Here is a 56,313-nt window from a genome sequence, read left to right on the forward strand (position 1 = left end):
AAACCGGCAGAGGCTTGCGCAAGAGGCATTTCAACTGTTGCGTTTTCGCCTCTTGGGCGACGTGACCGGCGCCCAAGAGGCGGGGCTCACGCCCCATTACATATAGACCCTTACAGCCCTTCGAAGTTCGGCTGGCGCTTCTCGAGGAAGGCGGACATGCCCTCTTTCTGCGCCGGGGTGCCGAAACCGGCGTGGAAGTAGCGGCGCTCGTAGCGCACCGCTTCGGTCAACGGCATCTGGTAGGCCTGGTTCACGCAGTCCTTGATCTGCATGGCGACCGATACCGGCATGTCGGCGATGCCCTGGGCAACCTTGAGCGCTTCCTCCATCACGCTTTCCGCCGGATAGACACGCGACACCAGGCCGGTGCGCTCGGCTTCGGCCGCGTCGATCATGCGGGTGGTCAGCAGCAGATCCATGGCCTTGGCCTTGCCGATGGCGCGCGGCAGACGCTGGGTGCCGCCGGCGCCCGGGGTGACGCCCACCTTGATTTCCGGCTGGCCGAACTTGGCGCTGTCCGCGGCGATCAGGAAATCGCACATCATCGCCAGCTCGCAGCCGCCGCCCAGGCAGTAACCCGACACGACGCCGATCACCGGCTTGCGGATATTGAGGATGTGCTCCCAGTTGCGGCCGATGTAGTTGCCCGGGTAGGTGTCGACCGCATAGGTATAGTTCGCCATTGCCGCGATGTCGGCGCCGGCGGCAAAGACCTTTTCGCTGCCGGTCAGCACAATGACATTCACCGCCGGATCGGCGTCGAACTTGTGCAGGGCGTCGCCCAGTTCGTTCATCATGTTGTCGTTCAGCGCGTTCATCGCTTTCGGACGGTTCAGGCGGATGACGGCGACTTTCCCGTGCTGCTCGATCAGCAGGTCTGCGTATTGCATAAAACACCCCTTTGTAGAAATGACACGTAATTCGCGATTGTAGCGCGACTGCTATGATGTCCGGCTTGCCAAATCAACAGAGATCCACATGGGATTTCCCAGCCTGAGCCAGCTGCGTCACGATCCCTTATTGAAGGATGCCGATTTCCGCTGCTTCTGGCTAAGCTGCACGCTCAACCAGTTCGGCGGCCAGGTCACCGCGCTGGCCCTGCCCCTGTGCGCGGTGCTGCTGCTGCACGCCACACCGGCCCAGATGGGTGTGCTCGCCGCCCTGCAGTCCCTGCCCTTCGCCATCTTCGGCCTGCCGGTGGGCGTACTGCTGGAACGCTGCCGCCGCCTGCCCATCCTGCGCCTGACGCAATTCACGCAAGGGCTGGTGCTTGCCTCGGTACCCTGCGCCTGGTGGCTGGGCTGGCTGACTATCTACTGGCTATACGTGGTCGGTTTCGTGATGGGCATGGGCCTGGTAGTGGGCGGGAGCGCGGAACAGATCTTCACCACCTTCCTGGTCGGCCGCGAGCGCCTGATCGATGCCCAGACCCGCCTGACCGCGACCGAATCGGCCGCCAAGCTGGCCGGCCCCGGCATTGCGGGCATCCTGGTCCAGCTGCTCACCGCGCCGGTGGCGATCGCCTGCGAAGCCGCCACCTTCCTCTTCTCGGTGGCGAACCTGCGCCGCATCCGTGCAAAGGAGCCGCAACCGGCGGCGCCCGCCGGGCATCCGCTGCACGACATGATCGATGGATTGCGTTTCGTCTGGCGCCACGACCTGCTGCGCCAGCTGGCCTGGGCCTCCGGCGTCTGGCACCTGCTCTTTTATGGCTATACCGCGCTCCAGGTCTTGTATGCGACCCGCGTGCTGGGCATGCCGCCGGGCGTGCTGGGCGTGGCGCAAATGCTGGGCGGGGTCGGCATCCTGGTGGCGACCGTGGTCATCAAGCCGCTGACGACGCGTTTCGGCACCGGTGGCGTGATCGTGCTGGGCGCCGCGCTGACCGCGGTCACCTTCGCCCTGCTGCCGCTGCTGCCGCGCGACTGGCTGGGCATTCCGGTGCTGACGGCCGCCGCCTACGGCGGACTGGTGTTCCTGTTCGACGCCGGCGCGATGCTGTTCTTTATTCCCTACATCGCCCTGCGCCAGCGCGTGACGCCGGACGCATTCCTCGGGCGGATGGTGTCGACCATGCGCTTCCTCACGGTGGCGACCGCCCCGCTGGGCGCGCTCGCCGCCGGGGCCATGGCCGACCTGTACAGCGTGCGCACGGCGCTGGGATGCATCGCGGCGGGCGCGATCGCGCTGACGGCGTGGATGGTGAGTTACACCACCCTGCGCCAGGTCAGGGACTAGGAGCCTGCGCGAAAGCAGGCTCCTAAGTACTCGGCGAAAAATAAATGTGAGTTTTGGCAAACAGAACCGGGGCGATGCAAGGCGGCGAGTGCGCCGCAGTGCGAGCACTGCAAGCATGAGCCAACGCAGCAGCGCGCCGGTTAAGGCAGCCAAAAACACATTTATTTATTGGCGAGTACTTAGGCAGGACTGGCCGGGGCGCCGCGCGAGCGGAAGCCCTGCCACGCGGCGGCCAGTGCTTCCAGGCGCGCCCGGATCCAGTTGCGCGTCCGGTAGCGGGTGCGTTCGGCCAGGGTGCCGATCGCCACCACGGTCAGGACGGTGGCGCCCAGCACTTCGAAGAAGAACAGGTAGCCGGTCGGGTCGCCGTTGATGAGCGCGCCGTAGAACTGCACCAGCGGCTGGTGCAGCAGGTAAAGCGGGAAGGTGAAGCTGGCCGCCCAGCGGATCGGCTTCTCGAGGATCCCGAGCGGCAGGGCGAAACGATGACCGATGCCGCGGAAACCGATGAAGTTGGCGGCGACGATCAGCCCCAGCAGGTAGTCGGTGACGAAATAGCGCGAGTGGGCGATCAATTCGAAGTACTTCGGACCGAGCATCTCTTTGCTGATGCCCTTCCCGACCTGGGTCATGCGCGCGTCGCAGAACCAGATGAAGGCCAGCACCGAGCCGATGAACAGGAGCCAGTACACCGGCTCGCCGAGCCGCTCGAGGCGCTTGTCGCGATGAATCCAGACACCCAGCATCCAGACCGGGAACAGCAGCAGGATCTTGGGGCCGATCAGCAGGCAGGCGGCGAGCAGCAGGAGCACGCGGCGGCGTCCGCTGCAGAAGAAGGCGATCGCGAACAGGACGTAGTACCACATCTCGTAGCAGAGCGACCAGAACGGGATGTTCGAGAACAGCATGACCGACTGGTTCCAGGACTGGTTCATGAAGAACAGGCTGATCCCCATGCGCAGCAGCGCCGCGCCTTCGGTGGTCTTGCCGTCGGCGTAGAACTGGGGACCGTACTGCTGCCCGACCATGTCCAGCACCGGGGTGAGCAGGATGGCGGGGATGACCAGCGGGTAGAAGCGCGCGATGCGGCTGGACCAGTAATCGATGGGGGTACGTTCGCGCGTGCTGGTGATATAAGAGATCACGAAGCCGGACAGCACGAAGAAGATCACGACGGCTTCGTGGCCGATCGTGTTGAGCGGGTGGCCCGGTGTCAGGTAGCGCAGGTCGGTGTGGAGCAGGACGACCAGCGAGGCAGCAAAAATGCGCAGCGCATCCAGGTAAATGGAGAATTCTTTTTGCATGGACAACCTCGCGATCTTGCTTCTTGTAAAAACAACATGAGAATGTTATCACGAAGATATTGCCTACCGTTTTGGCACGCGCAAAAAAACCGGGGTGCGACAACGTTTCGGCCCCGGCCGCCACCCGGTAGGGTTGGCGGCTTGGCCGCCGACGCGGCGATCGCCTGCGGCGGCTATCTCGCCGACGGGCCGGCGGACACCGGTTGAACGCGTCGGCAGCAAAGCCGCCGACGCGACGGTCCGATCATGGCGCCGCTTTCGGCAGCAGCACCCAGAGCTGGCCCGGCTGCTTCATCAGCCCCGCATTCTCCACCGCCTCCGGCCCGAAGCCGTAGAAGAAGTCGGCGCGCACCGCGCCGCGGATGGCGCCGCCCGTGTCCTGCCCCATTACCAGGCGCTGCAGGGTCGCCCCGTCTTTCGGGAAGGTGGTCGACAACCAGATCGGCGCCCCCAGCGGCAGGATGGTGCGGTCGATGGCGACCGAGCGTCCCGGCGTGAGCGGCACGTTGAGCGAGCCGCGCGGGCCGACGTTCGGGTCGGTCACTTTCTCTTCGCGGAAGAAGATATAGCTGGGATTGACGTTGAACAGCTCCTGGCGGCGCTCCGGATTGGCGGCCAGCCAGGCGCGGATCGACTGCGCCGATACCTGCTCGGCCGTCATGATGCCCTGCTCCACGAACCAGCGGCCGATGGCTTTGTAGGGGTGGCCGTTCTGGTCGCCGTAGGCCACGCGCACGGTCTCGCCGCTGTCCAGCTGGACGCGGCCCGAGCCCTGCACTTCCAGGAAGAAGGCCTCGACCGGATCGCTCACCCACAGCAGTTCCTTGCCCGCCAGCGGCGCGCGCGCGATCTCGGCGCGGCTGCTGTAGGGGACCACGGTCTTGCCCTGCAGGCGGCCGCGCAGGCGCCGCCCCTTCAGGTCGGGATAGACGCTGCCCAGGTCGATCGTGAGCAGGTCGTCCGGCACGCGGTAGAGCGGGGTCTGGTAGTCGCCGCCGCGCTTGCGGGCGCCGTAGAGCATGGCCTCGTAGTAGCCGGTAATCATGCCGGTGTCGGTACCGTCCGGGTTGCGCACCATATTCGGCACGAAGTTGGCCTCGAAATAGGCGCGGATGGCGGCGTCGTCCTGGGCGTCGACCGTGCGCGCGGCGGCGCAAGAAGCGCCCCAGCCGGCGCGTGACGCCAGCACGCGGCAGGACTGCAGGAAGGCCGGCCAGGCCTGGCGCAGGTCGTCCTGCTGCCAGCCGGGCAGTGCGCCGAAGTCGACCGGGGTCAGGGGCGGCGCTGGCGGCGGTGGCGCGGGTGGCGCGGGTGGCTGCACCGGCGGCTGGGCCGGAGGCACTCCGACGGGCCCCACCGGCGGCGGCATCCGGATGTCCGGCTGGCCCGGCGGCGGCGTGGAGGGCTGGGGCGGGGCCGGCGGCTGCGGCGTGCTCGAACAGGCGCCCAGGAAGGCGACGAGAGCGAGCGAAGCGGGTACACTGCGGCGTGTCGTAAGCATAAGGACCGATATGTGGATCTTGATGGTGGAAGCCGGCGTGGCGCTGTTCCTGCTCGTATTTATCGTCTGGTGGACGATGTTCGCCGGCCGGAAGGATACAAACCACGACGACGATAAGAGCGAGCGCTGATCAATGCAGGGTGCGCGGCAGCGACAGCAGGAATTCCGGAATCGCGACCTCGAAACGGTGGCCGTCCTCGGCAACGCAGAAGTATTCGCCGCCCATCGAGCCCTGCGGCGTGGCGATCTGGGTCCCGCTCGAGTATTCGAACTGTTCGCCCGGCTGCAGCAGCGGCTGGTGGCCGACCACGCCGAGTCCCCGTACTTCCTGGATCCTGTTGTTGGCATCGGTGATCACCCAATGACGTGAGATCAGCTGCGCGGCGATGTCGCCCGTGTTCTTGATCGTGATCGTATACGCGAAGACGAAATGGTCCTTGTCCGGGTTGGACTGGTCTTCCAGGTATTGCGTTTTGACGGTGACGGCGAAATCGTAGACAGGCATGGTTTTTCCTTGCAGGGTGTTGGCCTGCCCGGCGGGCGCGGCCCGCCGAGCAGCGCTGTGTGGCGCAAACGACAATCATACCGCCTGGCGCCGATTCCGGTCGCCTGGGCGCTGCACCTTGCCATGGTGCAGCGTAAAATAGCGGATTCCCTTTAGCGCATTGTCATCATGACCACCTACCGCATCGCTCCCAGCATCCTGTCCGCCGATTTCGCCCGCCTGGGCGAGGAAGTGCGCAATGTCGTCGCCGCCGGCGCCGACATGATCCATTTCGACGTGATGGACAACCACTACGTCCCGAACCTGACCATCGGCCCGCTGGTCTGCCAGGCGATCCGCCCGCACGTGCAGGTGCCGATCGACGTGCACCTGATGGTCAAGCCGGTCGACCGCATCATCCCGGACTTCGCCAAGGCCGGCGCCAACATCATTACCTTCCACCCGGAAGCCTCGGAACACATCGACCGCACCCTGCAGCTGATCCGCGACCACGGCTGCAAGGCCGGCCTGGTGTTCAACCCGCATACCCCGCTGCACTACCTGGAGCACGTCATGGACAAGATCGACATGATCCTGATCATGTCGGTCAACCCGGGCTTCGGCGGCCAATCCTTCATCCCCCAGGCGCTGAAGAAGATCGCCATGGCGCGCCGCATGATCGACGAATCGGGCCGCGACATCATGCTGCAGGTCGACGGCGGCATCAAGGCCGAGAACATCGCCGAAGCAGCGGCGGCGGGCGCCGACACCTTCGTGGCCGGCTCGGCCATCTTCGGCAAGCCGGACTACAAGGCCGTGATCGACGCCATGCGCGTCGAACTGGCCAAAGTGGGCAGCTGATGCGTAGCGGCGCAATGGCAATCCGGGCCGCCATCATCGACCTCGACGGCACCATGCTCGACACGGTGCCCGACTTCGAAGCGGCCCTGAACGGCATGCGCGCCGAGCTTGGCCTGGGTCCCATCACCCAGGCCGTCATCAAGCCCATGGTCGGCAAGGGCTCCGAAAAGCTGGTGCGCGACGCCCTGCTGCTCGACTGGGATGCGGAGCGCGTGGACGCCATCCATGCTGATGCGATGGCCGCCTACCAGCGCCACTACCTCGCCATCAACGGCGACCGCAGCACCCTGTTCGACGGCGTGATCGAAGGCCTGCAGGCGATGCGCGACGATGGCCTGCGCCTGGTCTGCGTCACCAACAAGCCGCTCGCCTTCACGCTGCCGCTGCTCGACCAGAAAGGCCTCGCGCCTTATTTCGAGCGGGTCTTCGGCGGCGACTCGTTCGCGAGGAAGAAGCCCGACCCCATGCCGATGCTGGGCGCCTGCGCCGCGCTCGACCTGCCGCCATCCAGGGTGGTGGCGATCGGCGACTCGTCCAACGACGCGGAAAGCGCGCGCGCCGCGGGCTGTTATGTGCTCACCGTGCCATATGGTTATAACCACGGACGGCCTGTACAAGAAATTAATTCTGATGGTATAGTGAGTTCGCTGCTAGATGCGGCAGCCTTGATTCGTGCACACAACCGCACTGCCACCTAACTTATCTAACCATGTTTTTCACCAAAAAACACACTGTCAACCAGACCGGCGCCCTTGAGGCCTGGCTGTGGCGACGCTGGCAATCCTGGGCTAACTAAGCCGTATCGATTGCTGCCGGTGCTCGCGTTCGCGCTCAACCCCGGCAGGTTTTTTGAAGTGCACCACCGCCCTCTTCCCTCACGGGCGGCCTGGAGAAGAACATGACCGAACTCGAATTCAAATCGCTGGCCAACCAGGGCTACAACCGCATTCCGCTCATCGCCGAAGCCTTCGCCGATCTCGAGACCCCGCTCACGCTGTACCTCAAGCTGGCCCAGTCCCAGAAGAACGGCAAGAACACCTTCCTGCTGGAGTCGGTCGTCGGCGGCGAGCGCTTCGGGCGCTTCTCCTTCATCGGCCTGCCGGCCCACACCCTGGTGCGCACCAGCGGCAACCTGACCGAGGTCGTCAAGCACGGCGAAGTGACCGAGACCTTCGACGGCAACCCGCTCGACTTCATCGAACAGTACCAAAGCCGCTTCAAGGTCGCGCTGCGCCCCGGCCTGCCGCGCTTCTGCGGCGGCCTGGCCGGCTACTTCGGCTACGACACCGTGCGCCACATCGAGCGCAAGCTGGCGCACAGCTGCCCGCCGGATGAACTCGGCCTGCCCGACATCCAGCTGATGCTCACCGAGGAACTGGCGGTGATCGACAACCTGTCGGGCAAGCTCTACCTGATCGTCTATGCCGATCCTGCCCAGCCGGAAGCCTACGCCAAGGCGCGCCAGCGCCTGAAGGACCTGCGCATGATGCTGCGCCGGAGCGTGGACGCGCCGGTGACCTCCAGCTCGGTGCGCACCGAAGCCGTGCGCGACTTCGGCAAGGAAGCCTACCTGAAGGCGGTGGCCAAGGCCCATGAGTACGTGATGGCGGGCGACCTGATGCAGGTGCAGATCGGCCAGCGCATCCGCAAGCCCTACGTGGATTCGCCGTTGTCGCTGTACCGCTCGCTGCGTTCGCTGAATCCCTCGCCCTATATGTACTACTACAACTTCGGCGACATGCAGATCGTCGGCGCCTCGCCGGAGATCCTGGTGCGCAACGAAGCCCTGGCGGAGGGCGGCAAGAAAGTCACCCTGCGCCCGATCGCCGGCACCCGCCCGCGCGGCTCGACGCCGGAGCGCGACGCCGAGCTGGCCGACGAGCTGCTGTCCGACCCGAAGGAAGTCGCCGAGCACGTGATGCTGATCGACCTGGCGCGCAACGACATCGGCCGCATCGCGCAGACCGGCAGCGTCAAGGTCACCGACCGCATGGTGATCGAGAAGTACTCGCACGTGCAGCACATCGTCTCGAACGTGGAAGGCGTGCTCAAGGACGGCATGTCCAACCTCGACGTGCTGCGCGCGACCTTCCCGGCCGGCACCCTGACCGGCGCGCCGAAAGTGCGCGCCATGGAAGTGATCGACGAGCTGGAGCCGGTCAAGCGCGGCATCTATGGCGGCGCCTGCGGCTACCTTTCTTTCGGGGGCGAGATGGACGTCGCGATCGCGATCCGCACCGGCGTGATCAAGGACGGCAACCTCTACGTGCAGGCCGCGGCCGGCATCGTGGCCGACTCCATTCCCGAGATGGAATGGCAGGAAACCGAGAACAAGGCGCGCGCCGTGCTGCGCGCGGCCGAACAGGTGCAAGACGGCCTGGATGGGGAGTTCTGACATGCTGCTCATGATCGACAACTACGATTCCTTCACCTACAACATCGTCCAGTATTTCGGCGAACTCGGCGAAGAGGTGGTCACCGTGCGCAACGACGAGATCACGCTCGAGCAGATCGAGGCCATGCGCCCCGAGCGCATCTGTATCTCGCCGGGGCCGAAGGCGCCCAAGGATGCCGGCCTGTCGCTGGACATCCTGCGCGAGTTCAAGGGCAAGCTGCCGATCCTGGGCGTGTGCCTGGGACACCAGGCGATCGGCGAGGCCTTCGGCGGCAAGGTCATCCGCGCCAAGCAGGTCATGCACGGCAAGACCTCGCTCATCGCGCATACGGGCGAAGGGGTGTTCAAGGATCTGCCGACGCCCTTCACCGTGATCCGCTATCACTCGCTCGCCATCGAACGGTCCTCGCTGCCGGACTGCCTGGAAGTGACGGCGTGGACCGACGACGGCGAGATCATGGGCGTGCGGCACAAGGAGTACGACATCGAGGGGGTGCAGTTCCATCCCGAGTCGATCCTGTCGGAGCATGGGCATACGCTGCTCAAGAATTTCCTGACGCGTTAAGTGCTTGCGCCGAAGCGCGCCCGCACTGCCTGTACACGTAAGACCGTCATTCCCGCGAAGGCGGGAACCCAAGTTCGTCGCGCACCACTTACCTCAAGCGTAGTCGCTGCGCATGCAAACTTGGATCCCCGCCTGCGCGGGGAGTCGTTGCCTCCAGTGGAGGCAACGACAGGTAAAGCTAACGCTCCCTCTTAGAAGCAGACGTTCACTTTTAGCATACTGGACCCGCCATGCCGATCACCCCTCAAGAAGCCCTGCTGCGCTGCATCGAACACCGCGAGATCTTCCACGACGAGATGCTGCACCTGTTCCGCCAGATCATGTCCGGCGAGATGTCCCACACCATGATCGCAGCCCTGACCATGGGCCTGCGCGTGAAGAAGGAAACCATCGGCGAGATCACCGCCGCCGCTCAGGTGATGCGCGAATTCTCCACCAAGGTGCCGATGGCCGACACCACCAACCTGCTCGACATCGTCGGCACGGGCGGCGACGGCGCGAATACCTTCAACATCTCGAGCGCCTCGATGTTCGTGGCCGCCGCCGCCGGCGCGCGCATCGCCAAGCACGGCGGACGCAGCGTGTCCTCGTCCTCGGGCAGCGCCGACGTGATCGAGGCGCTGGGCGCCCACATCGACCTGAAACCCGAACAGATCGCCCAGTCGATCGCCCAGACCGGCATCGGCTTCATGTTCGCGCCCAACCACCACGCCGCCATGAAATTCGCCGCACCGGTGCGGCGCGAGATGGGCGTGCGCACCATCTTCAACATCCTGGGCCCGCTGACCAACCCGGCCGGCGCCCCCAATATCCTGATGGGCGTGTTCCACCCCGACCTGGTCGGCATCCAGGTGCGCGTGCTGCAGCGCCTCGGCGCCCAGCATGCGATGGTGGTCTGGGGCCGCGACAACATGGACGAGGTCTCGCTCGGCGCCGGCACCCTGGTCGGCGAACTGGTCGACGGCGAGATCCGCGAATACGAAATCCATCCGGAAGACTACGGCATGCAGATGATCTCCAGCCGCAACCTGAAGGTGGCCGACAAGATCGAATCGAAGGCGCGCGTGCTCGAAGCCCTGCGCGGCGAGCCCGGCCCGGCGACCGACATCGTGGCCCTGAACGCCGGCACCGCGCTGTACGCGGCGGGCGTCGCGCCGTCCATCGAGGAAGGCCTGGCCAGGGCGCGCCAGGCGATCGCTTCCGGCGCGGCCCTGGCCAAGCTCGAGCAGTTCGTGAGCGTGACGCGCCAGCTCGCCGGGGTGGCCTGATGTTCGGCATCCAGGACCTGGGCGTCTTCATCGTTGCCGGCCTGATGCTCAACATCATGCCGGGGCCGGATTCGCTCCTGATCATGACGCGCAGCGCCAGCCAGGGCTGGAAGGCCGGCTCGGCGGCCGCACTGGGCATCGGCGCCGGCACCTTCGTGCACATCCTCGCGGCGGCGCTCGGCCTGTCGGCCGTGCTCGCCACTTCGGCGACCGCCTTCACCGTGGTCAAGCTGCTTGGCGCGGCCTACATCCTCTACATGGCGATCGGCCTGCTGCGCAGCAAACCCGAGCAGACTGCCGCGGCAGCCCCCGTCCTGCCCGCCCTGCCCTTCCGCACGATCTTCGCGCAAGGCTTCCTGACCAATGTGCTGAATCCGAAGGTGGCGCTGTTCTTCCTGGCCTTCGTGCCCCAGTTCATCAGTGCCGATGCGCCGAGCAAGGCGATCGCCTTCATCGTCCTGGGCTGCATCTTCAACATCAACGGCATGCTGTGGTGCCACGCCCTGGCCCTGTTCACCGCCCAGGCCAGCGCCCGCCTCAAGCCGCCCGCCGCCGTCACCCTGTGGCTGAACCGCGCCACCGGCGGCCTGTTCATCTGGCTCGGCGTCAAGCTGGCGCTGTCGAAGCAACACTAAAGGTTTTTTCATGTCCGACATCCTGAACAAGATCCTGGCCGTCAAGGCCGACGAAGTGGCCGCCGCCAAGAAGCAGCGCGACCTCTTCAGCCTGCGCCGCGAGGTCGAAAGCGACCTCGAAGCGCGCCGCGCCCTGCGCGGTTTCGAGCGCAGCCTGCGCGCGAAGATCGGCGCCGGCGGGGCCGGCGTGATCGCCGAGGTCAAGAAAGCCTCGCCCTCGAAAGGCGTACTGCGCCCGGACTTCCAGCCGGCCGCGATCGCGCAGAGCTACGCCGAACACGGCGCGGCCTGCCTGTCGGTGCTGACGGACGAGCAGTTTTTCCAGGGCGCGCCCGACTACCTGCGCCAGGCGCGCGCCGCGTGTTCGCTGCCGGTACTGCGCAAGGACTTCATGGTCGACCTCTACCAGGTGTACGAAGCGCGCGCCATGGGCGCCGACGCCATCCTGCTGATCGTCTCGGCCCTCGACCACGGCCTGATGGCCGAACTCGAAGCCTGCGCGCTGGAACTGGGCATGGACGTGCTGGTGGAAGTGCACGACGGCGAGGAACTCGACGCCGCGCTCAAGCTGCGCACGCCGCTGGTGGGCATCAACAACCGCAACCTGCGCAGCTTCGAGGTCACGCTCGACACCACTCTCGGCCTGCTCGACCGCATTCCGCAGGACCGCCTGGTCGTGACCGAATCGGGCATCCTGGGCCAGGCCGACGTGGCGCGCATGCGCGCCGCGAAGGTGCACGCTTTCCTGGTGGGCGAAGCCTTCATGCGCGCCGAGAATCCGGGCGCCGAACTGCAGCGCCTGTTCGAATAAGAAGCAGGCGAGGGTTTATGCAGTGCAATGGGCGCAGAAGCGCCGGTTGCGGATATGGGCGATCAGCAGCAGCACGCCGCTGAGGACTGCGCCGGCGGCTTCCGCCGCTTCGCCGTACATTGGGCTCAGAACGAAGATGGCGGCAAGGAAGCTGCCCAGGCCAAGCGCGCCCAGCGCCAGCACCACGCCGTCGCGGTGGCGCAGGTAGCCGGGCAGCAGCGACAGCAGCACCGGCACGCTGATCGCGGCCAGCAGGCTGTTGTGGAAGCTGTCGTGCTCGTGCGCCAGCCCCAGCATGGGGAAGGCTGCCATCAGCAGCGGCATGGCCAGGCAATGCGCCAGGCAGAGGGCGGACGCCGTCATGCCCGCGTAGTCGCCGAACCTGATCAAGCTTTTCATGTCCCTCTCCCGGTTGTCGAATGGCGCGCGCTGATCAGAAGATCAGGCGCAGGCCGGCGGTCAGGTTGCGGCCGGTGAGCGGCGCCACTTCCTTGATGAAGGAGGTGTGGCTCAGCGCCAGCTCGTCGGTCACGTTGTTGATGCGGGCATAGAACTGGGCCGGGATGCCGCCGATGCGGGTGGTGTAGTGCGTGCCCAGGTTGAGCATGTTGTAGCCCGGCGTCGCGCTTTCGAAGTCGGCCACCTTGTCCTGCTTGCCGACGCGGTAGAACTCGACCAGGCCATGCCAGTGCTTCCACTCGCCGTCCAGCTTCACGCCCACGCGGTGGGCCGGGATGCGCGGCAGGTTGCCGGCGCCATCCGCGAATTTGGCGCGCACATAATCGCCGAACACGGTCGCGCTCAGCAGCGGCGAGAACTTGTGGCGCAGCTCCCCTTCCAGGCCGGTGAAGGTGGCGTCGCGCTGGCCGTACTCGATCAGCTGGAAGCCCTCGACGTCGTCCAGGGTGTGGGCGTAGATGTAGTCGTTGACGCGGTTGCGGAAAGCGCTCACCGAGAAGGTGGTGGTGCCGCTGAACTTGCGCAGGGTGAGGTCGACGTTGTTCGAGGTTTCCTTCTTCAGGTCCTGGTTGCCGAGCTCGTAGGTGCTGGTCGCCAGGTGCACGCCGTCCGCGTACAGCTCCTCGGCGGTGGGCAGGCGGTGGCTGCGCGACAGCGAGCTGCGCAGCGAATAGTCCGGCGCCAGCTTCCACACCGCGCCGACCGAGACCGATGTCCCCTTGGCTTCGTTGTCGCGCAGTGCGCCGGCGACGTCGATGTCCTGCCATTCGTGGCGCGCGGCGGCCTCGAAGCGCCAGGCGTCCAGCTTGTATTCCTCGGTCACGAACACCGCATGTTTCTTGGTGACGCTGGACGGCACATAGGCTTCATCGCCCAGCGCGCTGAAGTCGCGCTTGGTCGTCTGCGCGCCGAGCACGCCGCGCCAGCCGCCCAGGGGCGCGTGCACGGCTTCGACGCGCAGGTCGCGGCCCTTGTTCTTGAACGAGGTGGCTACTTCGCCGTCTTCCAGCTCGTCGTGCTGGTAATCGGTGAGCGAGGCGCGCAGGCGGATCTTGTCGATACCTGCCACCGGATTGCGGTATTCGCCGCGGATGTCCCAGCGGTCGCTGTTCATGCGCACGACCGGGACGTCCTCCGCGCCGTGTTCGTGCTCGTGGTCCTCGCCCTCTTCGCCCTCTTCGCCTTCGTGATCGTCGTGGCCGCCGCAATGCAGGTGGTCGCCGTGCGGATGGCAGCTCTCGAATTCATGGCCGTGACCGGGAATGCCGTACTCGGTGCGCTCCTTGGTATAGGCGGCGCCGATGAAGCCGCGTTCGCCGATCCAGGACAGGCCGACGGTGCCGCTCTCGGTATTCTTGAAGCTGCCGCCGACGCGCTGCCCTTCCGCCCAGTCGCTGCCCACGCGGTAGGGGTCGGCGTCGCGCTTGACACCCTCGGCGTGCACGGCGATGTTGCCGGCGCCGCTGGTCACCTCGAAGGCGCCGGTGCGCTCGTGCGCGGCCGAGTTCCCGCGCAGCTCCATGCTGCCCTCGACGGGCTTGGACGGCATCGCGGTCGGGATCTTGCGGTCGAGGATGTTCACCACGCCGCCCACCGCGCCGCCGCCGTAGGCCAGGGCCGACGGCCCGCGCAGCACTTCGATGCGCTCGGCCAGCACGGGTTCAAACGCAATGGCGTGGTCGGGGCTGATGGTGGAGGCGTCCTGCACTTCCGCGCCGTCCGACAGGATCTTCACGCGTGGGCCGTCCATGCCGCGGATCACCGGGCGGCTGGCGCCGGCGCCGAAGTGGCTGGAGGTGATGCCCGGCTGGTTGGCGAGGGTCTCGCCCAGGGTCGATTCGCGGGCGCGCACCAGCTCGCTGCCGCCGAGGGAATTCACCGGAGTGATCATGTCGTCTCCCACCACGCCGAGCGCGCTGGCGGACACGACCACGGTCGGCACGCTGTCCGGATCCTTGGCCTGCAGGCGGCTCTGGGCCGATTGGGCATGGGCCGCCAGGGGCGTGCCGAAGGCCAGCATCAGGGCCAGGGTGAGCGGGGTGTGCTTGCAGGTGAGGAGAGGCATGAGACAATTCCTTGTATTGAAGACAATGGCCGGCGCGGGGCATGGATGCGTGCTTGCTCGCGGCGTCTAATGATAAGCGATTATCATTAGTGGCTAATGATAAGGCATTATCATTAAGAGCTCAAGCCCCACACTGGTCCGCGTGCTCCCGTTCAGGTATTCTTCGCCTCATGCAACGTAATACACGCCAAAAATCCGCCATCCTGCATGCGATCGAGCATGCGCGCCGCCCGCTGTCTCCGCAGGAGATCCTGGCCGAGGCCAGCCGCGACGTGAGCCAGCTTGGAATGGCGACCGTGTACCGCAACCTGAAATCGCTGGTGGACGAAGGCGCGCTGAAGGTGGTGACCCTGCCGGGCGAAGGCGCGCGCTACGAATCGACGACGGCGGCCGACCACCACCACCATCATTTCCAGTGCACGCAGTGCCAGCGCGTGTTCGACGTGCACGCCTGCCCGGGCGACATCGAGCACATGGCGCCAAAGGGCTTCAGCGTCGAGCGGCACGAACTGACCCTCTACGGCCGCTGCGCCGACTGCAAGAAAGCCGCCTGAGATTCGTCCGAGACCCGCCCGAAAACGACAAGGGCACGCCCCCGCGTGCCCTTGTCCATGCGCTTGCCGGGCGCGCGGCCCAGCAGACGATCAGTGCGATCCGCCCGCGGCCACTGGCTGCGCCGCCGGCTGTGTCGCCTGCGCCGTCGCCGGCGCCGCTGCCGGACCAATGGTGCTGCTCTGCCCCATTATGATCTGGAACAGGTTCGGGTAGTCATAGGCTGCGCCCGATGCCACGTCGACGCCTGCGCCAATCACGCCGCCGAACACGATGTTCCCGAAGGCCATGCCCTTGGTCGAGGACTTGATGGTGGCCAGGCCGGCCTCCATGCCCGCTTTCTCGCATTTCACGTTCATGTCGCCGTAGGCGCGGCGAATGGTGACCGTGCCCGGCGTGGTCACGAAATAGACGCCCTTTTCATTCTCCAGCTTGCACGACGCGCCATCGACCCTGCCGGTCGGCTGCATCGTCTCGACCGACACGACCTGGCTGGTGCCGCTGACGATCGACGCGCAGCCGGTCAGGTTGCCGGCCGCCGCGATGACGGCGAGCGAAATGATGGTGCGGATAATTAGCTTGGACATGTCTTTCCCCGAATGGACCGGCTGTCGCCGGAATAGTTATTGGAAAGACACTTATAAAGAGGTAACTAATTAGCAGCAATACATATTTATCCTGGGTAAAAATGTGTTGCTACTGGATGACATTTTGTTAATTATGACAATCCATGTTGTCACAATCCGCGCTATTTCGCCAGCATGTTCAGTACGGCCAGGCTCATGGCCTGCGCAGCAGTCTTGATCGACGGCTCCGGCACCGGCGCGTAGAACGGCGAGTGGTTGAAGGCGATCGGCTTGCCGCCCGGACGCTCCGCTTCCGCCACCACTTTCGGATCGTAGACGCCGGTGAAGAAGAACATGCCGGGAACGCCTTCGTTCACGAACATCGAGAAGTCCTCGCTGGCCGTCATCGCCGGCATGCGCTGGGCATTGGCGGCGCCGAAGGCGTCCTTGAACACGGCCTCGGTCTTGCTGACCAGCTCCGCGCTGTTGACGATGGCCGCGCCGCCACCGCCCACGTTCATCTCGGGCGCCGGTGCGCCGGCCATGGCGGCGGAGGCGTTGGCGACACGGCGCACGCCTTCCACCAGCTTGGCGCGCACCTGCGGGCTGTAGGAGCGGATGGTGCCGCGCACCTGCACGCTGTCGGGGATGATGTTGCCCACCGTGCCGCCCTGGATCGCGCCGATGGTGACGACGCCAAATTCCTTGGGATCCTTCTCGCGGCTGATCACGGTCTGCACATCGACCACGAAGCGCGCGGCGATGGCGATCGGGTCGATGGTCTTGTCCGGCGCCGAGCCGTGGCCGCCGCGGCCCTTGAACACGATCTCGAGCGCATCCGAGTTGGACGACACCGGGCCGTCGTTGAAGCCGACGGTGCCGTGGGCCAGCGGCCAGGAATGCAGGGCGAAGGCATAGTCCGGCTTGGGGAAGCGCTTGAACAGGCCGTCGTCCAGCATGGCCTTGGCGCCGGCAACGATTTCCTCGGCCGGCTGGCCGATGAAGACCAGGGTGCCCTTCCATTGCGATTTGAGTTCCACCAGGGTGCGCGCGGCGCCCAGCCAGCTCGCCATGTGGATGTCGTGGCCGCAGCTGTGGGCGACGAAGCTTTCGCGCCCATCGCTCATCGCCTTGGCGCGGCTGGCGTAGGGCAAGCCGGTCTTTTCTTCCATCGGCAGGCCGTCCATGTCGGTGCGCACCAGGACCGTCGGGCCGGCGCCGTTCTTCAGCACCGCGACGACGCCGGTCTTGCCGACCTTCTCGGTCACCTCGAAGCCGAGCTTGCGCATCTCGGCGGCCAGCTTGCCGGCGGTGCGCATTTCCTGGAAGGCGATTTCGGGGTGGGCGTGCAGGTCCTTATAGACCTTGTCGAGCCAGGGGTACATGGCGTTGACACGGGTGGCGACCTCGCCCTTGAGCGGCGCGGCCTGCTGGGCCTGGGCGGGGAAGAGGGAGAACGCGAGGACGGTGGCGGCGGCGATGCGGGTGAGTGGGCGGTTCAACATGGGCCTCTTATCGTGGGTGAAAAGATTCACCTACGATAGCATGCCGTGACGCCTTGCATATGGCGGTTGGACGCGCCGGCGTCTGTCATTCAGGCCACTGGCCTGAATGACCCCGCCGACCCTACGTAGGGTTGGCGGCTATGTCGCCGATGCGTTCAACGCACCGCGATCACACCGCGCTGGGCCGCCTGATGGCGACCGACTTCTTGCCGGCCACCGCCTGCGACAAGGTGATGCCCGGCACGCGGTCGCCATGCAGGGTCACCTCGAAGGCCATCAGCTCGTCGCGGCGGAAGGCGTGCACGGTCACCTTGTCGCCCACGCGGTAGCGGCCCAGCAGCGTGTCGATGTTGGGCGGGTTGCCGCTCACGCGCAGGCCGTCGATGGCGATCACGACGTCGTGCGCCGACAGGCCGGCCTGGTGCGCCGCCCCGCCCTCGTGCACCTGGGTCAGCTTGGCGCCCAGCGGGTCGCGGCCGATGCCGGCGTCCAGCGAAGGCTTGCCGTTCTTGCGCTCGTCCGTCACCTTGACGCCCAGCGGCGCATACAGCTTGGCCAGCGGCAGGTCTTCGGTCCCGCGCACGTAGCGCTCGAACATGCTCTTCAGTTTCAGCCCGCTCACTTCGTCGAACAGGACTTCCAGCTCGGCTTCGGTCACGCCGCGGCCGACGGACGGGTAGAAGTCGCGGCCGTAGCGTTCCCACAGCGCCAGCATCACGTCGTCCAGCGACCTGGCGCCATTGGTCTTGGCGCGGATGGTCAGGTCGAAGGCGAGCGCGATCAGCGAGCCCTTGGTGTAGTAGCTGATGATGGCGTTGGCCGAGTTCTCGTCCTGGCGGTAGTACTTGCTCCAGGCGTCGAAGCTCGATTCGGCCACGCTCTGCTTGGTGCGGCCGCTGCCGCGCAGGACGCCGCCGATGGTCTTGCCCAGCAGCTTGAAGTAGGTCGGCTCGCCGATGATCCCGCTGCGCACCAGCATCAGGTCGTCGTAGTAGCTGGTGAAGCCTTCGAACAGCCACAGGAGCGGGGTGTAGTTCTCGACTTGCAGGTCGTAGGGCGCGAACACGGCCGGCTTGATGCGCTTGACGTTCCAGGTGTGGAAGTACTCGTGGCTGCACAGGCCCAGGAAGCGCAGATAGCCCTCGCCCGGCTCGGCGCTCTTGGGCGTGGCGGTGCTGGGCAGGTCGGCGCGCGCGCAGATCAGGGCGGTCGAGGCGCGGTGTTCCAGGCCGCCGTAGCCGTCGCCCACCGCCATGGTCATGAAGACGTAGCGCTCCATCGGCGCCTGTTTCGACTTCGGCTCGAAGAAGGCGATCTGGGTTTCGCAGATGGCCTTCAGGTCGGCCTGCAGGCGCGCCATGTCGAGGTTGGGCACGCGGCCGGTGACGACGATGTCGTGCGGGATGCCGTGGGCCTTGAAGGTGGCCAGTTCGAAGTCGCCCATCTCGACCGGATGGTCGATCAGCTCGTCGTAGTTGCTTGCGGCGTAGGTGCCGAAGCCGTAGCGCCTGGCGCCCAGTTCCGCCATCGCGGTGGCCACGCGCCAGGTCCGCGCCGCCGGGTCGGCCGGGCGCTGGATGTCGACCAGGTGCGGGGTCTCTTCCTGTCCCAGCACGCGCAGGAAGACGCTGGTGCCATTGAAGAAGCCGTGGGTCTGGTCAAGGTGGGCGGCGCGCACCGACAGGTCCCAGGCATACACCTCGTAGTGCAGGCTCAAGGGGCCTGCGCAGGGAGCCGCGCGCCAGGAATGCTTGTCCAGCTTGGTCAGCGCCACCGCGGCGCCGCCGGCTTCGGCGCGGATGCGCACGATGTTGCGGGCGAACTCGCGGATCATGTAGCTGCCGGGAATCCAGGCAGGCAGCGCGAACACCTGTCCTTCGGGATCGGGCGCCGCAACCGTGAGGCTCACATTGAACAGGTGGCCGGCCAGGTCCTTGGGGACGATGGTGTACTGGATTGCGGGCTGCTTTTTCTGGGATGGTTTTTTCATATGGAGAATGGGTCTCGCGCCGGATTTCCCGTAGTGTAATCGGATTCTTGCGCAGGCAGCAAAACAGTCAGGACGCCAGGTCGGCCGGGCTGTCGACGTCGCGCAGGATGCCCGGATCGTCCACCGCCACCTCGGTCACGGGGTGGGAGGCCAGCAGGCGGCGTGCGCCCTGGTCGCCGCTCATCGCCAGTAAGGCATCGCGGTGCATGGCGCCGAAGGCCACCGGATTGCCGCGCCGGCCCTCGAACACGGGCGCCGCGATCTGGGCGCCCTCCTCCAGCGCGCGGCGCAGGGCCTGCAGGGTCGCTTCCCGTACAAAGGGCATGTCGCCCAGCGCCACCAGCCAGCCGTCTGCCGGCAAGGAGTGACGGACGGCGTGGACCAGCGACAGTCCCATGCCGCTGTCGGCGTCATGGCAGGTCGTGACTTCGCAGCCCAGTTGCTGGAGGATGGCGGCCACGCCGCCATCGCCCGGCGGCACCACGGCCACCACGCGGGGAAACACGGAAAGAAGATGGCGCGCGCTGGCGGCCACCACGGGCTCGCCGCCGGGAAGCCGCTGCAGCAGCTTGTTGCGGGCGCCGCTGGGATCGAAGCGGCGCCCGCGGCCGGCGGCAAGGAGAATACCGACCGAATGCGCGGCCAGGCGCGTCATCTCAGGCCGAGGCCAGGTCGAACGGCAGCTTGCGCAGGCGCTTACCCGTCAGGCGGAACACGGCGTTGGCCAGGGCCGGCGCCAGCGGCGGAAGGCCCGGCTCGCCCAGCCCGGTGGGCGGATCGTTCGAGGGCACGATGTGCACGTCCACCCGCGGCATGTCGCTGTGACGCGCCACCGCGTAGTCGCCGAAGTTCTGCTGCTCGACCACGCCGTCCTTGAGCGTGATCGCCGCGTTGGGCAGGGTCATGCCCAGGCCCATCAGGGCCGCACCTTCCACCTGGGCGGCGATCGACAGCGGATTCACGGGCTGGTTGCAGTGCACGCCGGCGGTCACCTTGTGCAGCTTGGGCGCGCCATTCGCGATCGAGGCCTCGACCACGTAGGCGACCACGGTGTTGAAGGACTCGTGCACCGCCACGCCCCAGGCCCGCCCCTTCGGCAGGGCCTTCTTGCCATAGCCCGACTTGGCCACCGCCAGGTCGAGCGCGGCCAGGTGGCGCACATGCTTCGCTCCCATCAGCTTCTTGCGGTAAGCTACCGGGTCCATCTTCGCCAGGTGGGCGGCTTCGTCGATCAGGGTTTCCATCACGAAGGCGGTGTGGGTCGATCCGACCGAGCGCCACCACAGCACCGGCACATTCGCCTTCACCTGATGTACCGTGAGGTGCAGCGGCACCTCATAAGGCGACCCCATGCCTTCGACCGTGGTGCCATCGACGCCGTTCTTGACCATCATCGGCTCGAACAGGGTGCCGGTCAGGATCGACTGCCCGACGATCTTGTGGTCCCAGGCCAGGATCCCGCCCTTGGCGTCCAGGCCGATCTCGGCGCGGTGCACATAGGCCGGGCGGTAGTAGCCGCCCTTGATGTCGTCCTCGCGGCTCCACACCAGCTTGAGCGGTTCCGCATGGCCCTTGGCGCGCCACTCCCTGGCCACGCGCACGGCATCGGCGATCCATTCCGAGGTCGGCACCGCGCGCCGGCCAAAGCCGCCGCCCGCCATCATGGTGTTGATCGTCACCTGCTCGGGCTTCAGGCCCAGGATCTTGGCGGCGACCTGCTGGTCCACGGTCTGGAACTGGGTGCCGGCCCAGATGGTGCAGGCCTCGCCTTTCAGCTCGACCACGCAGTTGAGCGGCTCCATCGGCGCGTGCGCCAGGTAGGGGAATTCGTAGATGGCCGAGATGCGCTGGGCGCTATCCGCCAGTTGCGAGACGTCGGCCTGGCGCGCCACCGCGCCGCCGCCGGCCTTGGCCAGGGCGACGTAGTCCGCCAGCTGCTTGCCGGAGCTGACTTTCTCCACCGCGGCCGTGTCCCACTCGAGCTGCAGCGCATCGCGGCCCTGCTTGGCCGGCCAGTAGCCCTCGGCCACCACGGCCACGCCGCGCGCGCCGCGGTCCAGGTCCACCTCGAACACGTCGAGCACGCCCTTGACGGCGCGCGCCGCCGCCGCGTCCACGCGCGCCACCTTGGCGCCGAACACCGGCGGACGGGCGATCAGTACGGTCTTGGCATTGGCCGGCGTGAAGTCGATGCCGAACTGCTGCTTGCCGGTCGACTTGGCGCGCGCATCGATGCGGCGCGTCGGCTTGCCGATATAGCGGAACTGCTTCGGCTCCTTGAGCACGACGGTGGCCGGCACCGGCTGTCGCATCGCCGCGTCGGCCAGGGCGCCATAGCTGGCCTTCTGGCCCGCCGGGCCGATGACCATGCCCTTCTCGGTGCGCAGCTGGGCCGGCGCCAGCTTCCACTGCTCGGCGGCGGCCGCCACCAGCATGGCGCGGGCGCGGGCGCCGATCTCGCGGTACTGGGTGTAGGAGTGGGCGATCGAACCCGATCCGCCGGTGATCTGCACGCCGAAGGCCGGGTCTTTATAGGCCTCGCCGGCCGGGGCCAGCTCGCCACGCATCTGCGACCAGTCGGCGTCCATCTCTTCGGCGATCAGCATCGGCAGCGAGGTTTGCACGCCCTGGCCGAATTCCAGGCGGTTGACGATCACGGTGATGGTGTTGTCCGGCGCCACGCGCAGGAAGGCGTTCGGCGCGTAGGTCCTGGCCGGCGCGGCGGCCTGGGCGAACCTGTTCGATCCGGGCAGGAAGAAGCCCAGCACCAGGCCGCCGGTGGCGGCCGCACCGGCCTTCAGGAAGCCGCGGCGGGACGTGACAGGCTGCGCGACGGCGTCGCGTGCGATCCATTCGATGCGCATGGCGGCTCCTCAGGCGAGCGAGGTAAGTGTCTGGGCCGCGTCCTTGATGGCCGCGCGGATGCGTTGGTAGGTGCCGCAGCGGCAGATGTTGCCGCTCATGGCGTTGTCGATATCGGCGTCGCTGGGGCGCTTGTTGGTGCGCAGCAGCGCGGTGGCGCTCATCACCTGCCCGCTCTGGCAGTAGCCGCACTGCGGCACGTCGTGCTTGACCCAGGCGTCCTGCACCGCCTTGCCGACCTTGTCGTTCTCCATCGCTTCGATGGTGGTGATCTTTTGGCCCTGGGCCGCCGAGATCGGCGTGATGCAGGAGCGGATCGGGGCGCCGTCCAGGTGCACGGTGCAGGCGCCGCACAGGGCGGCGCCGCAGCCGAACTTGGTGCCGGTCATGTTCAGGTTATCGCGCAGCGCCCACAGGATGGGCGTGGACGGGTCGGCGTCGACCTGGAGGTCGCGCCCGTTGATGTTCAAGGTGACCATGTGCTGCTCCCTAGTGGTTGGTACGGGCGATGCGCTTGTAATGATGTGTTCAGCGCTTATTTTTTTGCTTCGAGCGACGACAGCTTGTCTTCCAGTCCCTTCAGGTCGACCGCGCCCGGAATGCGCGAGCCGTCCGTGAAGAAGATCGCCGGGGTGCCCGAGATCTTCAGCTTCTGTCCCAGGGCGGCGACCTTCTCGTTCGGGGTCTCGCAGGCGGCGGGGGCGGCTGGCGGCACCTTGCCGTTGATCATCCAGTCGTCCCAGGCCTTCACGCGGTTCGGCGCGCACCAGATGTTCTTCGACTTCACGAACGAATCCTCGGACAGGATGTTGTACATGAAGGTGTAGATGGTGACGTTGTCGATGTCCTTGAGCGTGGTCTGGCGCAGGCGCTTGCAGTAGCCGCAGTTCGGGTCCTCGAACACGGCGATCACGCGCTTCCCGTTGCCCTTGACCTGCTTCAGGGCCATCTCGAGCGGCAGCTCGCTGAACTTGATCTTGTTGATGTCGTCGATGCGCTCGCGCGTCAGGTTGCGCGAGGACTTGGCGTCGTAGACATGGCCGATGAACAGGTACTCGCCCTTCTTGTCGGTGTACAGGATGTCGCCCGCCACCCGCACTTCGTACAGTTCGCCATACGGCGTTTCCTTGACCGACTCGATCTTGGCGCCGCCCAGGCGCGGTTCGAGCGCCTTCCTGATGTTCGCCTCGGTATTGTTCTGGGCGTCCACGCAGGACGCCATCAGCCCCGTCGCCAGCAGGACGGCGAGCTTGGTTTTGACCATGTTGATTCCTTAGAGAGTTGACTTGCCCATGGCGTGCGCCATCAGGCGCCGTTTGACCGCTGGCAACTTATCGAGCAAGTTTAATCCGAAATTGCGCACCACGCGAAGTGGTTCCAGGTTGGCGCCGAACAAACGTTCGAGCCCGTCGGTGGCCATCTGCATCAGCAGCACGTCTTCCTTGCGCTTGCGGGCGTAGCGCGCCAGCACCCGCTCGTCGCCGACGCCGCGCCGCTCCTCGCGTCCCTTGACGGTCTCGAGCAGGTCGACCACGTCGCCGAAGCCCAGGTTCATGCCGTGGCCGGCCAGCGGATGCACCGCGTGCGCGGCGTCGCCCACCAGCGCCACCCGCGGCGCCACGATGGCATGGGGTCGCATCAGGGCCAGCGGCACCGCCTTGACGTCTTCGGGCTGCAGCGGGCGCAGGGGGCCGAGTTTTTCTTCAGCATATTCGGCCAGGCGGATCGCCAGCTCGCCCAGCGACTCGTCCATCAGGGTGTCGGCCAGGGTCTCGGGGGCCGACCACACCAGCGACACGCGCTTGCCCGGCAGCGGCAGCAGCGCGATGATGCCGTCGGCGCAGGTGAACCACTGGTAGGCCACGCCATGGTGCGGCTTGTCGCAGGCAAAATTGGTGACGATGGCGCGCTGGTGGTACATGCGGTAGTCGACGCCGATGTCGCACTGCCCGCGCACCCAGGATTCGCGCCCGTCGGCGCCCACCACCAGTTCGCAGTCGATCTTGCGGCCGTCTTCCAGGCGCACCGCGGCGCCCAGCTCGCCGCAGCTTAAATCGACGGCGCAGCCGGTGACCACGTGCACGTTGTGGGAAAACTTGATCGCCGCATCCAGCGCCCCGTTCAGGTTGCTGTCCTCGACGATCCAGGCCAGGGTGCCGACATGGGCGCCGAAGGCGTCGAAACCGAGGTTGCCGCCTTGGGTGCCGTCGCCGCGGATGTCCATGGCGTCGACCGCCTGCACCCGCGCCAGGTCGAGCGCGCCCCATACCTTCAGCGAGGCGAGCAGGCTGTGCGCCGTATGGTTGAGCGCGTAAACACGCACATCCCAGGGACGCTCGGCCGCCGACGTGGCGCCCGCCGGCGGCGCCGGTGCGGGACGGGCGGGCGGCACCAGCAGGGTCACGCTGTGGCCGTCCTGGGCGAAGCCGAGGGCGGCGGTCTTGGCGATGGCGCCATTGCCGACGATGCAGATGTCGGTGCTGAACGTGGTGGAGATGGCGGGTGTGGTCATGAAGACATTATAGCCAGATGCCGGCGCCGCGCCGGACTGCTGCGCAGCCGGCTTTTCGCAGACAGGCGTGCATTTCGGCATCGAGGGGGCTTGCGAACCTGAAAATGTCTGGCTATAATCATGCCTCTCTTGGCCTGGTAGCTCAGTTGGTAGAGCAGAGGATTGAAAATCCTTGTGTCGGTGGTTCGATTCCGCCCCGGGCCACCAAGAACAAATAAAACGCCACCTTCGGGTGGCGTTTTTGTTTTCCGGTGCGGTATGCCGTCCAGGGTTAGCTGTCCGCCCCCCCCCCCCGGTAACGGCGGAGCGGCTCAGGGCCGGTCTCCCGTGACCGGGCTGTTGCGCGGATGGTCATCACGTCCGTGGGGCACGTTCAGGTATCTGAGACTGAGGAAAGCATAACAAATCATCGCAGCGGTAAGACCAAGCAGGATGTAGTCAGTTCTGGGCAATAGCAGGGCAAACCCGGTCAATACGAAGACCACCAGGGTGTTGACGACCAGCTGCGGCCGCAGTCCGGGAAGCTCCATGAAGTAGGCGTACTGCTTGCCAACGAAAAAGCAGACCGCGCCGATGGCCGAGAGTACCCTGAAATCGGATACCACCATGCTGTCCAGGATCGCGTGCCGGATCAGGCTGGCCAGGATCGACAGCCCGATGAACACGAAAAAGTGCGAGTAAAGCACCGAATGGCCGGTCGTGAGCTGCTGTTCGGTCAGCAGGTGAAAACTGTCAAAGTAGACCCACCAGATGGCCGATATCATCACAAAACCGGTGACGGCGGTCAGGAGCGTATCCACGGTCCAACTGAAGTTGGCCAGTCCCGCGGACAGGCTGATGATGGATTCACCCAGCATGATGATCGTGAGCAGGCCCACCCGCTCGATCAAGTGGTCGGTATGCACCGGGATGACTTTGAGTCGAGGCGGCAAGAAAAAGATGAACGCAACCAGATCGAACGCTATTCCCAGGTAAAACACGGCATAGCGCTGTGGCGCCGGGAACAGGATCGAAGCGAGGCTGATGGTGGCGCCCGCGGCGATCACCCAGCAAACTACGGTTGCGAGTTCATCGCTTTCCTTGTGCCGGTATTTGGACACGAGATACATCATGGCGATGATGTATCGCGAACCGGCGTAGCAGACGATGATGGTGTCGAAGCTCGCCAGGAATCGTTGATCGATCAAGCCTGACATGATAATCAGCAGGAACATGATGATCAGGGTTGCCAGCCGATGCTTCCGGTCATCCGCATCGAACCGGTTAGCATACATCGTGTGGCTCGCCCAAATCCACCAAAAAGGTATGAAAATAAGGACGAATTTCCAGAACTGGAGCGGGTCGAGATGACCCTCGTGCGTGTGACTCAAGATATGCGTCACGTCACCGATCGTCACCACAAAAATCAGGTCGAAGAACAACTCGAGCCAGGTCGCGGTGCGATTGGGCTCGAAATATTTTGTGTTGTACATATCGTTTGGTCCCCGTTGGCCAGGGCAATTCCCCCTGGCAGGGCAGATCGATTATAGTCCTCGTTCCTGCCACGGGCCTTGCCAGGCGCGACGCCAGGATTGAAATCCTTGTGCCGGCGGTTCGATTCCGCCCCGGGCCACCAGGAATACGCAGTGCACGAAACGCCAACCCATGCCGGTTGGCGTGTTTGTTTTCCGGCCCAACATCGTCGCGTTAAATCGTCGCGTTAAATCGTCTCGTTAATGGCCGCGACAAGGCGCGCTGCCGGCAACCGGCCGGCAGTGCTCAGTCCTTCCTTTCCCTGAATTCCCCCTCGATCACCGAGTCATCCGTGCGTTTGAACGGTTTCTGGCCGGTGAATGCGAAGACCGACGACAACAGCCGATCGAAAACAGCCCGCCTCAACCAGGGGTAGCCGAGCAGGAAAGCCGCCGCAAAACCGATGAACAATGCGGACACATAGTCGCTACGCCACAGGAATGTCGCCAGGCAAAGCGCCAGGATGAGCAGGATGAGGGGCCGGCGGACAGGTTTGGGCAAGAGGCCGACAATGCGCGGCTTGCCTTGGCGTATCCAGGGGAATCGTGCAAAAAGAGCGCCAAGAAGCAAGCCCGCCAGGAACCGGCCCGTGCCGAGATGATCAGCCAGCACCCCGATGACAAGGAAACCGGTGTAGGTCATCGTGCTGGCCAAGACTGCCAGCACGATTAACGCGACAGCGCCCGCCAGCTTGGGCCTGCGTATTGCCGCTCTGAATAAAAAACCTAGGATTTGTGTACTCCTGCAAATGGGCGCCGGAAGGCTGGCGCAAATTTTAACAGCAGTCCCCTGCCGGCGCTTTTCGCGCAGCGGGGGTGACGCCGCCTGCCTATACTGAAAGCAGCGGGCGCGATGCCCGCGCTTTTCGAGTGAAGGAGTGGATCATGACACGCAAATTCATCGATTGCCGGGAATTCCCGAGCGATATGCATTGCTCGGTCGCCATCTCGGCCGACAGCGAGGAAGAGTTGTTGCAGGCCGCGGTCGACCATGCGGTGTCCGTGCACCACCACAGCGATTCGCCGGAGCTGCGCCAGCAGCTGCGCCTGCTGTTCAAGGACGGCATGCCGCCTGAACACGCGCCCATGCCCGGCCAGGCGGGCAGCGCCGACAGCGCCACCTCGCGCCCACACTGAGGACGGACCAACACTTGCCGCTGCGCGGCCGACCTTGTATTTCCCGCCGCGCGCAGTAGGCTGAAAAGACCGTCCCTGCGTGGCGGGAGCGTCCGCAACCGTCGCGCAAGGCGAGACACGAGAGGAGCTATCATGGACGCACAGGACAACAAGCGGCTGGTGATGGAAGCTTACCGGTTGTTCCAGAGCGGCGACATTCCCCAGCTGCTGGAGCGCTATCACGACGATGCGCTCTGGATCGAACCCGAAGCGGAGCATATCCCCTTCGCCGGCAGGCACAACGGGAAGGCGGAGATCGCCCGCTTTTTCGAGCAGTTGAACGAGGCGCTCCTGGCTGAACGCTTCGAACCGCAGGAGTTCATCGCCGAAGGCGACAAGGTGGTCGTCACGGGCGAAGCAACCTGGAGAGGCAGGCATACCGGGCGCAGCTACGACAGCCCGTGGGTGCACGTTTTGACGCTGCGAGACGGCAAAGTCGCCCGCTTCCAGAGCTATCACGACACCGCCGCCGGCGAACGGGCCTTGCGGCCGGACCAGCCGGGGCAGGCCACCGCCACGGGGACGCCCCTGCATCACTGAGCGGGCGCCCAGGCAAGCCGACTAGTGCCTATTGAGCGGCTATTCAGCGGCCGGCTTGCTTCACGGCGGAGCACGACGCCGCGGCGACCGGCGGCTGTACCCTGCCGCGGGCGGCCGCGACGAAGGCCGGCCGGCGCAGCTCTCCCAGCGAAAACCACAATTCCGGGCGCCCGAGCGGCAGGGACGGCGCGCGCGCAGGATGCGGCAGGTCGATGATGCGGCGCCGATCGAGCCCGGCCGCCGCGATCTGCGGCGCGAAATAACTGTAGAACAGGCGGTCGAAGGAACCGTCGGCGATCGCCGCTTCGAGGCCCTTGCGCAGCTCCGCCGCCAGGCGCGTATTGCGGCGGTTGACGAAGAAATAGGCATCGGCCGGATAGCGCAGCACCAGGTGCGGCTCGACCGCGAGCGCCGGGTAGCGCTCCTGCTCGCCATGGATTTCCTTGACGGCGCGGGGAAAGTAGTCGATCCGTCCCGCCTCGAGCATGCGGAACATGCCGGTATAGGTCGAGGCCAGGTGCACCGGCAGGCCGCTGGCGCGCAGGATGGCCGTATCCGGCCAGTCATGGCCCAGGCCCGCGACAAAGCCTTGCAGTTGCGCGGCCGAACGCACCTCGGCGAACTGGTGCAGCCGCTCCTTGCGCACCAGGGCGATCCGCCAGCCGAGCAGGCCTTTGGTGAGCGGGACCGGCACGCCCAGCAAGGCCGCTTCGCGCTCCGGCGAGCTCATGGTGATCATGATGTCGAGCTTGCCGCTGCCCTGCGCCAGTTCGTGCACCGCGCGCGCCTGTTTCATGCCCGGTTCGCTGAGCACCACGGCATGGCAGACCCCGGCCTTGGCGAAGGCCAGCTCCAGCAGCGCGACGCCGTAGGGCGGCCGGCCGGCTTCGCTGCCTTCGATGCGCAGCATGGTATAGGTGGCCGCGCCGGCCGGCGGCGTGCACAGGAAAAGTACGCACAAGCAAAGTACGCACGGCAGGAACGAGGCAATTCGGGGCATGCGTGATCGGTTGGAAATGCGGGCGCGGACGAGGGATCGTCCGCCGGGAGCTGGTTCGCAGGCCATATGCTAGCACGCGGCCCGCTCGCCGGACCCGGCGAGGTGGGCTAGAATGCCGGCAACGCGAGCCGGCCGGCGCCGAAGAGTGCCTTGCGCCAGTGTCCCCTTCCCTGCCACGATTCAACAAGGTTTTCCATGTCCACCCTGCCTCCTTGCCCCCAGTGCCAATCCGCCTATACTTATGAGGACGGAGGCGGCCAGTATGTCTGTCCCGAATGCGGCCACGAATGGCCCGTGCAGGCTGTGGGCGCGGCCGACGCGGCCCGCGTCTGGCGTGATGCCTCCGGCAACATCCTGCAGGATGGCGACACGGTCACCGTGATCAAGGACCTCAAGCCGAAAGGCTCGGGCGGCGTCATCAAGCAGGGCACCAAGGTCAAGAACATCCGCCTGGTCGATGCCGACCACGACATCGACTGCAAGATCGAGGGCTTCGGCGCCATGAGCCTGAAGTCGGAATTCGTGCGCAAAGCCTGAGCGCCTCGCACGGGAACCCGGCGCTTCCCGGCGACTCCAACGGCAACGCATGCAGTGCGCCGCTGTGTCCATGCCCACAGGAGGAGTCATGAAACCGCGTTTCGTGTTGCCGGGAGTCGCCGTCGCGGCGGCCGTCCTCGTTGCCGTCCCGTCCACCCAGGCCGAGCGCCCGCAGGCGCCGCCTTCCTTCGATCCGCTGTTCGCCGGCACTACCTGCGCCCCGGCGCGGGCCGGGCGCCCTCCCCTGCTGGGCCCGCTGCTGCTGGCCCAGGCCCAGGTCGAGACCCGGCCCTTCCAGCCCGGCCAGCAGCCGCCCGCCAAGGCAGCGCAAGCCGAGCCGCCTCCGCTCTACGAGAACCTCGGCGCCCTGCACGTCCCGATCACCACGAAGCATCCCAAGGCCCAGGCCTACTTCGACCAGGGCATGCGCCTGACCTTCGCCTTCAACCACGCCGAGGCGGCGCGCGCCTTCCGCGCCGCGCAACAGTTCGACCCCGGCTGCGCCATGTGCCACTGGGGCGAGGCCCTGGTGCTGGGCCCGAACATCAACGCGCCCATGTTCCCCGATGCGGTGGCGCCGGCGGCCGCGGCGGCGGCCAGCGCCATGCGCCACGCCAAGGGCGCGACGGCCGCGGAACAGGCCCTTATCAAGGCGGTGGCGCGGCGCTACAGCAAGGACCCCGGCGCCGACCGGGCCGCGCTCGACAAGGCCTATGCGGACGCCATGCTCGATGCCGCGCGCGCCCATCCCAACAACGACACCATCCAGGTGCTGTTCGCCGAATCCCTGATGGACCTGTCTCCCTGGGATTACTGGGCGGCGGGCGGCGCCCAGCCCAAGAACCGCACGGCGGAACTGGTCGACGCCCTCGAGCGCGTGCTGGAACGCAATCCCAGCCACCCGGGCGCCGCCCACTACTACATCCACGCGATGGAAGCCTCGACCCATCCCGACAAGGCGCTGCCGGCGGCGCGCGTGCTGGCCCAGCAGATTCCCGGGGCCGGCCACATCGTGCACATGCCCTCGCATATCTACTACCGCCTCGGCCTCTACCGCGAGGCGCTGCAGTCGAACCTGTCCGCCATCGCGATCGACGAGCGCTACTTCGCGGGCGCCGGCAGCGATCCGGTCTACCGCGGCGCCTACTACCCGCACAACATCCATTTCGTGATGGTCTCGGCCCTGATGGGCGGCGACGGCAAGACCACGCTCGAGGCGGCCTCCAAGCTCGACGGCGTGATCAGTCCCGAGCTGCTCAAGAACATCGGGGCGCTGCAGCCGGTCAAGTCGGCGCCCTACTTCGCCCACGTGCAGTTCAGCAGCCCCGACACGCTGCTGTCCCTGCCCGACCCCGGCCCGGACTTCGTGCTGGTCAAGGCGATGTGGCATTACGCGCGCGCCGTCGGCCATGCGCGCAAGGGAGCGGCCGAGGCGGCCCGGCGCGAGATCGCCGCGCTCGACCGCATCGAGCGCACCGCCGACTTCAAGGTGGTGACGGACTGGGGCATCCCCGGACGCGAGATCGTGCAGACGGCGCGGGCGGTGGCGCGCGGCCGTCTGGCCGACAGCCTGGGCAAGCCGAAGGACGCGATCGCGGCCTACCGCGAAGCCGTGGCGGTGCAGGACGGCCTGCCCTACATGGAGCCGCCCTACTGGTATTACCCGGTGCGCCAGTCGCTGGGCGTGGCGCTGATGCGCGCCGGACAGCTGGATGAAGCCGAACAGGTCTTCCGCGCCTCGTTCGCGCGCACACCCAGCAACGGCTGGGCCCTGCGCGGCCTGATGGAGGTCTACCGCCTGCGCGGCGACGAAGCGGCGCTGGGCGCGGCGCGCCAGCGCTTCGCCACCACCTGGCTGGGCAAACCGGAGGGACCGGCGCTGTCCTCGCTCTAGCGCCAGGCGGCGTTCACAGCAAGGGATCGGTGTCGCGGATGCCACCGCCCGGCGTTTCGTCGCCGCGCCGGCCCGCGATGGGAACCGGATCGCCGCCGCCCATCCCGCCCGCGTTGCCGCCACGGCCGCCACCCTGGCCGCCGCCGCGTTCCGCGCCGGCCCGTTCCGCGCCGCCCTTCCTGGCGCCGCTACCCTGGGTGCGGGTCGGCCCCTGCAGCGGAATCGTCACGTCGGCCGGGATCGGCTCCAGGTCGAGCGCTTCGCGAATGAAGTTGCGCAAGGAAACGACCAGCTCGGCCGTGTGGATGGGGCGGCCGGCCGCCATGTCGCTGGCGGCCTGGCTGGCCAGGCGGCACTGCGTTTCCGTGCCCAGCAGGATGATGTCCGCCAGTGCCGCCTCGACCGCATCGCGGATACGGCGCGCGCGGTCAGATCCGGTGGCGGCCTCGAGCCTGCTTTGCCCGTCCAGCGCCTCCATCTGCGCTTCGAGCGGCACGTCCGCCATGCGCAACTCGCGCAGGTGGGTGGGATCGACGGTCAGCTTGCCGGTGAAGGAGCCGCCCAGGGTGCGGTAGGCCCCGATCAGGGTCTTCAGGCGTTCGTTGATCTGGCGGTTCATGCGCTCGCGGCGCTGTTGCACGGTTTGCATCACGAGAATGCGAATGCCGACCCCGAGCAGGGTAAACACGGCCAGGCCGATCACGGTGGTCAGGGCTGTTTGCCAGGAACTGAAATCCATCTGGTGCATGCCGGTCTGCGAAGTCTCCTTGGCGCCAGTGTACTTGCCTTCCTGGCGCGCACGTTTGCTCACCAAGGCGGGCACCTGGCTGCTCCGGCAAGCCCAGCCACGCGACAGCCAGATGCCTTGTCGATTACGCTACACCACACACATTGCTGAGAGGATTCCATGACCCGACCCACGCCAGTCACCCTTGCCGCTGTTCATTTCCTGCTAGCCGTCTGCGCCGGTGCGGCGCAGGCCGACGATACCCCCAAGCCGCTCACCACCATCCCCGCGCTCGACGTCCAGCGCTACCTCGGGACCTGGTACGAAATCGCCAAGTTCCCCAACAGCTTCCAGAAGAAATGCGTGGGCGACACCACCGCCACCTACAGCCTGCGCCAGGACGGCCGGGTCGCCGTCCTCAACCGCTGCCGCACGCAAGATGGCGGCGCCGACGTGGCCGAAGGCGTGGCGCGCCAAGTCGGTCCCGCCACCTCGCCCAAGCTCGAGGTGCGCTTCGCACCGGCCATCCTGTCCTTCCTGCCCATGGTCTGGGGCGACTACTGGGTGATCGACCTCGACCAGGGCTACCAGTTGTCCGCGGTCAGCGAGCCAAAGCGGGAATACCTGTGGATCCTGTCGCGCACGCCGCAAGTGGACCCGGCCGCCTACGAGGCCTTGCTGGGCCGCCTGCGGGCGCAAGGTCTCGATACGGGCAAGCTCGTGCGCACCAGCCAGCGCCAGTAAGAGGCCCCGCCGCACGGCTGTGCATCCCTGCGACACCCGCTGGGCAGGCAAGCCGGCGGCTGCTATAGTATTTCCGCCTTCACCCCCCATCTAGGCTGGGCCGGAAGGCAGTGCGACGCCGACCTCGAGGTTGGCGTTTTTGCTTTTCGGGCGGCTTATCTGCTTGCCAATTGTTTAGCCGGCAATCAACCGGCACGCCACCTCACACCGAGCTTGCACCCTTCTTGACGACATGGCTGTTTGCACGACCCTGAAACGGGAGCCCCTGTTGGTCTCCCTCCTGCTCGCCTCCGCTGCGCTGCTGGGCGCCGCTTTTCCGCGCCCGGCCGGCGCCTTGCCGGCGTCCGGTCCGGACCAGCGCGCCGGCAGCCTGGTGGCAATGATCAACGCCTACCGCGCCGCACCCGGTTCCTGCGCAGGCCGCGCGGCCGCACCGGTGGCGCCGCTGCAAGCCAATCCCGCCCTGTCCCGCGTCCGCATCGGTCCCGCCACCTTCATCGAGAACGCGCTGCAGGCCGTCGGCTACGCCGCCGAATTGGCCGAGGTGGTCTCGGTGAGCGGACCGGAAGATGCCCAGGCGGCGATGAACGTGATCCAGGAGAAATACTGCAGCGTGCTGCTGAGCACGCGTTTTTCGGCAGTCGGCAGCTATCGCGAAGGAAAGGAATGGACCGTCGTGCTCGCCCGTCCGGCGCCGCCCCTGCCTTCCAGCACCTTTCCGGACTGGCGCGATGCGGGCAAGGCCATCCTCGAGGGCGTGAACGCCGCCCGCGCCAGCGGCCATACCTGCGGCGGCAAGCATTTCCCGCCGGTCCCGCCGGTGCGCTGGAACCCGGCCCTGGGCCAGGCCGCGCTCGGCCACAGCCAGGACATGGCGGCGCGCCGCTACTTCAGCCACAAGGCCAAGGACGGCAGCCTGGCGTCCGAACGCGCCCAGCGCGCCGGCTATCACTGGCAGCGTGTTGGCGAGAACATCGCCTTCGGCCAGCACACGCCCGCCGAAGCGGTGGCGGGCTGGCTCGACAGCCCGGGCCACTGCGCCAACATCATGAACGCCGGCTTCACCGAGATGGGCGCGGCCTACGGCATCGCCGCCGAGACGCGCACGGCCATCATCTACTGGACCCAGGTCTTCGGCCGGCCGCGCTAAGAACCTATCCCGGTAGGCAGGAGGAAGCGCATGGTGATGCGTGGGAAGTGCAGGCAAGGCGCGAGGAGGCAGTGTGGCTGGCCACACAACGACGAGCAACGCCGCCTGCGCTTGCCAGGCGCGCCAGGAGCGACTCTTGCCTACTGGGTTAGGTGCAAGGCGCCGCAATGTCTTTCGTGCCTCCTCAAAAAGCTGCTTCGGATAGACTCCCCTGAACAGCCGGACGGATGTGGACCATGGGTCCACTTGAGAAAAACATTTCCATCGTCAATGGGAGGTAGCATGAGTACAACCTGGATCGTATCGGCCGACGCCGGCCGCGCCCGCATCTTCGCCGAATCCGACGCCAACACCCCGCTGCAAGAAGTACAGGACATGGTCAATCCCGCCGCGCGCACGGGCACGACCGAAGAACTCACCGATCGCATGAGCCCGATCGCGGCGGGGTCGAGCAGCCATGGCACAGGCGGCGCCCTGCCTACCAAGCAATACCAGCCGCAGCAGACGCCGGAACAGCGCGAGTCGCAGACCTTTGCCAGCGAGATCAACGACGTGCTGCTCAAGGCCAGGCAGGCCGGCCAGTTCGACCGCCTGGCGCTGGTGGCCGAGCCGCAGTTCCTGGGCGCCCTGCGCAACCAGCTCGATCCCCAGCTCAAGGCCTGCGTGAGCTACGAGATCGACAAGGACTACGCCCATTCCAACGGCCAGCAGCTGCGCGACCAGATCCGCGCCCACCAGGCCAAGGGCTGATCCCCTTTCCCCAGGCGCCGCGCGTACCGGGCGCGGCGCCTGCAGCGAACCACCCGCGAACACCCATGCCCCCACAGCTCGGACTCGTCTGCATCACCACGTCCAAGGACGTGCGCTACCGCGCGCTGACCCGCAAGCGCCTGCTGGAGCACGCCGAAGACGGCCAGCGCAAGCTGCTCGAAGACATCTACCGCGACAACCTGCAAACCTTCGACGAGGCGATGCGCTACTGCGAGCGCGAAGGCATCGCGCTTTACCGGATTCCCTCCTCGATCTTCCCGTTTTCCGACGAGCCTTTCGGCCGCGCCATCCTGGAAGAATTCGCGCCCATGCTGGCGCGTTCCGGCCGCCGCGCCACAGAACGCGGCATCCGCCTGGTGATGCACCCGGACCAGTTCGTGGTCCTGAGCTCGGACTCGGAAGGCGTGGTGGCCAACAGCGTCAAGATCCTGCAGATGCACGCCGACATCATGGACCTGCTGGACCAGCCGCGTTCGCCCTGGGCCCTGCTCGAGATCCACGGCGGCAAGTCGGACCGGGCCGACGCCCTGGTCGAACGCATCGCCCTGCTGCCCGACGCCATCCGCTGCCGCATCGGCCTGGAGAACGACGAATACGCCTACAGCGCCGAGGAGATCCACGCGATCTGCCTGCGCGCCGGCGTACCCATGGTGTTCGACGCCCACCACCACGTGGTGCACGAGAAGCTCGACAGCTACGAGCACCCGAGCGTGGAAGCCATGCTGCGCAAGGCCCGCGAGACCTGGGCCGAGCCCGGGCACCAGCTGGTGCACATTTCGAACGGCAGGAGCGGCTTCAACGACCGCCAGCACGCCGACCTGATCGACACCATGCCGTCCAGCTACCGGCTGGCGCCGTGGATCGAGATCGAGGCCAAGCTCAAGGAAGAAGCGATCCGCGCGCTGGACGGCTGGGAAGTGCGCGCGAATTAGCGCGCCTAACAAGACCCTCAGGGCAAGGCGTACCGTCGAAGACAGTACACCTGTACGGCAAGACGGTACAACGCCGCCATGGGGGTTTTGTTAGGGGCTCCAGTCCGGAAGGCTTTGCAGCCAGGGTACGAGCACCTCGGCCAGGGCGTCCGGCGCCTCGATCGGGATCATGTGCCCAGTGTCCTCGATGACGGCCAGGGCCGAGCCGGCGATCCCCGCATGCAGTTCCTGCGACTCCTCCAGGCTGCGCAAACGGTCCTGGGCCGCGGCCACGACCAGGGTCGGGCAACGGATCGCCCCCAGGCGCGCCAGGTCGCCCGGCCGCTCCAGCATCGACTGGCGCCGGAATGCCTCCCCACCCAGGCGCACACCCATCGCGCGCACCCGCTCGATCAAGGCCTCGTTGCCGCCCTGCCCAGGGTGCAGCGAGGTGGCGATCGCGGTGCGGCTCAGTCCAGCGAAGGAAACCGAAGGCGCCGCCTTGGCGACCGCGCCCTTGCTCTGCCGCAGCAGCAGCGAATCGGGACGGGTCGAGGTGGCGATCAGGACCAGCGCGCGCACGCGTTCCGGCGCCTGGTAGACGATCTCGCGGGCGACATAGCCGCCCATCGAAAAACCGATGAGGATGAAGGATGGCGGCGCGGCGGCCAGGGCGCGGCGCGCCATCGCCTCGAGGGTGGCATCGTGACGCAGGTCAGCGTGCGCCAGCGGGCCGAAAGGCGCCAGTCGGCCGCTCACGCCGTCCCAGAGCGTCTCGTCGGCCATATAGCCGGGAACGAGCAGGATGGACATCGCGCCATGATAGCAAAGGCAGGCGCCTGCCTCGCCGGTGCGGCTGCGAGACCAATTTTATTCACCAAGGATAAGGGTATTGCCGGGAAGGATACGGCGACCCGGCCGATCCAAGGCTTTCGGGTCAACGGGGCCTCTCACTTTTGCGGGGAATGTTGCAAAACACGTATGTTAGCGCTGTCACTTTTGTTGCAGTGCGATAAAACATTCATTACATTTTGACGCCAGACTAAGAGCGCCTAACAACACCTTCAGGGCAAGGGATGCGGCCCGCCGACGCGGAGTCGAAGACAGTACGACTGTACGGCGAGACTACGCAACGCAGCCATGGAGGTGTTGTTAGACGCTCTAAGTCACTTCCGCGCTGACCGGCAGGAAAAACGTCCGGCCTCACTATCCACAGGAGTCGAATTGATCAAGACCGACCGCGTCCGTACGCAGCTACGGATCACCTTTGCATTCATCATTCTCATTTCCTTCCTCTCGACCGCCATCGCGATCTGGCGCCTGCAGGTGCTGTCCGCCGAGACCGAGGCCCTGACCCAGCGCCCGCTCGCCAAGGAACGCCTGATCTCGCAGTGGCTGCTCAACCTGTCGGTGTCGACCAAGCGCACCGCCGCCGTGGCGCGCGCCAGCGATCCGGAACTGGCCAAGGCCTTTGCCGAGGAAAGCCGCCAGTCGAGCGAGCGCACCAACGGCCTGCAGGACAAGGTCGAGCAGCTGCTCGATACAGAAGAAGAACGCAGCCAGTTCGCCGCGGCGGTCGAAGCGCGCAAGAACTTCATCAGCCAGCGCGACCGCGTGATGCAGCTGAAGGCCGAGGGCCTGAACGATGAGGCGCTGGCGCTCTACGACCGCAGTTTCACCGGCCATGCCCAGCGCTACGTGGACGGCGTCAGCGGCCTGCTGGCGCTGCAGCAGCAAGCCATCGACCGGCGCGCCCAGAAGGTGCTGGACCAGGCCCACGGCAGCGAGACGGTCCTGGTCCTGCTGTGCGCGATCACGCTGGCCGGCAGCGTCGCGGCCTGGCTGCTGTTCTCGCGCTCGCTGTTCCGCCGCCTGGGCGGGGAGCCGGCCGTGGCCGCGGAAGTGGCGCGCGAGATCGCCGCCGGCAACCTCCAGGTGCCTATCGCCCTGCAGCCGGGCGACGAGCGCAGCCTGTTGTTCGCCCTGCAGCGCATGCGCGACAGCCTGGCCGGCATCGTCGGCCAGGTGCGCCAGGGCACCTCGACCATCGGCGCCTCGATCGAATCGATGGCCGCCGAAACGCAGGAACTGGCGCGCCGCACCGAAAGCCAGGCCGCGGCGCTGGAAGAAACCACGTCCTCGATGAACGAATTGACCCACGCCGTCCAGCACAGCGAAGCCAACGCCGAACAGGCCAACCGCCTGGCCCTCGCGGCGTCCACGGTGGCGCAGCAGGGCGGCGCCATGGTGGGCGAACTGGTCGACACCATGGGCGCGATCAACGCCTCGTCCTCGCGTATCGTGGACATCATTTCCGTCATCGACGGCATCGCCTTCCAGACCAATATCCTGGCGCTGAACGCGGCCGTCGAGGCGGCGCGCGCCGGCGAGCAGGGCCGCGGCTTCGCCGTCGTGGCCACCGAGGTGCGGGCCCTGGCCCAGCGCTCGGCCGCCGCCGCCAAGGAAATCAAGGACCTGATCGACGACTCGACCCAGCGCGTAGCCAGCGGCACCGAACTGGCGGGCCGGGCCGGCACCACCATGGCCGGCATCGTCGACAGCATCGGCCGCGTGACCGGCATCATGGACGAGATCCTCAGCTCCAGCCGCGAACAGTCGAGCGGCATCCAGCAGGTGCACCAGGCGATCGCCGACATGGACGGCATGACCCAGCAAAACGCCGCCCTGGTCGAGGAATCGGCCACGGCCAGCCAGGCGATGCGGGAACAGGCGGCCGCGCTGAACGGGCTGGTGGCCGTGTTCCAGGTCGGCCAGCAGCAGGCTGGCCAGCGGCCAGTGGCGGCCGGAGCGCGCAGGGCGGCGGCAACACCTGCCCGCGCGGTGGTCCCGGCTGCCAAGCCGAAGGCGCAACCGGTGGCCGCGGGCGGCTGGGAAGAGTTCTGATGAGGCGGGCCCGGCACGAAGCGCCCGGCCCTGCTATCCTTGCCCAGGCAAGCCCCCTTCTTTCGACGAGCCAGACCATGAATCTTCCCGCCCACCAGCTCAGCATGACGGTGCTGATGACGCCCGACACCGCGAATTTTTCCGGCAACGTCCACGGCGGCACCATCCTGAAACTGCTCGACCAGGTCGCCTACGCCTGCGCCAGCCGCTACGCCGGCAGCTATGTGGTGACGATGAGCGTCGACCAGGTGACCTTCCGCCAGCCGATCCACGTGGGCGAGCTGGTCACCTTCCTGGCGGCCGTCAACTACACCGGCCGCAGCTCGATGGAAATCGGGATCAAGGTGATCGCGGAAGACATCCGCAGCAAGGTGGTGCGCCACGTGAACAGCTGCTTCTTCACGATGGTGGCGGTGGACGACGAGCGCAAGCCGGCGCTCGTTCCGCCGCTGGAACCCGGCACGCCGGAGGAGCTGCGCCGCTTCGAGGATGCGAAGGGCCGGCGCGAATCGCGCCTGGCGCTGGAACGCCAGCACGCCGAGCGCGCCGCCGCCCGCAGCTGAGTGTTGCAACGGCGCCAATTGTTTATCGGCCGCAAACGCTGCTATAATGGCGCTCTCTTGGCCTGGTAGCTCAGTTGGTAGAGCAGAGGATTGAAAATCCTTGTGTCGGTGGTTCGATTCCGCCCCGGGCCACCAAGAATGTCCTCAAGAACGCCAACCCATGCAGGTTGGCGTTTTCGTTTTTCAGACGCGTATTTCTCGTATCCGGCCTATGTTTGGGTCTGCGCGTCGGCAACGCGTGCCGAGATCGCCTATCAGAACCGTTTGCAAGCTCAGGTTGCACCCTTCCGTCTTGCAAAGATCGCGGTATTGTCGTGACCATCCCAGTATCGAACAGTGTACTCGCCGGAAGAACTTCGGAATTTTCGATATCCGTGGTTCACGGAATCTGTCGAGAAAAATCGAGCAAGGTCCGAGCTGACGCTATTGTGATTTTTTTAACACTGGGAACCGTAACTGCCCTGGCCGGGTAAGGCGCCAGGGCACGGCGGTTCGTACTTGTCGCTTGGCGACTTGATGGCCGAAGCCCCGTGCCAGGGGGCGTTCACCCAGCAGCTTAAAACAGCGCATCTTAGTTGCGGCAAAAACGCGCTGATGACAACCAGTCCATTTCTACCATACTGCCAGCCCCAGCCTTTCAGCCGTCATGATGGCCGGCGCTTCAAAACCATACGATGCTCGTGAGAACATCCCAAAAAATGGTAATCAGGCAGCCAGTCACGATGACGACGATGGATGCAGTTCTAGCTGCCTTACTTTTCTTTGCTGCGAGCTCGAGGAGAAAACCTAGTGCAAGGCAAAAACAGAATACCTGAGACTCCATATTTTCCCGCCAAATAAACTCTTTATCGACGCAGTTTCAAAGCAATGCCGTGACTGAAGCTTGTTTTTTTACTGTATCATATAGAAACGTTCCCAGGACACCCCGGGAACGTTACCTTCAAGCCTTATTCGTAAATGTAGGCACAGCCAACTGCGCCAACCGCGCCCCCAATTTGGCTACCCATCACAAAACCCGCCCAAGAACCGAAACCTGCCGTCTCGGCGCCAACCATAAAGGCGCCAAACCAGCCGCCAGCCGCCGTAGCGATCGCGACACATTGTTTTTGAGTTACAGCGCCGGCAACTTGATTTACTTCTTCGATGCTCAGTTCTTTAATTGCAGTATTCATGACTATCCCTAATAATTGATAATATTTTTTTCATACCTGCCGAAGCGAGGTTATGAAATCACTCGTAAATGGAGCCGCAGACAAGGCCGCCGGCGATAGCGCCGAGCCGAACACCGCCGGAAAAGCCGGCACCAGCGCCAAATCCCGCAGTTCCCCACGCACCGATTCCAGCCCCAAACAGGCCGCCAGCAAGGGTAACGATGGCGATACATTTGGTTTCAGTCATGATGGCGCCAGCGACATCGTTAATTTCGCTAACATTCAGTTCCCGCATTGCAGTACTCATTCTCATCTCCACTTGTATGATTGGTATTTACTTCTCACATCGGCTCGCGAGCGGCAGTACTACTAGAACGCAGTTATGCAAATCCAGGAAAATGCACTTCTTTCACCATACCGGCATCTTCCAGTTTGGCTTGCATCCCACCTACATTTCAGCACGAAGAAGTCTGACGACTATAAGCCAAAGAAGTATATAAGTACAATTCGCAACGGGTAATCATCATTAATTAGATTAAAACCTACCCGACTCGAATAACCAGCCTGCTCCCAATCAAATCAACAGCTTGCAGAAACGCTCGATGCAACCCCATAGCAGTGACGATGGAAAAGCGTTATTGTGGGAATTGGAGATATTCTTCTGCGAATGTAGACAGGATTATTCATCGCATGAACAAGGGAGCGAAACGGAACACACGAAGAACCGCACCCGGTTTTTCACGATCACGCCTGTTGCCTCCCCTTGGAACGGCCAATACTGGCCTGCGCTTGACCCTCTTCTTCCACGGCGCCCGCCACTGGCACATGTATCAATCTGTGCTTCCCGCCCAGGCAGGCCAGCGACGTTTTCATCATTCGCGCCGAGGCCGCCAGGCACGGTGACTTCGGTGGCACACCGTTGAATTACAATGAGCCGTCCGCCCGCTGCTCGGTACCGGTTCCCGCGTTCTGACCGCAGAAGGAATGTCCATGAAGGCGATCGTATGTGAGAAGTACGGGTCACCAGATGTGCTCGAATTGCGCGAGGTAGCAAAGCCTGTACCAAAAGACGACGAAGTCCTTGTCAGGATCCAGGCTGTCTCGATCAATGACTGGGACTGGGGACTGCTTCAAGGTTCCACACCGATCGATCGTCTTCTGTTCGGCTTGTTCAGGCCACGCAACACCATACTCGGCTCCGACATTGCCGGGCTGGTCGAAGCAACCGGCAAGAACGTAAGGCAATTTCGCCAGGGGGATGCGGTGTTCGGAGACCTGAGCGGTCGATGGGGCGGCTTTGCCGAGTACGTCTGCGCCCCTGACACTGCACTCGCCTTGAAACCGTCCGGCATGAGCTTCGCTGAAGCGGCTTCGATACCTCAAGCGGCGGCTCTTGCAATGCAGGGACTATGCGATATCGGGAGAATCAAACAGGGTGACAAGGTCTTGATCAATGGCGCGGGAGGCGGAGTCGGTACTTTTGCAATCCAGATTGCAAAACAATACGGGGTTGAAGTCACCGGTGTCGACAAGCCGGCAAAGCTCGACTTCATGCGCGCCCTCGGCTTCGACAAGGTGATTGATTACACCCAGCAGGACTTCACGCGCGCTGGAATACGCTATGACCTCGTTCTCGATGTGAAGACAAACCGGTCGCCATTCGACTATGTGCGCGCCCTGAACCCGGGCGGGAGGTATGTCACGGTTGGCGGTTCGATGACCCGGATTTTCCATCTCCTGCTGACTGGGCCATTCATCAGGCTGACCCACAAGAAGACAATGCGTCTCGTCATCCTGGAACCAAACAAGGATCTGGCATATTTGAATGGTCTCTTCGAAGCGGGAAAACTCACACCCGTGCTGGACAAGCTCTACACATTGGGCGGGGTACGAGAAGCCATGCGGCATTTCGGCGCTGGTGATCACAAAGGCAAAGTGGTAATCAGCCTGGAATAGTGGCGCCGGTCCACCTCCGGGTGGATGGTGTCGCTTTCGGCGTTCGCCGGCCCCTCCACTTCCGCGTTGCGGCCGTCCCAGGCGCTTCTCCTCAATTCATTACCCTGTGTAACAAGTGAAGTGTAGCCCAAGGGATTTTTCACGCATTCCATCTCCAATACGATGTGGTTCACCGGCTCCACCGGGAGCCCCATCACACACGGGAGGAATCATGAAAAAGACCATCATCGCCGGCCTGCTTGCAGCCGCCGCCAATCTCGCGAACGCCGGCACCGTCCTGGTCGTCGTGTCGGACCAGGACAAGCTCGACCTCCAGGAGGGCAAGCGGCTGCAGACCGGCTTCTTCATCAACGAATTGATGGAGCCGGTCCAGGCCTTCATCGCAGCCGGTCATACGGTCGTGTTCGCGACGCCGAGCGGCAAGGCGCCGTCGGCGGACCAGAAATCGGACGACGTGAATTTCTGGGGTGGCAACGAGAAGGCGCGCCAGGAAAGCAAGGCCCTGCTGGCGACCTTGAAACTGACATCGAAGACCGAGTCGCCGGTCATCAGTCTGGCCCAGGTCAAGCGCATCGGCTACGAGAAGTTCCACGCGGTCTTCGTCCCGGGCGGCCATATCCCGATGCAGGATCTGCTGAAGGACAAGGCCCTGGGTGAGCTGCTGGCGGATTTTCATTCCATGAACAAGCCCACCGGCCTCACCTGCCACGGCACCATTGCCCTGCTGTCGGCGGTGCCGGATGCCCGCGGCTACGTGGCTGCGCTGGAATCGGGCAAGCGCGCCGCGCCGCCGAACTGGATCTACAAAGGCTACAAGATGACGGCCTTCACCAACGAGGAAGAAGAACAGTCCAAGGCCTTCCTGGACGGCGGCCGGATGAAGCTGTTCCCGCAGGATGGCCTGGTGGCGGCCGGCGCCGCCTTCGCCGAAGGCAAGCCCTGGAGCGAGAACGTCGTGGAAGACCGCGAACTGATCACCGGCCAGAACCCGCAGTCGGCCAAGGGTGTCGCCGTCGCCATGCTCAAGCGCCTGTTCTAAGGCGCTAGGGGACGAGCACCACCTCCTTGAGGTTTTCATCGGCCAGCACGATGCGCAGGCGCCGCGCTGCGGCGTCGAAGCGCGCACCGTGCGCAGGCTTGCCGTCGATGCGCACGGCGGCAGGAGCGGCGGCCAGGCCGATGAACTCGATGGCGCCCAGGCGCTGGTAGCCGCGCTGGGAGGGAATATCCAGCCGCAGGCTCTGCCCGTCCTGCGTCGCGGTGATGGTGCGCGACTCCCCATCGCGGTAGGCGTAGCCATCGCCCGCATCCTGGTACACCCGGCTGCTGCCGGCGGCGCCGGCCGCGACCACCAGGGCCAGGGGCTGATCCTTCATCTCGCCGCTGTGCTGCACCGGCGCCGCCACCGTGGGCACGCTGGCGCCGGCGCGGATGAAGAGCGGCAAGCGCGCCAGCGGCGCGGCGATCTTCGCGCTCCTTCCTCCTTCGTGACGGGCGCCCGTCCACCAGTCGATCCACGCACTCCCCTTCGGGAAATACACCTCGCGGCTGGTCCGGCCCTCGTGCACGACCGGCGCCACCAGCAGGTCGCCGCCCACCAGGTACTGGTCGTCGACCAGGCTGGCGCGCGTGTCGCCGGGATAGTCGAACCACAGGGGACGCATCGGCGGCAGCCCGGTGCGCTCGCCGGCTTCGAACAGCGTGTACAGGTAAGGCAGCAGCTGGTAGCGCAGCGCGATCGTGTCGCGGTTGATGGCTTCGTGCGCGGCGCCGAAGGCCCACGGTTCGCGCGGGGCGGAGACGTCGTTGGAATGGGTACGGAAGTAAGGCGTCAGCGCCGCCGCCTGCAGCCAGCGGGTGTGCAGTTCCGCGCTCGGGCTGCCCATGAAGCCGCCGACGTCGGCGCCCACGAAAGGCACGCCCGACACCGACAGGTTGGTCAGCATCGGAATGGTCAGAGCCAGGTGGCTCCAGGTCGGCGAGTTGTCCCCGGTCCAGACGGCGGCATAGCGCTGCACGCCGGCGAAACCGGCGCGCGTCAGCACCATCGGGCGTTTGTCCGGACGCAGGCTGCGCAGGCCCTCGAAGCTGGCGCGCGCCATCTGCATGCCGTAGACATTGTGGTACTGCGCATGCGTGCCGGGCCTGCCGTCGCCGGCGTGGCGCGCGTCCAGCGGAAAGGTGCGCTGCGGCCCCAGGCCGATCTCGGGCTGGCTGAAACCGTCGGGCGGGAATACGCCGGGTTCGTTCATGTCGTTCCAGAAGCCGTCGACGCCCAGCGCGAGCGGCTCCCGGTACAGGCCGCCGAACCAGGCGCGCGCGGCCGGCGACGTGAAATCCGGGAAGGCGCACACGCCTGGCCAGACCTTCTCGTGCAACTCGCCGCCGTCGGCCTTGCGCACATAGTGCCCTCCGGCGCGTCCGCTGCGGTAGATCGGGAACCCCTCGTCGCGCTTGATGCCCGGATCGACGATGGTCACGGCGCGGAAGCCCTGGCCGTGCAACTGGTCCAGCATCTTCTTCGGATCGGGGAAGGTCCCGGCGTTCCAGGTGAAGACGCGGAAGCCGTCCATGTGGTCGATGTCGAGGTAGAGCGCGTCGGCCGGGATCCGGCGCTTGCGAAACTCCTGCGCGACATCCAGCACCTGTTCCTGGCTCATGTAGGACCAGCGCGACTGGTGGTAGCCCAGCGCCCACAAGGGCGGCAAGGCGCCGCGCCCCGTCAGCGCCGTGTAGTCCTGCAGGACCCTGGCGGGACTGCGTGCGGCCCCGCCGGTGAAGACGTAGTAATCCAGCTCGCCGCCGCTGGCGCCGAAGCTGTAGCGCCGCGGAACGGTCTTGCCCATGTCGAACCAGCTGCGCCAGGTGTTGTTGAAGAACAGGCCATAGCTCCTGCCCTCGTGCAGTGCGATGAAGAAGGGGATCGCCTGGTAGGAGGGATCGTGGCCAACGGGGTAGTCGGGCACGTCCGCATTCCACATCACCATCGACTGCTGGTGCCGCGACAGCGGAAAGGTCTTTTCGCCGAAGCCGTAATACAGCTCGTAGTCGTCGCGGCGCATCGAGGTTTCGATCGCGCCGTCCGCCGGGTTGAAGGCCATGGGACGCGCAGGATCGTCGCCGACGACCAGCCTTCCGCCACTGTCGATCACGGAAATGGCGAATGCGGGAGCGCGGCGGACCAGCACGCGGACGCCGGTCGAGGAACGCAGTTCCGTCACGCCATCCTTGCTCGCGACGATCGCCCGGACGCTGGGCGGCGCTCCGGCAATGGCGTAGGAGGTGTCGGGCCCGAAGCTGCCGGTGGGGCTCATCCGCACCCGCACGGTGTCGGGCGTGGCGAAGCCAAGGCGCACCCGCGCGCCGCTGGACAGGCGCAGTTCGAGGCCGTCGCCGGAAGGCCGGCTGTCCACGACCGCGCCGACACTGCGCAGGGCCGCCGTGGCCGGCAGCGCCGCCAGCGCCAGCAGCAAGGCGCAGGCGGCGGCGCGGACGGCGCGGCTCATCAGGCGTGCTCGCCGTGCTGGTACAGTCCCGCGTATTTCAGGCCGAAGTACAGGATGAAGCCATAGCAGGCGGCCGGCACCAGGAAGGACCACTGCAGGCCGACCGTGTCCGCCAGCAGGCCCTGGGCGAAGGGCACCAGCGCGCCGCCGACGATGGCCATGCACAGGATGCCCGATGCCTGGCCGGTGAACTTGCCCAGCCGGTACAAGGCCATGCTGAAGATGGTCGGGAACATGATCGAGTTGAACAGGCCGACTGCGATGATGGCCCACATGGCGGCCTGGCCCTGGCCGAAGATCGCGACCATCACCAGCGCGATCGAGCTGGCGGCGTTGAAGGCGAGCGCCTTGCCCGGGCTGACGTAGCGGATGACCGCGAAGCCGATGAAGCGTCCGATCATGGCGCCGCCCCAATAGTAGCTGACGTAGTGGGCGGCTTCGGCATGGCTGAGGCCAGCGATCGCCGGCTCGCCGAAGAAGTTGATCAGGAAGCTGCCGATGCTCACTTCGGCGCCGACATACAGGAAGATGCCGATGGTGCCCATCACCAGGTGCGGATGGGACAGCACCGAGGCCTTGGCGGCCGCGCCGGGATGGGCCGCGGTGTCGTCGGTGTGCTCGATCCGGGGCAGGCGGGCAAAGGCGAACAGCAGCGCCAGCACCAGCAGCGCGCCGGCCAGGGCCAGGTAAGGCCCCTGCACGCTCGCCGCCTGGGCCGCGCGGTAGGCGGCCTGCTCGGCGGCCGGCAGCTTGGCCAGTTCGGCCACGCCCAGCACGCTGCCCGACAGGATCAGGAAGCCACCCATGGCCGGCGCGATCGTCGTGCCCAGCGAGTTGAAGGCCTGGGTCAGGTTGAGCCGGCTCGACGCGTTGCGCGGGTCGCCCAGCACCGTCACATACGGGTTGGCCGCCACCTGCAGCACGGTGATGCCGGCGGCCAGCACGAAGAAGGCGAACAGGAACAGCGCATAGCCGCTGTTCGAGGCCGGGTAGAACAGCGCGCAGCCGGCGGCGGCGATGACCAGCCCCGCCACGGCGCCGTTCTGGTAGCCGATCTTCCTGATCAATGCGCCGGCCGGCAGCGAGACCAGGAAATAGGCGCCGAAGAAGCAGAACTGCACCAGCATCGCCTGCACGTAGGTCAGCGTGTAGAGCTCCTTCAGGTGCGGGATCAGCACGTCGTTCAGCGCCGTCAGCAAGCCCCACATGAAGAACAGGAGGGTGACGATGATCAGCGGGCCGGTATTCCCGGTCTGCGCCTGGGTTGGCTGCAGCCGCACCGGCTGCGAAATGTGTTCCATGCGAGTCTCCTGGTTATTTTTTATGTAGGCCTTCAGCGGGCAAGCCCGGCGGGCGCCTTCGGCAGGTCGGCGGCGCGTGTGCCCCAGCCTGCGCTGTCGGGCTGCGGCGCCAGCTTGTAGCTCAGCGTGCCGGCGGCCTGCAGCTGCTCCCAGTCCAGCCACACGCGCGAGACGGGGCGCCCCGCGTAGCTGACCGACTGGACGAAGCGGCGCTCCCCGGGCCTGGCCTCGGGCGCCTCGATACGCAGGACGCGGCCCGGCGCCAGGTCGATCTCGGCGCGCGCGAAGCGCGGCGCATGCAGCAGGAAGCGGCCGCTGCCCGGGGTGTCCGGATACAGGCCCAGGGCGCTGAACAAATACCAGGCCGACATCGTGCCCAGGTCGTCGTTGCCGGTGACGCCGCTGGGGCCGTTGCCGAACAGGGTTTCCGCCGCGCGCAGCACGGTGGTGGTCTTCCAGGGCTGGCCCATCAGGGTGTACATCCAGGGCGCGTGCAGGTCGGGCTCGTTGTTCGGGTTGTAGCGGAACTGGCTGTAGTAGCTGTAGGGTCCCACCACCCAGGAGGTGCGCACCGCCGCCGGGTCGGCCAGCACGGCCTCGTAGTCGAAGAACTGGTCGAGGCGGCGCAAGGCCTGGGACGCGCCGCCCATGGCCGCCGCCAGGCCGGGAACGTCCTGCGGCACCAGCCACTGGTACTGCCAGGCCGTGCCTTCATGGAAGCCGTGGTCGCCGCGCGGATCGAATCCGCTGCCGACATCGGCGAACCAGCTGCCGTCGAGCAGGCGCGGGCGCGGGAAGCCGCGCTGGCCGGTCGGCGCGTCGGCCACGCTCGGGTCCCAGACCTTCTTCCAGTTGAGGGCGCGCTGCGCGAGCACCTGCGCGTCCTTGCCGTGGCCGAGGGCCTTGGCCATCTGCGCCAGCGCGCTGTCGGCCAGCGCATACTCCATGGTGGCCGAGGCGCCGTGGTGCGGGTCGGTGTCCATGCCCTTGGAGATGAAGCCGCGGTCGTATTGCACGAAACCCTGGCGCAGGTAGCTCGGGTTGCCCGAACGGCCCTGGGGGCGGATGCCGAAGGCCGGCACCCCGAAGGCGTTCTCGCGCAGCGCGGCATAGGCTTCGCGCTCGCGGCCCTTGAGCGCGCCGAAGCGCCACAGGTCGACCAGGAAAGGCGTGACCGGGTCGCCGGTCATGATGTTGGTCTCGAAGTTGGCGTAGCCCCAGCGCGGCAGCCAGCCGCTTTGCTCGCGGATCTTCAGCACCGAATAGGCGATGTCGCGCGCACGCTGTGGGCGCAGCAGGGCCAGCAGCTGGTTCTGGGCGCGGTAGGTGTCCCACAGCGAGAAGAACTCGTAATAAGTCCAGTCCTTGGCGGTGTGGACCACGTCGTCGTAGCCGCGGTAGCGGCCGTCCGCATCGTTGCCGGTCAGCGGCTGCAGCAGCGCGTGGTAGAGCGCGGTGTAGAACACGGTGCGGTCGTCCTGGCTGCCGCCTTCGACCCGCACGCTGCCCAGTTCGCGCTGCCAGCCGGCCTGCGCCTTGGCCCGCATCGCATCGAAGCCGAGCGGCTTGCCGCCGGCCATGCCTTCGGCCTTCAGGTTGATCCGCGCGCCTTCCGCATCGACGTGGGAGATCGCGCTGACCGCGGTGACCGCTGCGCCGTCCTTCAGGTCGAAGCTCAGCCAGACGCCGTGCGGCTTGCTGTCGCCCTGCTGGCTGGGGCCGTCCACGTCCGGCCAGCCGCCCCGGTCGTCCCAGATGCCGCGCGCGGCGAAGGGCCGGTCGAACTCCATGCGGAACCAGGTGGTGTACTTGGCGCCGCCACAGAAGCTCCTGGTGACGATCCGGCCCTCGACGCTGCGGTCGCCGACGACCTTCACTTCGCTGCCCACCACGGAGTGGCGTTCGTTGGCCTGGCCCAGGTTGAGCAGCAGGTGGCCGGTGCCGGAACTGGCGGCGAAGGTATAGCGCTCGGCCGCCGCGCGGGTCAGCGCGGTCGCCTCGGCCGTGATGCCGCCGTAGCTGGTCAGCCTGACCTTGTAGTAGCCGGCCTGGCCGGCCTCGCCTTCATGGGTGTATTCCGCGGCGTATTTCTTGTGGTCGAAGCTGCCCGGCTTCTTGGTATCGAAATCGCCGCCCGGGCCAATGCTGCCGGTGACCGGCAGCACCGAGAGCTGGCCGCCCTGCTCCCAGCAGCCGGCGCCGGACAGGAAGGAGTGGCCGAAGCCCCGGATCTTCTTGTCGCTGTAGCGGTAGCCGGCGTAGTGATCGGTGATCGGGCCGACCTGGATCATGCCGAAGGGGGCGGAGGCGCCGGGGAAGGTATTGCCCTCGTCCTGGGTGCCGATGAAGGTGTTCACCGGCATGCTGTTGTCGCCTGGCGCGGCCTGCAGGGCCACGGGCAGCAGGAGGGCCGCCAGCAGCGTCCCCCGGTTGATATGACGCGCAATACGGCTCATCACTGTGCCTCTCCTTCGAGCTGTTCGAATAACCGGTCCATGGCCGGCGGCTGCGGCGGGGTGGCGCCTGCCTGCTGGCAGGCGGCGGAACCCGCCGCCAGCGCGGCGTGCAGGTGGGACTGCAGGGGGCGGCCGGGATGGCGCGCCAGGCTGTGCAGCAGACCGGCCACGCTGGCGTCGCCGGCGCCCACCGTGTCCACCACGGCCACTTGCGGCGCGCGCGCGTCCACGCGCTGCGCGCCGCGGAACAGGCTGGCGCCCTGGCCGCCGCGGGTCAACAGGCAGTAGGCGCCAGGATTGAAGGCGCGCAGGCGCTGCAGCGCCGCGTCCACCTCCATGCCGGGGAACAGGCCGCGCAGGTCGTCGTCCGACACCTTGATCACGTCGGCCAGTCCGGCCATGCGCTCCAGGGTGGGCGCATAGGCCGCGGTCATCAGGTTGCGGTAGTTCGGGTCGTAGCTGATGGCCACGCCCTGGGCCTTGAGTTGTCCGGCCAGCGCGACCAGGGTCGCCGCCAGCGGCTCGCGCGCCAGGCTGATGCCGCCGAAATGGGCCCAGCGCAGGGCGCCCGACCAGCCTTGCGGCAGCGCCTCGGGGTCGAAATGCAGGTCGGCGCTGTTCTCGCCGATGAAGAAATAGCGGGGCGGTTCGCTCTTTTCGACGATGGCCAGCAGGGGGGCACGATCCACGCGCTGCAGCAGGCGCGTGTCCAGGCCCACGGCTTCGCTGGCCGCCCACAAGGCGTCGCCGAAACGGTCGCGGCTGATGGCGCCGGCGAAGGCGGCGGGTTCGCCCAGCGCCGCCAGGGCGCGCGCCACGTTCCAGGTCGAGCCGCCGACGCGGCTGACCCAGCGTTCCTCGCCCTGGTCGATCATGTCGGTCAGCGCCTCGCCGGCGCACAGCATCACCGGCGCATCAGTCATGGCCGCCCTCCTCCAGCACTTTCACGATGTCGTAGCAGGCGCCCATGGTGTGGTAATCGACCTTGCCGGCCGGGCTCTTCTCGTCGCTGAGCTTGCGGTTCTCGCGGTCCAGGATGCGGAACCAGGCGCCGTGCTCGTGGTCGACGAAATGGGTCCAGCTGTAGGCCCACAGGCGCTGGTACCAGTCCCAATATTCGGCTTTGCCGGTGCGCTGGGCCAGCATGGCCGCCGCCGCCGCGCTCTCGGCCTGCACCCAGAAGTATTTGTGGAAGTCGCAGATCGCCAGGTCCGGGGCCAGCGAGTAGCACAAGCCGCCGTATTCCTGGTCCCAGCCCTTCTCCACCGCCACCGTGAACAGCTTTTCGGCGGTCGGCAGCAGCCAGCCCAGGTCCCGGGTTTGGTCCTGGTCCAGCACGCCCTGGCCGCGCGCCTCCAGCTGCACCAGCAGCTTGGCCCATTCGGTGAAATGGCCGGGCTGGTAGCCCCAGGGACGGAACAGGTTTTCCGGGTCGTCGATGTTGAAACGCCAGTCGGGCTGCCATTGGGTGTCGTAGTGTTCCCAGACCAGGCCGCCACAGCGCTGGGCCTGGCGCCGGGTGATGTTGTCCGCGATGGTGTAGGCGCGCTCCAGGTAGCGGCGCTCGCCGGTGGCCTGCCAGGCCGCCTGCAGCGCTTCGCAGGCATGCATGTTGGCGTTCTGGCCGCGGTAGCTGGAGAGCACGCTCCAGTCCTGGCTCGCTTCGTCGGCGTACAAGCCGTCCGCGGGGCTCCAGAAGCGCTGCTCCATGAGCTCGAAGGTCTCGGCGATCCAGGGACGCGCCTCGTCCAGCCCGGCCATCGCCGCGTGCGCATAGGCCAGCAGCACGAAGGCCTGGCCGTAGGCGTGCTGGGTGCCGTCCTCCACCTTGTCTCCGTCCAGCATCCAGGCGTAGCCATTGCCGCTCGGATCGCGGTGCGCTTCGCGCACGAATCTCAGCGCGTGGCGCAGGCCGTCCAGGTAGGCCGGGTCCTGGAAGTGGCGGTAGGCCATGGCATAGGTGAACACGAAGCGCGTGCTGCTCACCAGATGCCGGTGCGCCGCGTCGTAGACCGTGCCGTCGTCCTTGAAGTAGTGATAGAGGCCGCCGGCGGGGTCGATCGCGCGCGGGTGGTAGAAACGCATGGTGTGGCGCGCGTGGTCGAGCAGCACGGCCGCGCTGCGGAAGTTCGGTAGCTTGTTCATGGTGGACAGTGGGCAGGGGTGGGTGTGCGCTAGTCGTCGCAACTGCTTTCGCGCACGATCATCTCGACTGGCAGGGTTATGTGGGAGGGGTTGTCTTCCGGTTTCTGGAGCAGCAGTTCGACGCCGGCCCGGCCCAGCGCTTCCTTGTCCACGCGGACGGTGCTCAGGGGTGGAATGGCGGCGGCCGCGGCGGCGATGTCGTCGAAGCCGACGATGGCGATGTCGTAGGGGACTTTTAAACCTTCGTTCAGGCAGAACTTCATGGCGGCCAGTGCGGTGCTGTCGTTGTAGCAAAAGACGGCGTCGGCCCGTTTCGGCAGGCTGAGCAGGCTGCGCATGGCTTCGGCCACGCCCTCGTCGCCTTCGCCCATGGAAGGCACGATGACTTCCAGGTCCGGGTCGGCATGGACCTTGGCGTCGAACAGGGCCTGGCGGAAGCCCCGGTTGCGCTGCTGGATGCTGTAGTGGGCCAGGGAGCCGGACAGCATGGCGACGCGCTTGCGGCCGCAGCGCAGCAGGTGCTGGGTGGCCAGGTAGCCGCCGCGCAGGTTGTCCGGGTTGACCGAGGTGAAGCCGCGCCGGTGCATGTCGACCAGCACCATCGGCTTGCCGACCTGCTGCAGGGCGGCCAGCACTTCCGGTTCGAAGAAGCCGGCGCACAGGATGGCGTCCGGCTGGTGCAGGCGGATCTGGCCCAGCACCGGCTCGGCCGGGCCGACCGCGATGAAGGACAGGGCGATGCCCTCGCGCCGGCAGGCTTCCTCGGCGCCGTGCAGCACCGGCGAATAGAAGGGGCTGGAGGCCAGGGTGTTGTGCTGGCTGTGCAGCAGGAAGGCGATGCGGCGGATGCGGCCCTTCTTCAGCTGCCCGAAGTCGTAGCCCAGGCGCAGCGCGGCGTCGCGCACCTTCTCGCGCGTGGCCTCGGTCATGCCGGCCTGGTTCTTCAGTGCGCGCGACACGGTGCCGATCGACATGCCGGTGGTCTCCGCGATGTCGCGCAGGGTGACCTGGCTCATGGCCCCACCCTACGTCGTTGCAAAAGATTTAAGTGCATCACGGGTCTCCCATGTCTGTTTTATTAAACGCTTGCCGCGGCGTTTTCCGGCGCCGGAAAAACAGCTTTTGCGCCAGCATTTTCATAGGTAATTTTTATATCAGCCGCGCTTCGGCAGCGTCAACAAAAGACCTTGCAACCGGGTGCGTTTTAGCGGGTTTTAGTAAACGCCGCCGTGGTTTTTGCGCGTCCTGTAATGACGTTTTCCAGCGATCGCAGTCGCAGCGCCCGGCGCAAGTCCGCCAGGCTGGCGGGGGAGCGAACGCGCAGGGAGACGCGCTCGCCGGGCAGCAAGGTCAAGGCGTTGTCGGACAGGACGGCGTCGATGTCGCCGAAGTCCACCCACACCGCGCGTGCGAACTGTTCCGCGCGCAGCGCGAGCGCATAGCCATCGCCAGCACGGCTCAGCCGCGCCTCCAGGGCGGCTGCAGGCCAGGCAATGTCCTTTGCCGCCTTGAAATACACCACCTTGCGCGACAGCGGCTCGCCTTTCGTCCGCAGCTCGAACACCGCCACGGTGGACGCCGGATCGGCCTGGCCGAGCAAATCGGCGTCGGCATAGAGGGCCGCCTGGGCCGCCGACAGCGGCGCCAGCGCGACCGGCTTGCGCTCGTCGCGCAGCAGCGTGCCGTCCAGGCGCATGATCCGCAGGCGCAGCTCGCCCTGCACGGCGCGGGTGCGGTCGTTGACCAGGCTGACGGTGGTCTTGCCGGCGGCGTCGCGCAGCGCGGCGACGGCGACCGGCGCATAGAAGCGGCGCGCATGGAAATGCAGCGCCTTCCAGCGCCCGAACCAGTCGATGCTGGACCAGGACGCGCCCGGCCAGACATCGTTGAGCTGCCAGTACAGCGATCCCATCGTGAACGGACGGCTGGCGCGGTGGTGCAGCGCGGCCAGCTCGATGCCTTCGGCCTGCATCGCCTGGCTCAGGTAGATAAAGTCGGCAAAGTCCCCGGGTTCGCCGAATTCTTCCTTCACATACTTCATCAGCCGCTCGTTGCCCTTGCCGGCCATGAACTTCTGGTGCGCCTCGATCACGGGGGTGGCGACGCCCTGCTCGCCACGCGCGGCGAAAGCGTCGACCGTGCGCTGCACCGGCCAGGCCTGCAGGCCATACTCCGACATGAAGCGCGGGGTGATCTCCAGGTACTTGGTGACCGGGTGGGCCGGATTGCCCCAGACTTCCCAGTAATGCATGTCGCCGCCGGCCGGGGTGTTGGCGACGTCCAGCAGGTCGTCGCCCGGCGAGCTGGCCCAGTAGGCGATGCCCCCGCCCTCTTCCGCGACCACCTGGCGCAGGTCGGCGCCGAACAGCTGGACATAGCCTTGCCAGACCCGGTCGGCGAAAGCCGCATCGGCCGCCTTCATGGTCTTCCCATGTCCCCAGTATTTCCAGGCGATTTCCTCTTCATTGTTGCCGCACCAGAGGACGATGCTGGGATGGTTGCGCAGGCGCCGCACCTGGTCGCGCGCCTCCAGGACGACATTGGCGCGGAAGGCGGCGTCATAGGCCGGCTGCATGCCGCCGCCGAACATGAAGTCCTGCCACACCATCAGGCCCAGCTCGTCGGCCAGGTCGAAGAAGTCCTCGCTCTCGTAATAGCCGCCGCCCCAGCTGCGCAGCATGTTCATGTTGGCGTCGGCCGCCGATTGCAGCACGCGCCGCAATTGCGCCTTGCTTACCCGCGGCTGGAACATGTCGAAGGGGATGCTGTTCGCGCCCTTGGCGAATATGGGAATGCCGTTGACGACGAAATAAAAGCTGCGGCCCCTGGCGTCGGGGTCGCGGCGCAGTTCGACCTTGCGCAGGCCGGTGCGCGCGCCGGTCCTGGCCAGGATGCGTTCCCCCTCCCCCACGTCGAGCTCGTAGCGGTACAGGGGCTGGGCGCCGTAGCCGTTCGGGAACCAGCGCTGCGGGTGCGCGACGCGCACGGGCAGCTCGACGCGGTTGGCGCCGGCGCGCAAGATCACGCGCTGCTGGGCAGCCAGGCTGCGCTTGCCGCCCGGCGCCGTCTGCCACAGGCGCAGGGAAAACGTCCCCGCGCGCACGGCGTCCAGCGAGGCGACCGCCACCAGGTCGGCGCGCGCCGCGTCCACCCGGTCCTGGCGCAGCTGCAGGTCACCGATGCGCAGCGCGTCCCAGCTCTGCAGCACGACCCGCTTCCAGATACCGGTGGTGACGTAGCGCGGTCCCCAGTCCCAGCCATAGTGGTAGCCCGGCTTGCGCGCGAAGTTGCCGGTCATCGCCTCCTTCGGCTCGTCGCCGTAGGGAGAAGGATAATTCCCGGCCAGCTTGTGCGGCATCGCCTGCACCCGCGGCAGCAGCTTCGCAATGGGCGAGCGCAGCACGATGCGCAGCTCGTTGCCGTGCGCGCGCAGCCTGCCCTCCACCTTCACGCGCCAGGTGCGGAAGGCGTTGTCGGACTCGAGCAGCTTCTCGCCGTTCAGCCAGACTTCGGCGAAGGTATCGAGGCCTTCGAACACCAGGTCGCTGCGCGCGCTGCTGAGGGCGGCGCGCGGTGCGTCGAAGCGGGTGCGGTATTCCCAGTCGGCCAGGCCGATCCACTGCAGGCCGGCTTCCGGCGCGCCCATGTAGGGATCGGGCACCAGCTTGTTGGCGAACAGGTCGGTGTGCACGGTCCCCGGCACCGTCGCCGGCAGCCAGGGCGCCGCCTCCGGGTGGGCGGCGGCCTGCGCACTCTCGGGCAGGAGGCGGAAGCTCCAGCCCTGGTCGATGATGAAGCCGTCCGGCGCCGCAGCAGCGGCGAGCTGCGTGGCCAGCGCAAGGCATAGGCCCACGCAGAGGCCAAGGAGTACCCGAAACAAGCGGCGCGGGCTCATGGCGCCGCCTTCCAGTAGCGGCTGATCCATTCCTCATGCGTGGGCATCGCCCCGACGGCATGCGCCAGCATGGCGCGCAAGCCTTCGACGTGGTCGGCCAGCCGGCCTTCCGGCATCTCGTCCACGATCGGATGGTAGCCCTGCGGCACGATGCGCTGGCCCAGCATGACCTGGACCCAGCTCGGCAGCGCGAAGAAATCCTCGCCGTTGCGGAAGTAGCGCCCATCGCAGCGGAACAGATCGATGGTCTCGCGCAGGCTGTCCGGGATGCTCATGGTGCGGCAGGCATCCCAGAAGGGTGTGTCGTCGCGCTCGGTCGCGTGGTAGTGCAGGATCAGGAAGTCGCGGATGCGCTCGTACTCGAAGACCGATTCGCGGTTGTAGCGTTCGGTGAGCAAGGGATTGAAGTCGCGCGTGGGGAAAAGGCCCAGCAGGCGGGTGATGCCCGACTGGGCCAGGTAGATGCTGGTGGATTCGAGCGGTTCCAGGAAGCCGCTGGCCAGTCCCAGCGCCACCACGTTCTTGTTCCAGAACTTCCTGCGCATGCCGGTGGTGAAGGCCAGCTTGCGCGGCTCGGCCAGCGCCTTGCCGTCCAGGTTCGCCAGCAGGGTCGCCGCGGCCTCGTCGTCGCTGATGTGGCGGCTCGCGTACACATAGCCGTTGCCGACCCTATGCTGCAGCGGAATCCGCCACTGCCAGCCGGCCGCGCGCGCAGTGGCGCGCGTGTAGGGCGTGATCGGCTCCGTGCTTTCGCTGGGCACGGCCAGCGCGCGGTCGCAGGGCAGCCAGTGCGACCAGTCGACGTAGCCGGTCTCGAGCGTCTGCTCGATCAGCAGGCCGCGAAAGCCCGAGCAATCGATGAACAGTTCGCCCTCGACGACCTGGCCGCTTTCCAGGGTGAG

The 56,313-nt window shown here is 66.2% G+C and carries 50 protein-coding genes and 2 tRNA genes (1 of these 52 only partly in view); 23 read left to right on the forward strand and 29 right to left on the reverse strand.

Annotated elements, in window-relative coordinates; all coding sequences use genetic code 11:
• Window positions 1-110 precede the first annotated feature (110 nt).
• Window positions 111-890 (reverse strand): enoyl-CoA hydratase, encoded by a 780-nt coding sequence (locus tag V7778_RS18735; protein ID WP_335558024.1) that lies wholly within the window; start codon window positions 888-890, stop codon window positions 111-113.
• An 88-nt stretch (window positions 891-978) separates the two neighbouring features.
• Between V7778_RS18735 and V7778_RS18740 the strand changes: the two genes are divergently transcribed.
• Window positions 979-2,238 carry an MFS transporter gene (locus V7778_RS18740; RefSeq protein WP_335558026.1) on the forward strand — a complete coding sequence of 420 codons (1,260 nt, stop codon included), beginning with the start codon at window positions 979-981 and terminating at the stop codon, window positions 2,236-2,238.
• A gap of 179 nt (window positions 2,239-2,417) precedes the next feature.
• Here V7778_RS18740 and V7778_RS18745 read toward each other — a convergent pair whose 3' ends face one another.
• From V7778_RS18745 to apaG, 3 genes are all read right to left on the reverse strand, one after another.
• The gene (locus tag V7778_RS18745; protein WP_335558028.1) at window positions 2,418-3,542 is read right to left on the reverse strand and encodes an acyltransferase family protein; all 1,125 of its coding nucleotides are present in this window, start codon (window positions 3,540-3,542) and stop codon (window positions 2,418-2,420) included.
• 244 nt (window positions 3,543-3,786) lie between these two features.
• Window positions 3,787-5,043, reverse strand: coding sequence for a murein transglycosylase A (mltA, locus tag V7778_RS18750; RefSeq protein ID WP_335558030.1), 1,257 nt, complete (start codon window positions 5,041-5,043; stop codon window positions 3,787-3,789).
• 130 nt (window positions 5,044-5,173) lie between these two features.
• Entirely contained in the window at window positions 5,174-5,548 is a 375-nt protein-coding gene (apaG, locus tag V7778_RS18755; protein ID WP_335558032.1) for a Co2+/Mg2+ efflux protein ApaG, read from the reverse strand.
• A gap of 168 nt (window positions 5,549-5,716) precedes the next feature.
• Between apaG and rpe the strand changes: the two genes are divergently transcribed.
• From rpe to trpC, 7 genes are all read left to right on the forward strand, one after another.
• A complete protein-coding gene (gene rpe, locus V7778_RS18760) occupies window positions 5,717-6,388 on the forward strand; it encodes a ribulose-phosphate 3-epimerase (protein WP_335558033.1) in 672 nt (223 codons plus the stop codon).
• Entirely contained in the window at window positions 6,388-7,086 is a 699-nt protein-coding gene (gene gph, locus V7778_RS18765; RefSeq protein WP_335558034.1) for a phosphoglycolate phosphatase, read from the forward strand. Before rpe ends, gph begins: the two co-directional genes overlap by 1 nt.
• 200 nt (window positions 7,087-7,286) lie before the next feature.
• Window positions 7,287-8,783, forward strand: coding sequence for an anthranilate synthase component I (gene trpE, locus V7778_RS18770; protein WP_335558037.1), 1,497 nt, complete (start codon window positions 7,287-7,289; stop codon window positions 8,781-8,783).
• A gap of 1 nt (window position 8,784) precedes the next feature.
• Window positions 8,785-9,348, forward strand: a complete 564-nt coding sequence (locus V7778_RS18775; RefSeq protein ID WP_335558039.1) for an anthranilate synthase component II — start codon at window positions 8,785-8,787, stop codon at window positions 9,346-9,348.
• Between the two features lie 230 nt (window positions 9,349-9,578).
• The gene (trpD, locus tag V7778_RS18780; protein ID WP_335558041.1) at window positions 9,579-10,616 is read left to right on the forward strand and encodes an anthranilate phosphoribosyltransferase; all 1,038 of its coding nucleotides are present in this window, start codon (window positions 9,579-9,581) and stop codon (window positions 10,614-10,616) included.
• On the forward strand, window positions 10,616-11,251 hold the full coding sequence (locus V7778_RS18785) for a LysE family translocator (RefSeq protein WP_335558043.1): 636 nt from the start codon (window positions 10,616-10,618) through the stop codon (window positions 11,249-11,251). Before trpD ends, V7778_RS18785 begins: the two co-directional genes overlap by 1 nt.
• A gap of 10 nt (window positions 11,252-11,261) precedes the next feature.
• Window positions 11,262-12,062, forward strand: coding sequence for an indole-3-glycerol phosphate synthase TrpC (gene trpC, locus V7778_RS18790; RefSeq protein WP_335558044.1), 801 nt, complete (start codon window positions 11,262-11,264; stop codon window positions 12,060-12,062).
• Window positions 12,063-12,077: 15 nt separating this feature from the next.
• Here trpC and V7778_RS18795 read toward each other — a convergent pair whose 3' ends face one another.
• Both V7778_RS18795 and V7778_RS18800 read right to left on the reverse strand, forming a co-directional pair.
• A complete protein-coding gene (locus V7778_RS18795) occupies window positions 12,078-12,461 on the reverse strand; it encodes a MerC domain-containing protein (protein WP_335558046.1) in 384 nt (127 codons plus the stop codon).
• A 34-nt stretch (window positions 12,462-12,495) separates the two neighbouring features.
• Entirely contained in the window at window positions 12,496-14,586 is a 2,091-nt protein-coding gene (locus V7778_RS18800; protein WP_335558047.1) for a TonB-dependent receptor domain-containing protein, read from the reverse strand.
• Between the two features lie 170 nt (window positions 14,587-14,756).
• Between V7778_RS18800 and V7778_RS18805 the strand changes: the two genes are divergently transcribed.
• On the forward strand, window positions 14,757-15,140 hold the full coding sequence (locus V7778_RS18805) for a Fur family transcriptional regulator (RefSeq protein ID WP_335558049.1): 384 nt from the start codon (window positions 14,757-14,759) through the stop codon (window positions 15,138-15,140).
• A gap of 90 nt (window positions 15,141-15,230) precedes the next feature.
• On the opposite strand, the gene V7778_RS18810 is transcribed toward V7778_RS18805, so the two are convergent.
• The 8 genes from V7778_RS18810 to V7778_RS18845 form a co-directional block, all read right to left on the reverse strand.
• Window positions 15,231-15,725 carry a hypothetical protein gene (locus V7778_RS18810; protein ID WP_335558051.1) on the reverse strand — a complete coding sequence of 165 codons (495 nt, stop codon included), beginning with the start codon at window positions 15,723-15,725 and terminating at the stop codon, window positions 15,231-15,233.
• Window positions 15,726-15,886: 161 nt separating this feature from the next.
• Complete coding sequence (locus tag V7778_RS18815) at window positions 15,887-17,209, reverse strand: amidohydrolase (RefSeq protein ID WP_335558053.1); 1,323 nt, start codon at window positions 17,207-17,209, stop codon at window positions 15,887-15,889.
• A 169-nt stretch (window positions 17,210-17,378) separates the two neighbouring features.
• Window positions 17,379-19,199, reverse strand: a complete 1,821-nt coding sequence (locus V7778_RS18820; RefSeq protein WP_335558054.1) for a M61 family metallopeptidase — start codon at window positions 19,197-19,199, stop codon at window positions 17,379-17,381.
• A 67-nt stretch (window positions 19,200-19,266) separates the two neighbouring features.
• Window positions 19,267-19,854, reverse strand: coding sequence for a nucleotidyltransferase family protein (locus tag V7778_RS18825; protein ID WP_335558056.1), 588 nt, complete (start codon window positions 19,852-19,854; stop codon window positions 19,267-19,269).
• A gap of 1 nt (window position 19,855) precedes the next feature.
• Entirely contained in the window at window positions 19,856-22,063 is a 2,208-nt protein-coding gene (locus V7778_RS18830; protein ID WP_335558058.1) for a xanthine dehydrogenase family protein molybdopterin-binding subunit, read from the reverse strand.
• A 9-nt stretch (window positions 22,064-22,072) separates the two neighbouring features.
• A complete protein-coding gene (locus V7778_RS18835) occupies window positions 22,073-22,540 on the reverse strand; it encodes a (2Fe-2S)-binding protein (protein WP_335558060.1) in 468 nt (155 codons plus the stop codon).
• Window positions 22,541-22,596: 56 nt separating this feature from the next.
• Window positions 22,597-23,325, reverse strand: coding sequence for a DsbC family protein (locus V7778_RS18840; RefSeq protein WP_335558061.1), 729 nt, complete (start codon window positions 23,323-23,325; stop codon window positions 22,597-22,599).
• Between the two features lie 9 nt (window positions 23,326-23,334).
• Window positions 23,335-24,573, reverse strand: a complete 1,239-nt coding sequence (locus V7778_RS18845; RefSeq protein ID WP_335558063.1) for an FAD-dependent monooxygenase — start codon at window positions 24,571-24,573, stop codon at window positions 23,335-23,337.
• A 131-nt stretch (window positions 24,574-24,704) separates the two neighbouring features.
• On the opposite strand from V7778_RS18845, the gene V7778_RS18850 reads away from it, so the two are divergent.
• A tRNA-Phe gene (locus V7778_RS18850) sits at window positions 24,705-24,780 on the forward strand.
• Between the two features lie 104 nt (window positions 24,781-24,884).
• On the opposite strand, the gene V7778_RS18855 is transcribed toward V7778_RS18850, so the two are convergent.
• Window positions 24,885-26,045, reverse strand: coding sequence for a low temperature requirement protein A (locus tag V7778_RS18855; protein ID WP_335558065.1), 1,161 nt, complete (start codon window positions 26,043-26,045; stop codon window positions 24,885-24,887).
• A 286-nt stretch (window positions 26,046-26,331) separates the two neighbouring features.
• Window positions 26,332-26,727, reverse strand: a complete 396-nt coding sequence (locus V7778_RS18860; protein WP_335558067.1) for a hypothetical protein — start codon at window positions 26,725-26,727, stop codon at window positions 26,332-26,334.
• A gap of 242 nt (window positions 26,728-26,969) precedes the next feature.
• Between V7778_RS18860 and V7778_RS18865 the strand changes: the two genes are divergently transcribed.
• Both V7778_RS18865 and V7778_RS18870 read left to right on the forward strand, forming a co-directional pair.
• Entirely contained in the window at window positions 26,970-27,221 is a 252-nt protein-coding gene (locus V7778_RS18865) for a DUF1059 domain-containing protein (protein ID WP_335558068.1), read from the forward strand.
• Between the two features lie 132 nt (window positions 27,222-27,353).
• The gene (locus V7778_RS18870; RefSeq protein ID WP_335558071.1) at window positions 27,354-27,800 is read left to right on the forward strand and encodes a nuclear transport factor 2 family protein; all 447 of its coding nucleotides are present in this window, start codon (window positions 27,354-27,356) and stop codon (window positions 27,798-27,800) included.
• 43 nt (window positions 27,801-27,843) lie between these two features.
• Here V7778_RS18870 and V7778_RS18875 read toward each other — a convergent pair whose 3' ends face one another.
• Window positions 27,844-28,761: a substrate-binding periplasmic protein gene (locus V7778_RS18875; RefSeq protein ID WP_335558073.1), complete on the reverse strand. Its 918-nt coding sequence runs from the start codon at window positions 28,759-28,761 to the stop codon at window positions 27,844-27,846.
• Window positions 28,762-28,995: 234 nt separating this feature from the next.
• Here V7778_RS18875 and V7778_RS18880 point away from each other — a divergent pair, with 234 nt between their 5' ends.
• Together V7778_RS18880 and V7778_RS18885 are read left to right on the forward strand one after the other, a co-directional pair.
• The gene (locus V7778_RS18880) at window positions 28,996-29,337 is read left to right on the forward strand and encodes a zinc ribbon domain-containing protein YjdM (protein WP_335558075.1); all 342 of its coding nucleotides are present in this window, start codon (window positions 28,996-28,998) and stop codon (window positions 29,335-29,337) included.
• A gap of 88 nt (window positions 29,338-29,425) precedes the next feature.
• A complete protein-coding gene (locus V7778_RS18885; RefSeq protein ID WP_335558078.1) occupies window positions 29,426-31,231 on the forward strand; it encodes a tetratricopeptide repeat protein in 1,806 nt (601 codons plus the stop codon).
• Window positions 31,232-31,244: 13 nt separating this feature from the next.
• Here the strand turns inward: V7778_RS18885 and V7778_RS18890 are convergent, their stop codons facing one another.
• Entirely contained in the window at window positions 31,245-31,979 is a 735-nt protein-coding gene (locus tag V7778_RS18890) for a hypothetical protein (RefSeq protein ID WP_335558133.1), read from the reverse strand.
• A gap of 159 nt (window positions 31,980-32,138) precedes the next feature.
• On the opposite strand from V7778_RS18890, the gene V7778_RS18895 reads away from it, so the two are divergent.
• The 4 genes from V7778_RS18895 to uvsE all read left to right on the forward strand — a co-directional run bounded on the left by V7778_RS18895 (window position 32,139) and on the right by uvsE (window position 35,555).
• Complete coding sequence (locus V7778_RS18895; RefSeq protein ID WP_335558080.1) at window positions 32,139-32,702, forward strand: lipocalin family protein; 564 nt, start codon at window positions 32,139-32,141, stop codon at window positions 32,700-32,702.
• A 268-nt stretch (window positions 32,703-32,970) separates the two neighbouring features.
• The gene (locus tag V7778_RS18900) at window positions 32,971-33,852 is read left to right on the forward strand and encodes a CAP domain-containing protein (RefSeq protein WP_335558082.1); all 882 of its coding nucleotides are present in this window, start codon (window positions 32,971-32,973) and stop codon (window positions 33,850-33,852) included.
• A gap of 282 nt (window positions 33,853-34,134) precedes the next feature.
• The gene (locus V7778_RS18905) at window positions 34,135-34,602 is read left to right on the forward strand and encodes a host attachment protein (RefSeq protein WP_335558084.1); all 468 of its coding nucleotides are present in this window, start codon (window positions 34,135-34,137) and stop codon (window positions 34,600-34,602) included.
• Window positions 34,603-34,667: 65 nt separating this feature from the next.
• A complete protein-coding gene (gene uvsE / locus V7778_RS18910; RefSeq protein WP_335558085.1) occupies window positions 34,668-35,555 on the forward strand; it encodes a UV DNA damage repair endonuclease UvsE in 888 nt (295 codons plus the stop codon).
• A gap of 90 nt (window positions 35,556-35,645) precedes the next feature.
• Here uvsE and V7778_RS18915 read toward each other — a convergent pair whose 3' ends face one another.
• On the reverse strand, window positions 35,646-36,347 hold the full coding sequence (locus V7778_RS18915) for an alpha/beta fold hydrolase (RefSeq protein WP_335558088.1): 702 nt from the start codon (window positions 36,345-36,347) through the stop codon (window positions 35,646-35,648).
• A 411-nt stretch (window positions 36,348-36,758) separates the two neighbouring features.
• Between V7778_RS18915 and V7778_RS18920 the strand changes: the two genes are divergently transcribed.
• From V7778_RS18920 to V7778_RS18930, 3 genes are all read left to right on the forward strand, one after another.
• A complete protein-coding gene (locus V7778_RS18920; RefSeq protein WP_335558089.1) occupies window positions 36,759-38,438 on the forward strand; it encodes a methyl-accepting chemotaxis protein in 1,680 nt (559 codons plus the stop codon).
• Window positions 38,439-38,515: 77 nt separating this feature from the next.
• Complete coding sequence (locus tag V7778_RS18925; protein ID WP_335558091.1) at window positions 38,516-39,001, forward strand: acyl-CoA thioesterase; 486 nt, start codon at window positions 38,516-38,518, stop codon at window positions 38,999-39,001.
• 59 nt (window positions 39,002-39,060) lie between these two features.
• Window positions 39,061-39,136, forward strand: a tRNA-Phe gene (locus V7778_RS18930).
• A gap of 812 nt (window positions 39,137-39,948) precedes the next feature.
• Here V7778_RS18930 and V7778_RS18935 read toward each other — a convergent pair.
• Together V7778_RS18935 and V7778_RS18940 are read right to left on the reverse strand one after the other, a co-directional pair.
• Window positions 39,949-40,173, reverse strand: a complete 225-nt coding sequence (locus tag V7778_RS18935; protein WP_335558093.1) for a hypothetical protein — start codon at window positions 40,171-40,173, stop codon at window positions 39,949-39,951.
• 58 nt (window positions 40,174-40,231) lie between these two features.
• Window positions 40,232-40,459 carry a hypothetical protein gene (locus V7778_RS18940; protein ID WP_335558095.1) on the reverse strand — a complete coding sequence of 76 codons (228 nt, stop codon included), beginning with the start codon at window positions 40,457-40,459 and terminating at the stop codon, window positions 40,232-40,234.
• 683 nt (window positions 40,460-41,142) lie between these two features.
• Between V7778_RS18940 and V7778_RS18945 the strand changes: the two genes are divergently transcribed.
• Window positions 41,143-42,108, forward strand: a complete 966-nt coding sequence (locus V7778_RS18945) for an NAD(P)-dependent alcohol dehydrogenase (RefSeq protein ID WP_335558096.1) — start codon at window positions 41,143-41,145, stop codon at window positions 42,106-42,108.
• Between the two features lie 211 nt (window positions 42,109-42,319).
• A complete protein-coding gene (locus tag V7778_RS18950) occupies window positions 42,320-43,147 on the forward strand; it encodes a type 1 glutamine amidotransferase domain-containing protein (protein ID WP_335558097.1) in 828 nt (275 codons plus the stop codon).
• A 4-nt stretch (window positions 43,148-43,151) separates the two neighbouring features.
• On the opposite strand, the gene V7778_RS18955 is transcribed toward V7778_RS18950, so the two are convergent.
• From V7778_RS18955 to V7778_RS18990, 8 genes are all read right to left on the reverse strand, one after another.
• Window positions 43,152-45,614 carry a glycoside hydrolase family 31 protein gene (locus V7778_RS18955; protein WP_335558099.1) on the reverse strand — a complete coding sequence of 821 codons (2,463 nt, stop codon included), beginning with the start codon at window positions 45,612-45,614 and terminating at the stop codon, window positions 43,152-43,154.
• Window positions 45,614-46,915, reverse strand: a complete 1,302-nt coding sequence (locus tag V7778_RS18960) for a sugar MFS transporter (RefSeq protein WP_335558101.1) — start codon at window positions 46,913-46,915, stop codon at window positions 45,614-45,616. Before V7778_RS18960 ends, V7778_RS18955 begins: the two co-directional genes overlap by 1 nt.
• A gap of 32 nt (window positions 46,916-46,947) precedes the next feature.
• Window positions 46,948-49,371 (reverse strand): GH92 family glycosyl hydrolase, encoded by a 2,424-nt coding sequence (locus V7778_RS18965; protein ID WP_335558102.1) that lies wholly within the window; start codon window positions 49,369-49,371, stop codon window positions 46,948-46,950.
• Window positions 49,371-50,294 (reverse strand): carbohydrate kinase family protein, encoded by a 924-nt coding sequence (locus V7778_RS18970; RefSeq protein WP_335558104.1) that lies wholly within the window; start codon window positions 50,292-50,294, stop codon window positions 49,371-49,373. Before V7778_RS18970 ends, V7778_RS18965 begins: the two co-directional genes overlap by 1 nt.
• On the reverse strand, window positions 50,287-51,516 hold the full coding sequence (locus V7778_RS18975) for an AGE family epimerase/isomerase (protein WP_335558107.1): 1,230 nt from the start codon (window positions 51,514-51,516) through the stop codon (window positions 50,287-50,289). The genes V7778_RS18970 and V7778_RS18975 overlap by 8 nt, the downstream gene beginning before the upstream one ends.
• A gap of 29 nt (window positions 51,517-51,545) precedes the next feature.
• The gene (locus V7778_RS18980; RefSeq protein ID WP_335558110.1) at window positions 51,546-52,532 is read right to left on the reverse strand and encodes a LacI family DNA-binding transcriptional regulator; all 987 of its coding nucleotides are present in this window, start codon (window positions 52,530-52,532) and stop codon (window positions 51,546-51,548) included.
• Between the two features lie 188 nt (window positions 52,533-52,720).
• Window positions 52,721-55,441 carry a beta-mannosidase gene (locus V7778_RS18985; protein WP_335558112.1) on the reverse strand — a complete coding sequence of 907 codons (2,721 nt, stop codon included), beginning with the start codon at window positions 55,439-55,441 and terminating at the stop codon, window positions 52,721-52,723.
• Window positions 55,408-56,313, reverse strand: partial view of a tryptophan halogenase family protein gene (locus V7778_RS18990; RefSeq protein WP_335558113.1) — the 3' portion only. The gene runs 612 nt beyond the window's last position; the window shows 906 of its 1,518 coding nt (coding positions 613-1,518); the start codon falls outside the window, past its right edge; the stop codon is at window positions 55,408-55,410. Before V7778_RS18990 ends, V7778_RS18985 begins: the two co-directional genes overlap by 34 nt.

The organism is Massilia sp. DD77, assembly GCF_036961685.1.
GTDB lineage: Bacteria > Pseudomonadota > Gammaproteobacteria > Burkholderiales > Burkholderiaceae_D > Telluria.

What these genes read in the sequence shown, in the direction of transcription:
- V7778_RS18745 (WP_335558028.1), bottom strand. Translation starts at nt 3,542, where the DNA reads ATGCAAAAAGAATTCTCCATTTACCTGGATGCGCTGCGCATTTTTGCT.
- V7778_RS18860 (WP_335558067.1), bottom strand. Translation starts at nt 26,727, where the DNA reads ATGACCTACACCGGTTTCCTTGTCATCGGGGTGCTGGCTGATCATCTC.
- V7778_RS18895 (WP_335558080.1), top strand. Translation starts at nt 32,139, where the DNA reads ATGACCCGACCCACGCCAGTCACCCTTGCCGCTGTTCATTTCCTGCTA.
- V7778_RS18735 (WP_335558024.1), bottom strand. Translation starts at nt 890, where the DNA reads ATGCAATACGCAGACCTGCTGATCGAGCAGCACGGGAAAGTCGCCGTC.
- trpE (WP_335558037.1), top strand. Translation starts at nt 7,287, where the DNA reads ATGACCGAACTCGAATTCAAATCGCTGGCCAACCAGGGCTACAACCGC.
- V7778_RS18970 (WP_335558104.1), bottom strand. Translation starts at nt 50,294, where the DNA reads ATGACTGATGCGCCGGTGATGCTGTGCGCCGGCGAGGCGCTGACCGAC.
- V7778_RS18800 (WP_335558047.1), bottom strand. Translation starts at nt 14,586, where the DNA reads ATGCCTCTCCTCACCTGCAAGCACACCCCGCTCACCCTGGCCCTGATG.
- V7778_RS18815 (WP_335558053.1), bottom strand. Translation starts at nt 17,209, where the DNA reads ATGTTGAACCGCCCACTCACCCGCATCGCCGCCGCCACCGTCCTCGCG.
- V7778_RS18820 (WP_335558054.1), bottom strand. Translation starts at nt 19,199, where the DNA reads ATGAAAAAACCATCCCAGAAAAAGCAGCCCGCAATCCAGTACACCATC.
- V7778_RS18905 (WP_335558084.1), top strand. Translation starts at nt 34,135, where the DNA reads ATGAGTACAACCTGGATCGTATCGGCCGACGCCGGCCGCGCCCGCATC.
- mltA (WP_335558030.1), bottom strand. Translation starts at nt 5,043, where the DNA reads ATGCTTACGACACGCCGCAGTGTACCCGCTTCGCTCGCTCTCGTCGCC.
- V7778_RS18880 (WP_335558075.1), top strand. Translation starts at nt 28,996, where the DNA reads ATGTCCACCCTGCCTCCTTGCCCCCAGTGCCAATCCGCCTATACTTAT.
- V7778_RS18855 (WP_335558065.1), bottom strand. Translation starts at nt 26,045, where the DNA reads ATGTACAACACAAAATATTTCGAGCCCAATCGCACCGCGACCTGGCTC.
- V7778_RS18785 (WP_335558043.1), top strand. Translation starts at nt 10,616, where the DNA reads ATGTTCGGCATCCAGGACCTGGGCGTCTTCATCGTTGCCGGCCTGATG.
- V7778_RS18890 (WP_335558133.1), bottom strand. Translation starts at nt 31,979, where the DNA reads ATGCACCAGATGGATTTCAGTTCCTGGCAAACAGCCCTGACCACCGTG.
- V7778_RS18980 (WP_335558110.1), bottom strand. Translation starts at nt 52,532, where the DNA reads ATGAGCCAGGTCACCCTGCGCGACATCGCGGAGACCACCGGCATGTCG.
- V7778_RS18810 (WP_335558051.1), bottom strand. Translation starts at nt 15,725, where the DNA reads ATGTCCAAGCTAATTATCCGCACCATCATTTCGCTCGCCGTCATCGCG.
- V7778_RS18940 (WP_335558095.1), bottom strand. Translation starts at nt 40,459, where the DNA reads ATGAGTACTGCAATGCGGGAACTGAATGTTAGCGAAATTAACGATGTC.
- V7778_RS18825 (WP_335558056.1), bottom strand. Translation starts at nt 19,854, where the DNA reads ATGACGCGCCTGGCCGCGCATTCGGTCGGTATTCTCCTTGCCGCCGGC.
- V7778_RS18965 (WP_335558102.1), bottom strand. Translation starts at nt 49,371, where the DNA reads ATGAGCCGTATTGCGCGTCATATCAACCGGGGGACGCTGCTGGCGGCC.
- V7778_RS18935 (WP_335558093.1), bottom strand. Translation starts at nt 40,173, where the DNA reads ATGAATACTGCAATTAAAGAACTGAGCATCGAAGAAGTAAATCAAGTT.
- V7778_RS18870 (WP_335558071.1), top strand. Translation starts at nt 27,354, where the DNA reads ATGGACGCACAGGACAACAAGCGGCTGGTGATGGAAGCTTACCGGTTG.
- trpD (WP_335558041.1), top strand. Translation starts at nt 9,579, where the DNA reads ATGCCGATCACCCCTCAAGAAGCCCTGCTGCGCTGCATCGAACACCGC.
- V7778_RS18845 (WP_335558063.1), bottom strand. Translation starts at nt 24,573, where the DNA reads ATGACCACACCCGCCATCTCCACCACGTTCAGCACCGACATCTGCATC.
- V7778_RS18950 (WP_335558097.1), top strand. Translation starts at nt 42,320, where the DNA reads ATGAAAAAGACCATCATCGCCGGCCTGCTTGCAGCCGCCGCCAATCTC.
- V7778_RS18975 (WP_335558107.1), bottom strand. Translation starts at nt 51,516, where the DNA reads ATGAACAAGCTACCGAACTTCCGCAGCGCGGCCGTGCTGCTCGACCAC.
- V7778_RS18740 (WP_335558026.1), top strand. Translation starts at nt 979, where the DNA reads ATGGGATTTCCCAGCCTGAGCCAGCTGCGTCACGATCCCTTATTGAAG.
- V7778_RS18915 (WP_335558088.1), bottom strand. Translation starts at nt 36,347, where the DNA reads ATGTCCATCCTGCTCGTTCCCGGCTATATGGCCGACGAGACGCTCTGG.
- V7778_RS18840 (WP_335558061.1), bottom strand. Translation starts at nt 23,325, where the DNA reads ATGGTCAAAACCAAGCTCGCCGTCCTGCTGGCGACGGGGCTGATGGCG.
- gph (WP_335558034.1), top strand. Translation starts at nt 6,388, where the DNA reads ATGCGTAGCGGCGCAATGGCAATCCGGGCCGCCATCATCGACCTCGAC.
- V7778_RS18830 (WP_335558058.1), bottom strand. Translation starts at nt 22,063, where the DNA reads ATGCGCATCGAATGGATCGCACGCGACGCCGTCGCGCAGCCTGTCACG.
- V7778_RS18885 (WP_335558078.1), top strand. Translation starts at nt 29,426, where the DNA reads ATGAAACCGCGTTTCGTGTTGCCGGGAGTCGCCGTCGCGGCGGCCGTC.
- V7778_RS18865 (WP_335558068.1), top strand. Translation starts at nt 26,970, where the DNA reads ATGACACGCAAATTCATCGATTGCCGGGAATTCCCGAGCGATATGCAT.
- V7778_RS18835 (WP_335558060.1), bottom strand. Translation starts at nt 22,540, where the DNA reads ATGGTCACCTTGAACATCAACGGGCGCGACCTCCAGGTCGACGCCGAC.
- V7778_RS18955 (WP_335558099.1), bottom strand. Translation starts at nt 45,614, where the DNA reads ATGAGCCGCGCCGTCCGCGCCGCCGCCTGCGCCTTGCTGCTGGCGCTG.
- trpC (WP_335558044.1), top strand. Translation starts at nt 11,262, where the DNA reads ATGTCCGACATCCTGAACAAGATCCTGGCCGTCAAGGCCGACGAAGTG.
- apaG (WP_335558032.1), bottom strand. Translation starts at nt 5,548, where the DNA reads ATGCCTGTCTACGATTTCGCCGTCACCGTCAAAACGCAATACCTGGAA.
- V7778_RS18985 (WP_335558112.1), bottom strand. Translation starts at nt 55,441, where the DNA reads ATGGATCAGCCGCTACTGGAAGGCGGCGCCATGAGCCCGCGCCGCTTG.
- V7778_RS18945 (WP_335558096.1), top strand. Translation starts at nt 41,143, where the DNA reads ATGAAGGCGATCGTATGTGAGAAGTACGGGTCACCAGATGTGCTCGAA.
- V7778_RS18960 (WP_335558101.1), bottom strand. Translation starts at nt 46,915, where the DNA reads ATGGAACACATTTCGCAGCCGGTGCGGCTGCAGCCAACCCAGGCGCAG.
- V7778_RS18925 (WP_335558091.1), top strand. Translation starts at nt 38,516, where the DNA reads ATGAATCTTCCCGCCCACCAGCTCAGCATGACGGTGCTGATGACGCCC.
- V7778_RS18795 (WP_335558046.1), bottom strand. Translation starts at nt 12,461, where the DNA reads ATGAAAAGCTTGATCAGGTTCGGCGACTACGCGGGCATGACGGCGTCC.
- uvsE (WP_335558085.1), top strand. Translation starts at nt 34,668, where the DNA reads ATGCCCCCACAGCTCGGACTCGTCTGCATCACCACGTCCAAGGACGTG.
- rpe (WP_335558033.1), top strand. Translation starts at nt 5,717, where the DNA reads ATGACCACCTACCGCATCGCTCCCAGCATCCTGTCCGCCGATTTCGCC.
- V7778_RS18775 (WP_335558039.1), top strand. Translation starts at nt 8,785, where the DNA reads ATGCTGCTCATGATCGACAACTACGATTCCTTCACCTACAACATCGTC.
- V7778_RS18805 (WP_335558049.1), top strand. Translation starts at nt 14,757, where the DNA reads ATGCAACGTAATACACGCCAAAAATCCGCCATCCTGCATGCGATCGAG.